Origin of the sequence: Enterobacter sp. BIDMC 27, assembly GCF_000534415.1 — a bacterium.
In the GTDB taxonomy this organism is placed as follows: Bacteria; Pseudomonadota; Gammaproteobacteria; order Enterobacterales; family Enterobacteriaceae; genus Enterobacter; species Enterobacter hormaechei_C.
This window is the reverse complement of sequence record NZ_KI973178.1, coordinates 4089299-4145168: the sequence shown is the minus strand read 5'-3', so window position 1 is coordinate 4145168 and position 55870 is coordinate 4089299. Positions and strand designations below refer to the sequence as shown.

The 55870-nt window shown below is 55.6% G+C and carries 57 protein-coding genes and 1 tRNA gene (2 of these 58 cut by a window edge); 40 read left to right on the top strand and 18 right to left on the bottom strand.

From position 1 onward, the window contains the following. Positions 1 to 110: the 5' portion of a DUF2502 domain-containing protein gene (locus L463_RS03370; protein WP_015572233.1), read on the bottom strand. Its footprint begins 238 nt before the window's first position; the window shows 110 of its 348 coding nt (coding positions 1-110); the start codon lies at positions 108 to 110; the stop codon falls past the left edge of the window. Positions 111 to 236: 126 nt separating this feature from the next. After that, complete coding sequence (gene mgrA / locus L463_RS03375; protein ID WP_032673266.1) at positions 237 to 1235, bottom strand: L-glyceraldehyde 3-phosphate reductase; 999 nt, start codon at positions 1233 to 1235, stop codon at positions 237 to 239. Positions 1236 to 1421: 186 nt separating this feature from the next. On the opposite strand from mgrA, the gene ipdC reads away from it, so the two are divergent. Further along, positions 1422 to 3080 carry an indolepyruvate decarboxylase gene (gene ipdC, locus L463_RS03380; protein ID WP_032102755.1) on the top strand — a complete coding sequence of 553 codons (1659 nt, stop codon included), beginning with the start codon at positions 1422 to 1424 and terminating at the stop codon, positions 3078 to 3080. On the opposite strand, the gene L463_RS03385 is transcribed toward ipdC, so the two are convergent. Continuing rightward, on the bottom strand, positions 3081 to 4316 hold the full coding sequence (locus L463_RS03385; protein ID WP_032673265.1) for an ion channel protein: 1236 nt from the start codon (positions 4314 to 4316) through the stop codon (positions 3081 to 3083). A 205-nt stretch (positions 4317 to 4521) separates the two neighbouring features. Between L463_RS03385 and glk the strand changes: the two genes are divergently transcribed. Further along, positions 4522 to 5487, top strand: coding sequence for a glucokinase (gene glk, locus L463_RS03390; protein WP_003861352.1), 966 nt, complete (start codon positions 4522 to 4524; stop codon positions 5485 to 5487). 35 nt (positions 5488 to 5522) lie between these two features. On the opposite strand, the gene L463_RS03395 is transcribed toward glk, so the two are convergent. Both L463_RS03395 and L463_RS03400 read right to left on the bottom strand, forming a co-directional pair. Beyond that, positions 5523 to 6254, bottom strand: a complete 732-nt coding sequence (locus L463_RS03395) for a LytR/AlgR family response regulator transcription factor (RefSeq protein WP_015572237.1) — start codon at positions 6252 to 6254, stop codon at positions 5523 to 5525. Between the two features lie 13 nt (positions 6255 to 6267). Further along, the gene (locus L463_RS03400) at positions 6268 to 7965 is read right to left on the bottom strand and encodes a sensor histidine kinase (protein ID WP_032102752.1); all 1698 of its coding nucleotides are present in this window, start codon (positions 7963 to 7965) and stop codon (positions 6268 to 6270) included. A 386-nt stretch (positions 7966 to 8351) separates the two neighbouring features. On the opposite strand from L463_RS03400, the gene alaC reads away from it, so the two are divergent. After that, positions 8352 to 9587: an alanine transaminase gene (gene alaC / locus L463_RS03405; protein WP_017383460.1), complete on the top strand. Its 1236-nt coding sequence runs from the start codon at positions 8352 to 8354 to the stop codon at positions 9585 to 9587. Between the two features lie 58 nt (positions 9588 to 9645). Here the strand turns inward: alaC and ypdK are convergent, their stop codons facing one another. Beyond that, positions 9646 to 9717 (bottom strand): membrane protein YpdK, encoded by a 72-nt coding sequence (ypdK, locus tag L463_RS24370; protein WP_099458937.1) that lies wholly within the window; start codon positions 9715 to 9717, stop codon positions 9646 to 9648. A gap of 358 nt (positions 9718 to 10075) precedes the next feature. Then, a complete protein-coding gene (gene lpxP / locus L463_RS03410) occupies positions 10076 to 10996 on the bottom strand; it encodes a kdo(2)-lipid IV(A) palmitoleoyltransferase (protein WP_108454237.1) in 921 nt (306 codons plus the stop codon). Between the two features lie 268 nt (positions 10997 to 11264). Here lpxP and L463_RS03415 point away from each other — a divergent pair, with 268 nt between their 5' ends. Further along, positions 11265 to 12644 carry a diguanylate cyclase gene (locus L463_RS03415; protein WP_032102748.1) on the top strand — a complete coding sequence of 460 codons (1380 nt, stop codon included), beginning with the start codon at positions 11265 to 11267 and terminating at the stop codon, positions 12642 to 12644. Between the two features lie 13 nt (positions 12645 to 12657). On the opposite strand, the gene L463_RS03420 is transcribed toward L463_RS03415, so the two are convergent. Together L463_RS03420 and L463_RS03425 are read right to left on the bottom strand one after the other, a co-directional pair. After that, positions 12658 to 12729: transfer RNA gene (locus tag L463_RS03420), tRNA-Arg, on the bottom strand. A gap of 75 nt (positions 12730 to 12804) precedes the next feature. Next, positions 12805 to 13734 (bottom strand): formate/nitrite transporter family protein, encoded by a 930-nt coding sequence (locus L463_RS03425; protein ID WP_017383457.1) that lies wholly within the window; start codon positions 13732 to 13734, stop codon positions 12805 to 12807. A 314-nt stretch (positions 13735 to 14048) separates the two neighbouring features. On the opposite strand from L463_RS03425, the gene mlaA reads away from it, so the two are divergent. After that, positions 14049 to 14801, top strand: coding sequence for a phospholipid-binding lipoprotein MlaA (mlaA, locus tag L463_RS03430; protein WP_003861365.1), 753 nt, complete (start codon positions 14049 to 14051; stop codon positions 14799 to 14801). A 44-nt stretch (positions 14802 to 14845) separates the two neighbouring features. Here mlaA and fadL read toward each other — a convergent pair whose 3' ends face one another. Then, the gene (fadL, locus tag L463_RS03435; RefSeq protein ID WP_032102746.1) at positions 14846 to 16129 is read right to left on the bottom strand and encodes a long-chain fatty acid transporter FadL; all 1284 of its coding nucleotides are present in this window, start codon (positions 16127 to 16129) and stop codon (positions 14846 to 14848) included. Positions 16130 to 16501: 372 nt separating this feature from the next. Between fadL and L463_RS03440 the strand changes: the two genes are divergently transcribed. From L463_RS03440 to sixA, 4 genes are all read left to right on the top strand, one after another. Next, positions 16502 to 16786 carry a YfcZ/YiiS family protein gene (locus tag L463_RS03440; RefSeq protein WP_017383455.1) on the top strand — a complete coding sequence of 95 codons (285 nt, stop codon included), beginning with the start codon at positions 16502 to 16504 and terminating at the stop codon, positions 16784 to 16786. 228 nt (positions 16787 to 17014) lie between these two features. Then, positions 17015 to 18325, top strand: coding sequence for an acetyl-CoA C-acyltransferase FadI (fadI, locus tag L463_RS03445; protein WP_017692982.1), 1311 nt, complete (start codon positions 17015 to 17017; stop codon positions 18323 to 18325). Further along, the gene (gene fadJ, locus L463_RS03450) at positions 18325 to 20472 is read left to right on the top strand and encodes a fatty acid oxidation complex subunit alpha FadJ (protein WP_032102745.1); all 2148 of its coding nucleotides are present in this window, start codon (positions 18325 to 18327) and stop codon (positions 20470 to 20472) included. The genes fadI and fadJ overlap by 1 nt, the downstream gene beginning before the upstream one ends. A gap of 209 nt (positions 20473 to 20681) precedes the next feature. Beyond that, entirely contained in the window at positions 20682 to 21167 is a 486-nt protein-coding gene (gene sixA, locus L463_RS03455; protein ID WP_003861375.1) for a phosphohistidine phosphatase SixA, read from the top strand. Positions 21168 to 21213: 46 nt separating this feature from the next. Here sixA and smrB read toward each other — a convergent pair whose 3' ends face one another. Then, positions 21214 to 21765, bottom strand: a complete 552-nt coding sequence (gene smrB, locus L463_RS03460) for an endonuclease SmrB (protein ID WP_015572246.1) — start codon at positions 21763 to 21765, stop codon at positions 21214 to 21216. 145 nt (positions 21766 to 21910) lie between these two features. Between smrB and prmB the strand changes: the two genes are divergently transcribed. From prmB to L463_RS03490, 6 genes are read left to right on the top strand one after another with little or no spacing between them, the layout of a single operon-like run. Next, the gene (prmB, locus tag L463_RS03465; RefSeq protein ID WP_003861381.1) at positions 21911 to 22843 is read left to right on the top strand and encodes a 50S ribosomal protein L3 N(5)-glutamine methyltransferase; all 933 of its coding nucleotides are present in this window, start codon (positions 21911 to 21913) and stop codon (positions 22841 to 22843) included. A 60-nt stretch (positions 22844 to 22903) separates the two neighbouring features. Continuing rightward, a complete protein-coding gene (gene aroC / locus L463_RS03470) occupies positions 22904 to 23989 on the top strand; it encodes a chorismate synthase (protein WP_015572247.1) in 1086 nt (361 codons plus the stop codon). A gap of 2 nt (positions 23990 to 23991) precedes the next feature. Further along, the gene (gene mepA / locus L463_RS03475; RefSeq protein WP_032673264.1) at positions 23992 to 24816 is read left to right on the top strand and encodes a penicillin-insensitive murein endopeptidase; all 825 of its coding nucleotides are present in this window, start codon (positions 23992 to 23994) and stop codon (positions 24814 to 24816) included. Beyond that, positions 24816 to 25625, top strand: a complete 810-nt coding sequence (locus tag L463_RS03480) for a sulfite exporter TauE/SafE family protein (protein ID WP_003861386.1) — start codon at positions 24816 to 24818, stop codon at positions 25623 to 25625. The genes mepA and L463_RS03480 overlap by 1 nt, the downstream gene beginning before the upstream one ends. Next, positions 25625 to 26170, top strand: coding sequence for an elongation factor P hydroxylase (locus L463_RS03485; protein ID WP_032102744.1), 546 nt, complete (start codon positions 25625 to 25627; stop codon positions 26168 to 26170). Before L463_RS03480 ends, L463_RS03485 begins: the two co-directional genes overlap by 1 nt. Positions 26171 to 26183: 13 nt before the next feature. Next, positions 26184 to 26462, top strand: coding sequence for a YfcL family protein (locus L463_RS03490; RefSeq protein WP_017383451.1), 279 nt, complete (start codon positions 26184 to 26186; stop codon positions 26460 to 26462). Positions 26463 to 26520: 58 nt separating this feature from the next. Here L463_RS03490 and mnmC read toward each other — a convergent pair whose 3' ends face one another. Then, the gene (mnmC, locus tag L463_RS03495) at positions 26521 to 28518 is read right to left on the bottom strand and encodes a bifunctional tRNA (5-methylaminomethyl-2-thiouridine)(34)-methyltransferase MnmC2/FAD-dependent 5-carboxymethylaminomethyl-2-thiouridine(34) oxidoreductase MnmC1 (protein ID WP_032102743.1); all 1998 of its coding nucleotides are present in this window, start codon (positions 28516 to 28518) and stop codon (positions 26521 to 26523) included. A 158-nt stretch (positions 28519 to 28676) separates the two neighbouring features. On the opposite strand from mnmC, the gene fabB reads away from it, so the two are divergent. The 3 genes from fabB to L463_RS03510 all read left to right on the top strand — a co-directional run bounded on the left by fabB (position 28677) and on the right by L463_RS03510 (position 32402). Further along, a complete protein-coding gene (gene fabB / locus L463_RS03500) occupies positions 28677 to 29894 on the top strand; it encodes a beta-ketoacyl-ACP synthase I (protein ID WP_023295095.1) in 1218 nt (405 codons plus the stop codon). 68 nt (positions 29895 to 29962) lie between these two features. Then, on the top strand, positions 29963 to 31141 hold the full coding sequence (locus L463_RS03505; RefSeq protein ID WP_023295094.1) for an MFS transporter: 1179 nt from the start codon (positions 29963 to 29965) through the stop codon (positions 31139 to 31141). A 103-nt stretch (positions 31142 to 31244) separates the two neighbouring features. Further along, positions 31245 to 32402: a DDE-type integrase/transposase/recombinase gene (locus L463_RS03510; protein WP_032673059.1), complete on the top strand. Its 1158-nt coding sequence runs from the start codon at positions 31245 to 31247 to the stop codon at positions 32400 to 32402. Positions 32403 to 32524: 122 nt separating this feature from the next. Here L463_RS03510 and flk read toward each other — a convergent pair whose 3' ends face one another. Beyond that, a complete protein-coding gene (flk, locus tag L463_RS03515) occupies positions 32525 to 33529 on the bottom strand; it encodes a flagella biosynthesis regulator Flk (protein WP_032102742.1) in 1005 nt (334 codons plus the stop codon). A gap of 111 nt (positions 33530 to 33640) precedes the next feature. On the opposite strand from flk, the gene pdxB reads away from it, so the two are divergent. The 15 genes from pdxB (at position 33641) to hisP (ending at position 47702) form a co-directional block, all read left to right on the top strand. Then, a complete protein-coding gene (pdxB, locus tag L463_RS03520; protein WP_017383446.1) occupies positions 33641 to 34777 on the top strand; it encodes a 4-phosphoerythronate dehydrogenase PdxB in 1137 nt (378 codons plus the stop codon). A gap of 66 nt (positions 34778 to 34843) precedes the next feature. Beyond that, positions 34844 to 35857, top strand: a complete 1014-nt coding sequence (locus tag L463_RS03525) for an aspartate-semialdehyde dehydrogenase (RefSeq protein WP_023304157.1) — start codon at positions 34844 to 34846, stop codon at positions 35855 to 35857. Then, positions 35857 to 36669 (top strand): tRNA pseudouridine(38-40) synthase TruA, encoded by an 813-nt coding sequence (gene truA, locus L463_RS03530; RefSeq protein ID WP_032102741.1) that lies wholly within the window; start codon positions 35857 to 35859, stop codon positions 36667 to 36669. The genes L463_RS03525 and truA overlap by 1 nt, the downstream gene beginning before the upstream one ends. A 28-nt stretch (positions 36670 to 36697) precedes the next feature. Further along, on the top strand, positions 36698 to 37357 hold the full coding sequence (locus L463_RS03535) for a DedA family protein (RefSeq protein ID WP_032673263.1): 660 nt from the start codon (positions 36698 to 36700) through the stop codon (positions 37355 to 37357). A gap of 154 nt (positions 37358 to 37511) precedes the next feature. Continuing rightward, a complete protein-coding gene (gene accD / locus L463_RS03540) occupies positions 37512 to 38417 on the top strand; it encodes an acetyl-CoA carboxylase, carboxyltransferase subunit beta (protein ID WP_014884667.1) in 906 nt (301 codons plus the stop codon). A gap of 70 nt (positions 38418 to 38487) precedes the next feature. Further along, a complete protein-coding gene (gene folC, locus L463_RS03545; protein WP_023295092.1) occupies positions 38488 to 39756 on the top strand; it encodes a bifunctional tetrahydrofolate synthase/dihydrofolate synthase in 1269 nt (422 codons plus the stop codon). Further along, positions 39746 to 40432: a cell division protein DedD gene (gene dedD / locus L463_RS03550; RefSeq protein WP_023300639.1), complete on the top strand. Its 687-nt coding sequence runs from the start codon at positions 39746 to 39748 to the stop codon at positions 40430 to 40432. The genes folC and dedD overlap by 11 nt, the downstream gene beginning before the upstream one ends. A 221-nt stretch (positions 40433 to 40653) precedes the next feature. Then, complete coding sequence (gene cvpA / locus L463_RS03555) at positions 40654 to 41142, top strand: colicin V production protein (protein ID WP_000262116.1); 489 nt, start codon at positions 40654 to 40656, stop codon at positions 41140 to 41142. A gap of 33 nt (positions 41143 to 41175) precedes the next feature. Next, positions 41176 to 42693 carry an amidophosphoribosyltransferase gene (purF, locus tag L463_RS03560; RefSeq protein WP_006811407.1) on the top strand — a complete coding sequence of 506 codons (1518 nt, stop codon included), beginning with the start codon at positions 41176 to 41178 and terminating at the stop codon, positions 42691 to 42693. A gap of 89 nt (positions 42694 to 42782) precedes the next feature. Further along, on the top strand, positions 42783 to 43352 hold the full coding sequence (locus L463_RS03565) for a UbiX family flavin prenyltransferase (RefSeq protein ID WP_015572254.1): 570 nt from the start codon (positions 42783 to 42785) through the stop codon (positions 43350 to 43352). Positions 43353 to 43642: 290 nt separating this feature from the next. Further along, complete coding sequence (argT, locus tag L463_RS03570) at positions 43643 to 44425, top strand: lysine/arginine/ornithine ABC transporter substrate-binding protein ArgT (RefSeq protein ID WP_023295091.1); 783 nt, start codon at positions 43643 to 43645, stop codon at positions 44423 to 44425. 226 nt (positions 44426 to 44651) lie between these two features. Then, the gene (hisJ, locus tag L463_RS03575) at positions 44652 to 45434 is read left to right on the top strand and encodes a histidine ABC transporter substrate-binding protein HisJ (RefSeq protein ID WP_032102740.1); all 783 of its coding nucleotides are present in this window, start codon (positions 44652 to 44654) and stop codon (positions 45432 to 45434) included. An 88-nt stretch (positions 45435 to 45522) separates the two neighbouring features. Further along, entirely contained in the window at positions 45523 to 46209 is a 687-nt protein-coding gene (locus L463_RS03580; protein WP_015572256.1) for a histidine ABC transporter permease HisQ, read from the top strand. Further along, positions 46206 to 46919, top strand: a complete 714-nt coding sequence (locus tag L463_RS03585; protein WP_003861424.1) for an ABC transporter permease — start codon at positions 46206 to 46208, stop codon at positions 46917 to 46919. Before L463_RS03580 ends, L463_RS03585 begins: the two co-directional genes overlap by 4 nt. Before the next feature lie 9 nt (positions 46920 to 46928). After that, on the top strand, positions 46929 to 47702 hold the full coding sequence (gene hisP / locus L463_RS03590) for a histidine ABC transporter ATP-binding protein HisP (protein WP_003861426.1): 774 nt from the start codon (positions 46929 to 46931) through the stop codon (positions 47700 to 47702). Between the two features lie 140 nt (positions 47703 to 47842). On the opposite strand, the gene L463_RS03595 is transcribed toward hisP, so the two are convergent. From L463_RS03595 to yfcG, 4 genes are all read right to left on the bottom strand, one after another. Continuing rightward, positions 47843 to 48343, bottom strand: a complete 501-nt coding sequence (locus L463_RS03595) for a GNAT family N-acetyltransferase (RefSeq protein WP_032102739.1) — start codon at positions 48341 to 48343, stop codon at positions 47843 to 47845. Positions 48344 to 48387: 44 nt separating this feature from the next. Further along, positions 48388 to 49281 carry a TIGR01777 family oxidoreductase gene (locus tag L463_RS03600; RefSeq protein WP_032102738.1) on the bottom strand — a complete coding sequence of 298 codons (894 nt, stop codon included), beginning with the start codon at positions 49279 to 49281 and terminating at the stop codon, positions 48388 to 48390. A 13-nt stretch (positions 49282 to 49294) separates the two neighbouring features. Then, positions 49295 to 49663: a dihydroneopterin triphosphate 2'-epimerase gene (folX, locus tag L463_RS03605; protein WP_003861432.1), complete on the bottom strand. Its 369-nt coding sequence runs from the start codon at positions 49661 to 49663 to the stop codon at positions 49295 to 49297. Between the two features lie 75 nt (positions 49664 to 49738). Next, complete coding sequence (gene yfcG, locus L463_RS03610) at positions 49739 to 50368, bottom strand: GSH-dependent disulfide bond oxidoreductase (RefSeq protein WP_003861434.1); 630 nt, start codon at positions 50366 to 50368, stop codon at positions 49739 to 49741. A 140-nt stretch (positions 50369 to 50508) separates the two neighbouring features. Between yfcG and yfcF the strand changes: the two genes are divergently transcribed. From yfcF to yfcD, 3 genes are read left to right on the top strand one after another with little or no spacing between them, the layout of a single operon-like run. Next, positions 50509 to 51153: a glutathione transferase gene (yfcF, locus tag L463_RS03615; protein ID WP_017692996.1), complete on the top strand. Its 645-nt coding sequence runs from the start codon at positions 50509 to 50511 to the stop codon at positions 51151 to 51153. Positions 51154 to 51209: 56 nt separating this feature from the next. Next, positions 51210 to 51761, top strand: coding sequence for a phosphodiesterase (gene yfcE / locus L463_RS03620; RefSeq protein ID WP_017692997.1), 552 nt, complete (start codon positions 51210 to 51212; stop codon positions 51759 to 51761). Positions 51762 to 51816: 55 nt separating this feature from the next. Then, positions 51817 to 52383: an NUDIX hydrolase YfcD gene (gene yfcD, locus L463_RS03625; RefSeq protein WP_006811396.1), complete on the top strand. Its 567-nt coding sequence runs from the start codon at positions 51817 to 51819 to the stop codon at positions 52381 to 52383. 3 nt (positions 52384 to 52386) lie between these two features. Here the strand turns inward: yfcD and L463_RS03630 are convergent, their stop codons facing one another. After that, complete coding sequence (locus L463_RS03630; RefSeq protein WP_017383439.1) at positions 52387 to 53406, bottom strand: LacI family DNA-binding transcriptional regulator; 1020 nt, start codon at positions 53404 to 53406, stop codon at positions 52387 to 52389. A 236-nt stretch (positions 53407 to 53642) separates the two neighbouring features. On the opposite strand from L463_RS03630, the gene L463_RS03635 reads away from it, so the two are divergent. The 4 genes from L463_RS03635 to L463_RS03650 form a co-directional block, all read left to right on the top strand. Then, the gene (locus L463_RS03635) at positions 53643 to 54086 is read left to right on the top strand and encodes a PTS sugar transporter subunit IIA (RefSeq protein WP_032102737.1); all 444 of its coding nucleotides are present in this window, start codon (positions 53643 to 53645) and stop codon (positions 54084 to 54086) included. Positions 54087 to 54165: 79 nt separating this feature from the next. Next, positions 54166 to 54438 (top strand): PTS sugar transporter subunit IIB, encoded by a 273-nt coding sequence (locus tag L463_RS03640; RefSeq protein ID WP_003861447.1) that lies wholly within the window; start codon positions 54166 to 54168, stop codon positions 54436 to 54438. A gap of 21 nt (positions 54439 to 54459) precedes the next feature. After that, positions 54460 to 55851, top strand: coding sequence for a PTS ascorbate transporter subunit IIC (locus tag L463_RS03645; protein WP_032102736.1), 1392 nt, complete (start codon positions 54460 to 54462; stop codon positions 55849 to 55851). After that, positions 55848 to 55870, top strand: the beginning of a protein-coding gene (locus tag L463_RS03650) for a transketolase (RefSeq protein WP_015572264.1). It continues 808 nt past the right edge of the window; the window shows 23 of its 831 coding nt (coding positions 1-23); its start codon is at positions 55848 to 55850; its stop codon lies off the right edge, out of view. Before L463_RS03645 ends, L463_RS03650 begins: the two co-directional genes overlap by 4 nt.

Genomic DNA, 55870 nt, shown 5'->3' with positions numbered 1-55870 from the left:
CGATCGCCAATTTGTAATTTAATCGATGGCAACAGGGTGATTTCGCCCGCACTGGCGACCAGCGGGGCCGAAGCCAGTAATACCGCTGCAAGAATCAGTGACCTGAACATACTCTTCTCCTTCACGATCGGGGCCGCTGTGCGACCTGTTAACGCAATTTTACGAGTTGGTAAACATTCGTTTCATCGCCTCAACTCCTAAATCATGAACGAGAGCACTTTTTGCTAAAAGTGTTTTTAATCTGAACTGGACAGGATCGTATCTATCGTCTTCAGCTCTTCTGCCGTGAACCGACAATTCTCAAGCACGCCTGCTGCATCTTCAATTTGTCCGGTCTTGCTTGCGCCGATGAGCACGGATGTCACCGCATCGTGGCGCAGGATCCAGGCCAGTGCCATTTGCGATAGCTTTTGCCCCCGGTTTTCCGCCAGCGCATTCAGCTTGCGTACCTTTTCCAGCTTTTTGTCGGTGATCTGCTCCGGGTTAAGGAACTTACTGCCGCTTGCTGCGCGAGAATCCGCCGGGATACCGTTCAGATAGCGATCGGTCAACTGTCCGCCCGCCAGGGGGGAGAAGGGGATACATCCCACCCCTTTATGCTGCAACACGTCCAGCAACCCCTCTTCAGGCGCACGTTCAAACATGGAGTACTTCGGCTGGTGGATCAGACATGGCGTGCCCAGATCCTCCAGTATTTCAATCGCCTGCCTTGCCACTTCTGCCGGGTAGTTGGACAGACCGATGTACAGCGCCTTGCCCTGACGCACCACATGGTCAAGCGCTTTCATGGTTTCACGTAGCGGCGTTTCTGGATCCGGGCGGTGGTGATAGAAAATATCGACATACTCCAGCCCCATACGCCTGAGGCTCTGGTCCAGGCTGGCGATCAGATATTTACGTGAGCCCCAGTCGCCGTAAGGCCCGTCCCACATGGTGTAGCCCGCTTTGGTGGAGATGATTAGCTCATCGCGCCAGGGCAGGAAATCCTCCTGCAAAATGCGCCCGAAATTACGTTCGGCCGAACCAGGAGGCGGGCCGTAATTATTGGCAAGGTCAAAATGCGTAATACCCAAATCGAAAGCACGCTGTAAAAGTTGACGGCTGTTTTCGAGTAACGTCGCGTCGCCAAAATTATGCCAAAGCCCCAGCGAGATGGCGGGAAGCTTAAGGCCGCTTTGCCCACAGCGGCGATATTGCATTGTCTGATAACGATTTTTGTCAGGCTGATAACCCATTGGCGAGACCTCTGTCGCTGGAAAGAAACATCAGTGTATACGTTTACACTAACCTGAAGAAAATGAGCATAGCTCAGCTTTTTTCGTAAAGCATTCTTTCCAGACCCTGATTGTCGCCAATTCTGGACACGCTTCACGCTTATTTAATACTCAGAGTGAGGTCAACGTCAGAAGGACACTTATAATATGCGTACCCCCTATTGCGTCGCCGATTACCTGCTGGACCGACTAACAGATTGTGGTGCCGATCATCTGTTTGGCGTGCCAGGCGACTATAACCTGCAATTTCTCGATCACGTGTTAGACAGCCCGGACATCTGCTGGGTGGGCTGTGCCAATGAACTGAACGCGTCTTACGCCGCAGACGGCTATGCCCGCTGTAAGGGCTTTGCCGCGCTCCTGACAACATTCGGCGTTGGGGAGTTAAGCGCCATGAACGGTGTGGCGGGCAGCTTTGCCGAACATGTTCCCGTTCTCCATATTGTGGGGGCCCCGGGTATGGTGGCGCAGCAGCGAGGAGAGTTACTGCACCATACGTTGGGTGACGGCGAGTTCCGCCACTTCTATCATATGAGCGAACCCATCACCGTTGCACAGGCGGTGCTTACCGAACAAAACGCCTGCTATGAAATTGACAGAGTCCTGACCACTATGCTGCGGGAGCGCCGTCCGGGCTACCTGATGCTGCCCGCTGATGTGGCGAAAAAAGCCGCTACGCCCCCTGTAAGCGCTCTCACTGTTAACCCCGCGCCAGCTGATTCAGCCTGCTTGCAGGCGTTCCGTGAGGCTGCCGAAAAGCGCTTGTCCACGAGCAAACGCACCGCGCTGTTAGCGGACTTCCTGGTACTCCGCCACGGTCTGCGCACGGCCCTTCAGACGTGGGTGAAAGAGGTGCCGATGGCACACGCCACCATGCTGATGGGCAAGGGCATTTTTGACGAACGACAGAGCGGTTTTTACGGCACCTACAGCGGATCGGCGAGCGCCGCGCCGGTCAAAGAGGCCATCGAGGGGGCTGATACGGTGCTGTGCATTGGCACGCGCTTTACCGATACGCTCACTGCCGGGTTTACCCACCAGCTGACGCCAGACCAGACGATAGAGGTTCAGCCCCACGCGTCCCGCGTCGGCGACGTCTGGTTTACGGGTATCCCGATGAGGGAGGCCATTGAAACGCTGACAGCGCTGTGTAAAACCTATGTTCGTGATACGCGAGCGCCATTGGATCACAGCGGCTTTTCGTTCCCGACTATTGACGGGGCGCTGACTCAGGAGAGTTTCTGGCGTACCCTGCAAACGTTTATCCGCCCCGGAGACATTATTCTGGCTGATCAGGGGACGTCTGCTTTCGGCGCTATCGATCTGCGTTTACCGGCGGACGTGAACTTTATCGTCCAGCCGCTGTGGGGATCGATTGGCTACACGCTGGCGGCGGCGTTTGGCGCGCAAACGGCGTGTCCGAACCGACGCGTGATTGTCCTGACGGGTGACGGCGCCGCGCAACTGACCATTCAGGAGCTGGGATCGATGCTGCGCGACAAGCAGCGCCCGATTATTCTGGTGCTAAACAATGAAGGATACACGGTGGAAAGGGCCATCCACGGGCCGGAGCAGCGCTATAACGATATTGCCCTCTGGAACTGGACGCAGATCCCGCAGGCGCTGAGCCTGGCGCCTCAGGCAGAGTGCTGGCGCGTCAGCGAAGCGGAAGCGCTGGCGGAGGTGCTGGATAAAGTGGCACACCATGAGCGGCTTTCGCTGATCGAGGTGATGCTGCCGAAAGCCGATATTCCGCCGCTGCTGAGCGCGCTGACCAAAGCGCTGGAGGCGCGCAATAACGCCTGATTACCTGTCGTTTCGCCATGCCATCAGCATCGGTTTGCCCGCCAGCAGGAGCCAGGCGGGCAACATCACGATACAGAGCAGCGGCAGAAGCGTGGTATCCGGCACGACAACGGCCGCCATAAACAGGCTCAGCCACGCATCGCGCGTGACCACCAGTACCAGCCCCAGAATGGAGCAGGAGACGGTAATCGCCGCAGGGACAGCGTCGACGTGCTCATGCAGCATCAGCCCCAGCGCGACGCCAACAAAAACCGCCGGGAAGATACGACCTCCCCGGAAACCACAGGCCGCAGCGACCACCAGTGCCGCCAGTTTTACCAGCGCGAACAGCAGATAATCGGAGACGCTAAAGACCTGGCTGAAGGCCAGCTGCTGCATCTCGTCCAGCCCCTTAAACAGCGTAACCGTCCCGCCGATGGCGCCTAAAACGCCCAGAATAAAACCCCCCATGCCCAGAATCAGCACCGGATGCTTCAGCCTGTGCATCAGGCGATGCAGGCGAGGGAGACACCACACCGCGACCATCCCCAGCGCAATGGCGATCGCGACGACGACGGCACCGCTGAAAATATCGGTGAGTTGCATCTGGCCGTAGTGGGGGATGGTGAGTGAAAAATGGGGATGGAAAAACAGGCTGGTGGTGAGGGCTCCCGCAGCGGCGGCCATTAGCGGCGCGAAGAGTTTATCCCACAGCGGTACTTCATGATCACTGCTGAGGGTTTGCGAAAAAATGAGCGCAGCCGCGACCGGAGTGCCAAACAGCGCCCCGATGGTGCCTGCTGACGCCAGGATCGTCCAGTCCAGCGCGCCAACGCGCGGAAAAAGACGCGCCCCCAGAAAGACCGCCAGCGCGATATTAACCGCCATAATGGGATGTTCAGGCCCGAGGCTTACGCCGCCCGCAAGACCGATAATCAGCGCGATAATAAGCCCCGGCAGAGCAGAGGGAGAGACAGGAGCGCCAATCAAGGGTTCCAGTGCCGGGTCCGGCCCGGCATGACCCGGGCTATAGCGGATCACCAGCCCTACGGCAATCCCGGTCAGGGTCAGCATCATCATGATCCAGCCCGGCGAGTCAATGCTTATACCGAGTTTTACCGGAAGCGCGGTCCATAAAATCGTTTGCAGCACCGCCGCCACTTTCATGACGACGATGAGCACCAGGCTCGACGCCACGCCAATAATCAGCGCCGGGACAGCCAATAACAGCATGGTTCTGGCTCGCGGATGGAGCATGATGATTTCCTTGTACAAAACGGCTTAACGTTACTTTGCACAATCAGCATTGTGGCAATAGTGCAAAAGGTGCTGAAACGGTAAAGTTATTATGTGACGAAGATCGATAATCCATGGGCAGTCACCTTCTGGTCGTTGTTGTTATCACGCCTTGAATTTACAGTGTCCCAAAGATTTATTCTGACTTTAGCGGAGCAGTAGAAGAATGACAAAGTATGCTTTGGTAGGTGATGTAGGCGGCACCAACGCGCGCCTTGCCCTGTGCGATGTGAACAGCGGTGAAATTTCTCAGGCGAAAACCTATTCAGGGCTGGATTACCCAAGCCTGGAAGCGGTGGTTCGCGTCTATCTGGAAGAGCATAAAGTGAGCGTTGAAGACGGTTGTATCGCCATCGCCTGTCCGATCACCGGCGACTGGGTGGCGATGACCAACCACACGTGGGCCTTCTCAATTGCCGAAATGCGGAAAAACCTCGGCTTCTCGCACCTTGAAATTATTAACGACTTCACTGCGGTTTCCATGGCTATCCCAATGCTTAAACCAGAGCATCTGATTCAGTTCGGCGGTACGGCCCCGGTTGAAGGTAAACCGATTGCCGTTTACGGCGCGGGCACCGGCCTGGGGGTGGCGCACCTGGTTCACGTCGACAAACGCTGGGTCAGCCTGCCGGGCGAGGGCGGTCATGTGGATTTTGCGCCGAACAGCGAAGAAGAGGGCATTATTCTAGAGGAGCTACGCGCCGAGATTGGCCACGTGTCGGCCGAGCGGGTGCTTTCTGGTCCGGGCCTGGTGAACCTGTATCGGGCGATTGTAAAATCAGACGGTCGTCTGCCGGAAAATCTGCAACCGAAAGATGTGACCGAACGCGCGCTGGCCGACAGCTGTATTGACTGCCGCCGTGCTTTGTCGCTGTTCTGCGTCATCATGGGGCGCTTCGGCGGCAACCTGGCGCTGAACCTCGGCACCTTTGGCGGGGTCTATATTGCGGGCGGGATCGTGCCGCGCTTCCTCGATTTCTTTACCGCCTCCGGCTTCCGTGGCGGCTTCGAAGACAAAGGCCGCTTCAGAAGCTATGTCCAGGACATTCCTGTTTACCTGATTGTCCACGATAACCCAGGCTTACTGGGCTCCGGCGCGCATCTGCGTCAGGTACTCGGTCAGATTCTCTGACGCTCATTCCCCTCTCCTGCGGGAGAGGGAACGCGCTACAGGTGCATGAGCTGGCGGAACTCTTTCACTCTGCTGCGGCTTACCGGCACCTGAAAATCCAGATCCTTCAGCCGCAAAATATAGGTGTTATTAAACCAGGGTTCGATTTCGCGGATCTTGTTCAGGTTGACGCAGAACGAGCGGTGGCAGCGGAAGAAGTGAGCGGCCGGGAGTTTATTGCAGAATTCGGTGATGTTCATCGCCATGACGTAGGATTCACGCCGCGTATAGACAAACGTCATTTTTTCATGCGCTTCGGCATAGTAAATATCGTCGACAGGCGTGACGATGATCCGTTCGTCCTTCACCAGATTAATCGTGTCGTTTTCCCGCGCTACCGGGCTGGCACTGGCGGGTAATGCTTGCTGCTGCCACGCGGCTTCCAGCTTATGTAGCATGCTGATAATACGCGACTCCTGGTACGGCTTGAGAATATAGTCAAACGCCTCAAGCTCGAAGGCCTCCACGGCATGCTCTTTCCACGCGGTGACAAACACAATAAACGGCTTGTGGGCGAACTGATTGATATTTTGCGCCAGCAGGACGCCGTCCAGCGACGGAATATTAATATCGAGGAATATCGCGTCGACCCGGTTATGCTGTAAAAATTTCAGCACGTCCAGACCATCCTCAAAACAGCCAACAATCTCCATTTGGCTGTGGGTTTTGATAAGCCAGCTCAACTCCTGTTGAGCCAGAAATTCATCTTCTACGATGATGACTTTCATCTGTTACTCCGGCCTACGGCAACAAGGATATCGGGGCATTCACGGGCGTTCGCTCATTCGGAACATAAAAGGCAATTTCGGTGCCCGGCTCAAGACGGTGAATATGCAGCCCGTCACCGTACAGCAGTTTGACCCGGTGATGCACATTCAGCAGTCCGATCTTGTTGCCCGGCATTTCGTTTGATTTGACGCGCTCGATGACTTGCGGATCGATGCCGTGCCCGGTATCGCGCACGGCGATGCGCACGCGGTTACCGCTTTCCGTCACGCTAATCGTTACTACGCCTTTGCCTTTACACGGCTGAATACCGTGAACAATGGCGTTTTCCACCAGAGGCTGGATCAGCAGGCTTGGGATCACGCAGCTGACCTCTTCATCAATATCGTAAATGACCGTGAGCTTATCGCCAAAGCGTGCCTGCTCGATGGCGATGTAATCCTTGATTTGATACAGCTCTTTTTTGATGTCGATCTGCTCGTCGTCATTTAGCTCAATGTTGTAGCGCAGATAGCGCGACAGATTAAATATCAGCTGCCGCGCGGTATCCGGATTCAGACGGATGGAAGAGGAGATAGCGTTCAGCGCGTTAAACAGGAAATGGGGATTGATCTTGCTTTGCAGGGCGCGCAGCTCTGCCTTATTTGCCATCTCGCGCAGCTGCTCTGCACGCGAAACCTCAAGTTGGGTGGAGATAATCTGCGACAGGCCAATCGCCATCTCCTGGAGCGAGGAGGTGATTTGGTGCGCATGGCAATAGTAAATTTTCAGCGTCCCCGTGACCACGCCTTTTTCCCACAGCGGGATCACCAGCATTGAGTGGATCTCTGGCGTCCGGTGGGCTTCATCATTGTTTTTAATGATGATTTTTCCGTAGTTAATCGCCTGTCTGGTGGTCGGGCTGATGGTATCGTCGCTGTCGCGATAATTGTGCTCCCCGACGCCAACGTAAGCCAGCACGTGGTCAATATTGGTGATGGCGACCGCATCGGCGTGAATATCACGGCGGATGATATCGCAAACCTGACGTAAAGATTCGGCGTTAACGTGTCGGAAAAGCGGCAGCGTCTTGTTGGCGATATCCAGCGCCAGCTTGGCCTGACGCGCGGCGCTGGCCTCTTTTTCGCCCTCCACGCTTTGCACCAGCAGCACGATAAAACCGATACAGACGCTCCCGAGGATCATAGGAATACCGATCTTCGAGACGATATCCAGACCCAGCGCAACGGTTGGCGCCCAGACGATGACCAGGATCATGGTCAGCGTTTCGCAGACCATCCCCGCGATAATCCCTGCACGCCAGTGCTGCTTTTTCGGGATTTTGCGGTTAATCCAGCCCGAGAGCAGCCCGGCAATAATGCTGGTGATAAAGCAGGGGACTGCCGTCACGCCGCCAATATCAATCAGGTATCGATGGGTGCCGGCGATGATGCCTGTGATAATCCCTACCCAGGGACCAAAGAGGATCCCGCCCGACATGACGGCGATGATGCGCACGTTCACCAGCGAGCCTTCTACCGGCACCCCGGACCAGGTGCTGAACAGGGCAAACATCGAAAAGATAAACGTGACGGCCAGCAGCTCTTTTGGCGAATGGGCAGATTTATGCAACAGTTCGCGGAACAAGCGGATGCGGATAAGGAAAAAGAGACAGATCAGCATTAATGCCGCGCGGTCGAACACCGCCAGGAGCATATTGAAGATTTCGTGCACGGTCAGGCCTGGGAAAACGGGAAAAATCTATGATAGAAAACATAGGGCCTGATGACCAGCTATCCATCAGATTTATCAAATGGGGAAAAACCATAATTCTCAAAGGGGATTGCTGGCTTTTGACTGAAAGCCGGTGCTTTTCCGTTTGGGGAGAAACGTCAGGTAACGATACTGAAAATATTGTGTTAAATCGTAGCGCTTAAAACTGCCTGTTCGCGATAAGAGTTCCGCTTTTCACTGCAATCACATTCCCGTTTTAGCGCAAAATATTGTTTTGCCGTTATCCTCTCGACAGCGTCTTTTTCTTCAGGTTATTTTCTAAGCACGCCACACGGGTGGCAGCGTCGCTCGGACGGTCCGGGCGCTAACGTGACTCTGAGGAATCTATGGCTGAATTCAGTCCTGAACGCCGTTTTACGCGTATCGATCGTCTCCCCCCTTATGTATTCAATATCACTGCTGAACTGAAAATGGCTGCGCGTCGGCGCGGCGAAGACATTATCGATTTCAGTATGGGTAACCCTGACGGCCCAACGCCGCCGCATATCGTTGAGAAACTCTGCACGGTTGCGCAGCGTCCTGATACCCATGGGTATTCCACCTCACGCGGCATTCCACGCTTACGTCGGGCGATCTCCCGCTGGTATCAGGATCGTTATCAGGTCGATATCGATCCTGAAAGTGAAGCGATTGTGACCATTGGCTCCAAAGAGGGGCTGGCCCACCTGATGCTGGCGACGCTGGATCACGGCGATACCGTACTGGTGCCGAATCCGAGCTACCCGATTCACATCTATGGGGCGGTGATTGCCGGCGCGCAGGTGCGTTCTGTCCCGCTGGTGGAAGGCGTCGACTTCTTTAACGAGCTGGAACGGGCGATTCGTGAAAGCTATCCGAAGCCGAAAATGATGATCCTCGGTTTCCCGTCAAACCCAACAGCACAATGCGTTGAACTCGAATTCTTCGAGAAAGTGGTCGCGCTGGCTAAGCGTTACGACGTGCTGGTGGTACACGATCTCGCCTACGCCGATATCGTTTATGATGGCTGGAAAGCGCCGTCAATTATGCAGGTACCCGGTGCCCGCGATGTGGCGGTTGAGTTTTTCACCCTGTCGAAAAGCTACAACATGGCGGGCTGGCGAATTGGTTTTATGGTGGGAAACAAAACGCTGGTGAGCGCCCTGGCGCGTATTAAAAGCTACCATGACTATGGCACCTTTACGCCGTTACAGGTCGCGGCCATCGCGGCGCTGGAAGGGGATCAGCAATGCGTGCTCGATATTGCCGCTCAGTATAAACGCCGCCGAGATGTGCTGGTAAAAGGGCTTCATGAAGCAGGCTGGATGGTGGAAATGCCTAAAGCCTCTATGTACGTCTGGGCGAAAATTCCTGAGCCGTATGCGGCGATGGGTTCTCTGGAATTTGCCAAAAAACTGCTTCAGGACGCGAAGGTTTGCGTCTCTCCAGGCATTGGCTTTGGTGACTACGGTGACACGCACGTGCGTTTCGCGCTGATTGAAAACAGCGACCGTATCCGTCAGGCAGTGCGGGGCATTAAAAGCATGTTCCGCGCGGATGGCCTGCTTGCAGCGAAGAGCGTTGCGGAACAACCCGAGTCGTAACGGACAACAAAAAAAACAGGCGCCAACGGCGCCTGTTTTTTTGACTGCATTTTCTTAACTAGATCATCAGAGCAAACGTTCCGGCCCAAACTAAAACAATAACCGAAATGCCCATAAAGAAATATTTCACGTTTCATCGCTCCGCGTATCTTCCGGTACGCATTAAAAAAACAGAGTCCAACTGAGTATAGAGAGTTGAAATCATGCGAAAGGGGAAATCGGAATTATCCCGTGACGTCGCTAACTTCAGCTCTGAATTCTGTGCTTTCCTGTCGCCAGACGGCGCTAATGTACGCCTAAATTTCAGGAGTGACAAGAGGCATTTTTTTAAATAATTTCCGACACTTACGAGTGTCGTGGAACGGCGACAGTTTGATTTCGGTACGCAATAAATGCCTGTTGAGCGACGGTCGAAAAAGCCGTTACGCACTGCGATTACAGGTGTTTGAAAAGGCTAGTTTCTTAGCGAAACTAACCTTCGACAGGGGTCAGATATAGAGCGAGGCTTCGCCCAGGGGGCGGGTTTTAAAGCGGCGGTGCATCCACAGATACTGCTCAGGCGCACGCATAATCTCAAACTCAATCACCTTATTGATAAAGGTCGCGGCTTCACTCTCATCTTCTGGATAGTTCGCCATCTCTGGGGAGATATGCAGACGATAGCCTGACTTATCCGCTTTTCTGACCATGGTCACCGTCAACATCGCGGCGCCTGAGAGACATGAAATCACAAAGGTACCGTTCGTCGTAGCGACATCTTTAACCGCAAAGAAAGGGGCAAAGCTGCTGCCTTTAGGACCGTAGTCCTGGTCCGGGGCAAACCAGACGGCTTCCCCTTTTTTCAGGGCGCCAACCATACCGCGCAGATTGTTACGGCTGATCATCGCCTTATTTGAACGCATGCGGCCCCGCGTTTGTACCCATTCCATCAGCGCGCTGTTATGCGGGCGATAGGTTGCCATCATCGGCTGACAGAGACCCATAACGCGGCCGCCCAGCTCAAGCGACATAAAATGCACACCCACAACCATCACGCCGCGGTTTTGCATCTGGGCACGTTTCAGGTTATCCAGGCCTTCCACGTCAAACCATTTACGGACACGCTCGTCTGGCCAGAACCAGGCCATACCGGTTTCAAGCAGCGCCATACCGATAGATTTAAAGTTTTCCGCAATCAGCGTTTCGCGCTGCTGGGCATTGTAATGCGGAAAGCAAAGTTCGAGATTTTTTCGGGCAATGGACTCACGACGCTTAAGGAAGTGACGCGATGCGCTACCGAGCTTAGAACCCAGGAAACGGATCACGGGATAAGGAAGTTGAACCAGCAGCCAAAGCACGCCAAGGCCGAACCATGTAAACCAGTAGCGCGGGTGCAGAAACGCCCGCTGAAATTTGGATTGAGACAAAATAGTGGAACCTATGTGAAGCCTGTGAAGGTAGCGCAGACTTCGCGATACCACGTGCCATTGAGACCGTAGGACGAGGTCATGGTTGCAGGCTTTACCGTTCTTTACGACGTTGCCTGGCCATTGCTGACTTGGGTGGGCGGCATAATGTAGCACCGTTATACATTATGAGCCATCACTCGTTTTTGTTTAAAAAAGCGGCAATTGCGGAGTGGTTTGATTTTGCTATTGTTTAATCTGCGTTCCCGCATGTCTCCTGAAGGTGCAGACCATGGAAACCTACCTGCAAACGGTGAAAGAAGAGTGGGTGAAGCTGATTAATGAAACCGATCCCGATGTGCATCGGCTTGCGACTGAGCTTGCCAGAGACAACGCAACTCCCCTGGTCGCTGAATTCTATCGTGTTGTGCTGGCAGATCCATCGGCAGCTGAATTCCTGACCACCGAACAGGTGGAGAGGCAGCTTCAGGAGGCGCTTCGTCGCTGGCTTATTGATGTGCTCTCATGCCGTGTGGAGCAGGTTGAAGAGCAGATGCGGGCGCAGCAGCGCGCTGCGGATGTTCATGCCCGTATTGGTATTTCGGTTGATTTAGTTGAAATGGGCTTCCGTGTTCTGAAAAAGCTGCTGTTACCTGTCATTACTACCAGCGCCCATTCGCCTGAGGTGAAGCTGCATATTTATCACTACGCGATAAACAGTATCGATCTGGCCATGGAAGTGATGTCGCGGGCCTATGTATTTAGCGAGAACAATGCGGCGAAAGAGGACGAAAATTATCGCATCTTTTCCTTAATGGAGAACGCAGAAGAGGAGAAGGAGAGACAGACCGCGGCGCTGCTGTCATGGGAAATGGTGCTTCTGTATAAGATCACGCTTAATTCCAGTATCGGCAACAGTCTGCCGCTGGGGCAGTCTGAATTTGGACTGTGGTTTAGCCATAAAGGTCGGCACTATTTCAGCGGCATCGCTGAGGCCGGTCATATCTCTCGTCTGATTCAGGAATTCGATGACCTTTTTAACGAGGTCCGTCTTGCAGGGCAGGGTCTGAGTGATAAAGCGCAGCGGGATAAATTCTTGCAGCGAATGCGTAATACCCTCTCGCAAATCATCACGCTTTTGCGCGAACTGTTTGACGAAGTGTCGCGACACGAGGTGGGGGTTGATGTCCTGACCCGCCTGTTGAATCGCCGTTTCCTGCCAACCATCTTCAAACGCGAAATCCTGCACGCCACCCGGGCGGGAACAAAGCTCTCGACGCTGCTGATTGACGTCGACAAATTTAAACAAATCAACGATACCTGGGGGCACAATACCGGGGACGAGATCCTGCGAAAAGTTTCCGGCGCGTTCTACGACAACGTGCGAACCTGTGATTACGTTTTTCGCTACGGCGGCGATGAATTTCTGATTGTGCTAACGGAAATCTCAGAGGTGGACGCGCTGCGAATTGCCGAGCGTATCCGCAGGCGGGTGGAAAAAATCAAGGTTAACTCCCCAACCGGCGATATTATCCCGCTCTCCCTCTCGATAGGCGTTGCGATGTTCAACGGGCATCCCGATTACGAGCGATTGATTCAGGCGGCGGATGAAGCCTTATACGGCGCGAAACGGCGTGGCCGAAACTGCGTGGAGCTTTGGAAGGGGGCGTAAGGAAAGACAGAAGTGTCCCCTGCAGGAATCGAACCTGCAACTAGCCCTTAGGAGGGGCTCGTTATATCCATTTAACTAAGGGGACGAAGCGGCAAGAGTATAGCGTTATTTACACTTTTCGTTAAGCGCATTGCCGCCTGACTGGTCAAAGAGTCACCGTTCACGCCGATTTTTCGGCAGTTTTATCCTTTTTTTCCTGAGCCTTAAGCTCGGCCTTACGCTTGTTGGACATGTCGTTACGGATTTGCGCATGGCTCAGCAGCGCAAAGATAAAGGTCCCGCCACAAATGTTGCCTGCGAGGGTAGGCAGGGCGAACGGCCAGAAAAAGTCGCTCCAGTGGAGTGTGCCGTTAAATACCAGATAAAGGATTTCAACAGTTCCGACAACAATGTGCGTGGTATCGGCGAGTGCGATAAGCCAGGTCATCAGGATAATTACCACGATTTTCGCGCTACCCGCTGACGGGAACATCCAGACCATAGTGGCGATGATCCAGCCGGAAATTATGGCATTAGAGAACATTTCAACCGGCGTGTTTTTCATCACATCCATGCCAATTTTCACAAATGCGTCGCGGGTCGGTTCATCAAATATTGGCATATACTCGAATGCCCAGGCGGCTATGCCCGTACCGATCAGGTTCCCCAGCAGCACGACGCTCCACAGGCGCATCAGTAAACCGAAATTACCGAGGGTCGGATTTTGCATGACGGGCAGTACGGCAGTGACGGTATTCTCCGTAAAAAGCTGCTGTCGCGCCATAATGACGATAATAAAGCCGAACGTGTAGCCTAAATTTTCCAGCAAAAACCCGCCCGGTACGCCTTCCAGCTGAACGTGAAATATCCCTTTGGCGAGCAGAGAGGCACCCATCGACAGACCGGCTGCAATGGCTGACCACAGCAGGGCCATCGCGTCGCGCTCCATCTCTTTTTCCCCGTCCTGGCGAATATGCTCATGAATAGCCATGGCGCGCGACGGCAGGCGATCTTCATCGACTTCTATCTCTTCTCCCCGGTCTTTCTCCTCGCTTTCAATCTCATGTTCCTCTTTGCTTTCACCAATTTTCTCTTCGCTAATGTCTTTCATAACAGCTCCTTCGGGGTAATTGCTCATTTAAGCGTAGCGGCTTTTAGCGCTTTCCCCGTGGGGATGCTCTTAAATTGCTGAAAATGGCAATAAAGGTGAGACATCTCTTTCAAAGCCAATATAAAATTGCCAGCGAAACGAATTCCGAAAGACAGGCTATGCTGAAATTAGCGTGATGACGCGAGCGGGTCGTCATTGTCCTCGTAGACATCGGTAAGCGTGCTGTTACAATCACTTGCACGTTTCAGGCGGAGCATCTCAGGCTCCGTCACAGATGGCATTCAACGATAGCCATATTGAACAGGGAGAAATTTATGAAGCTTCGGCTGTCGGCGCTTGCGCTGGGCGTAACAATGCTTGTGGGCTGCGCCAGCTCTGGCGAGCAAACGGGACGCTCCGATCCTCTCGAAGGATTTAACCGTTCAATGTACAGCTTTAACTATAATGTGCTGGATCCATATCTGGTTCGTCCGGTTGCCGTGGCATGGCGTGACTATGTTCCGCAGCCGGCGCGTAACGGGCTGAGCAACTTTACCAGTAACCTGGAAGAGCCAGCGGTTATGGTCAACTACTTCCTTCAGGGCGACCCGTATCAGGGGATGGTGCATTTCACCCGCTTCTTCCTGAACTCCCTGCTGGGTATGGGCGGCTTAATTGATGTCGCAGGCATGGCGAACCCGAAATTACAGCGTGAACAGCCGCACCGTTTCGGCAGCACGCTGGGTCATTATGGCGTAGGTTATGGTCCGTATGTGCACCTGCCATTCTACGGCAGCTTTACCGTGCGTGATGATGGCGGCGACATGGTGGATACGCTGTATCCTGTACTGTCATGGCTCACCTGGCCGCTGTCGATTGGTAAATGGACCGTGGAAGGAATTGAAACGCGTGCGCAACTGCTGGATTCTGATGGTCTGCTGCGTCAGTCTTCCGATCCGTACATCATGGTCCGCGAGGCCTACTTCCAGAACCATGACTTTATTGCCAACGGCGGTAAGCTGAAGCCGGAAGATAATCCGAACGCGAAAGCCATCGAGAACGAATTAAAAGATATCGATTCGGAATAAATAAAAAAGGTGAGCAATGCTCACCTTTTTTAATCGTGTTGGGATTAGAACGCGTAGTTGAAGTTGGTACCAAACAGCCAGGCTTTACCTTCAGAGGTAAACTCGTACGGGCCTTCCTGGAAGGTCACCTTCTGGCCATGCATGTACGACACGCCCGCGTCGATAGAGGCATTCTCGTTGAACGCGTAGGTTGCCCCCGCACTCACCCAGAAACGGTCCTGATCCGGAATGGAGATAGAACGTTTATCGGCCGGTACCGGGCTGTCATCAAATGCCACGCCGGTACGGAACGTCCAGTTGTCATCCATATAATAGGTCGTACCAAGCGCGATACGGTAAGCATCGTGGAAGCTTTCGTCTTTATAGAACAGCGTCTGGCCGTTGCTGCCGGTGGCTTTAAGCTCCTCGAACTGGCTCCAGCTGGTATACGCGAGGCTGTAGTGAATTGCCCACTGCGGCGCAACGCGGTTATAACCTGACACTTCCCACATTTCTGGCAGATGCAGCGACAGTGAACCCGGTACGGTTTGATTCGAGGTACCCCATGGAATGGTGGTGCCCGCGCCTGGGACCATACCGTTGACTGGGCTCAGGATGCCGCTTTTGTAATCGCCATCGAAATCAATTTTCACTTCTGAGCGATAGGTCAGACCCCAGCGGTTGTTTTTATCCAGTTCATACAGGATACCGGCGTTCCAGCCGTAACCCCATTCATCACCTTTCAGGCTGGCAATTTTATTGCTGTTTTTCGGCAGTGCAGCAGTTTGCTCCCCGGAGTAACGCTCGATTTTTGCATCGGCGTAGACAGCATCAAAGCCCAGACCAAAGCTCCAGTTATCGTTCAGACGATATGCGCCGCTCAGGTTGAGGTTCAGGGTCGTCAGGTCGGTTTTACCGCCGTATTCCCCGGCCGGATAGTTGTTATTGAACTCCGTTGCCAGGCCATAGTTAGAGGTGACAGAGGCACCCCAACCAAACTGTTCATTGATTGGCGCAACAAAGTGCAGGTTAGGCACCCACGCGGTCGGCGCAATGTTATCCGCCTTCAGATCTGCGCCGGTGAACTGAGATTTGCCAGAAATGTTGACATCAGGATCGATGTAAACCGCACCGGCAGAGAAGGTAGGGCGATCAAACATCATGATCAGTGCCGGGTTACGACTCGCGTTGCCTGCGTCATCGGCAATCGCACCTTCCCCGGAATACGCACGGCCAAGGCCAGAGGAAGAAAATTCGTTTAACTGGAAGCCCGCTGACCAGGCGGACGTTGAGACGATTGCCACTGCAACTGCTAAAGCAGTTTGTTTGAACAGGGTTTTCTGGCTCATGACCATAACCTCATTGAGTTATTTTTATTCAATAATTGTTACATACCGTAACAGGAGCGCGAAGTGTAGGGTCTGAGGTATGACTTACAAATCAGACCAGTGGCGAGAGTATAGGTCTGACCAGCTGGGATGTTGCAAGTTTGTTTATTAATATTTTCAGATATGTTTCTTGAAACGAGATCTGGTTGGCAAAATTGTGACCAGTGCGATTCCTCTGAAAAGGGGAATTTTGTTTTAGATCATTTTTTAGTGTGATATTGCTCACTTATCCGATTTTGCGCCATTAACGGCTGGAGGGGGCTCGTCCGGGGGCGTAAAATAGACGCATCGTGTTTATCTCGCGCCCTGCGCGAATACAGAGGAAATTGAGCTATGAGTAAATGCAGTGCTGATGAAACCCCGGTTTGCTGCTGTATGGATGTTGGCACCATTATGGACAACACCGATTGCACCGCCTCTTACAGCCGCGTATTCCCTAACCGCGCTGAAGCGGAAGAGACGCTGGCCGCGCTGAGCCAGCGCGCGCGTGAAGTCGAATCCGATCCGTGTGAAATCAAATCCACCTTCACGGAAGTGGAAGGCGGCGTGCGGCTGGATATCGACTTTGTGTTCGCCTGCGAAGCAGAAACTCTGATCTTCCAGCTGGGCCTGCGTTAATACTTTTTGCACGGGCCTACGATCGTGTAGGCCGGGTAAGGCAACGCCGCAACCCGGCAACAAATCTCACAAATGCCTCTGCCATGCAGGGGCATTTTCTTTTTCTTCTCTGTGCCTTAGCTCGCAATTTTTCGCTTCCCCGATTTGCTCAATGTAAAAAAATAGTTAAGACTATTATCAGGTCAGACCACTTAATGTGTGCGCAAAATTTTTTTACAGGGGAGTGTTATGAGTCAGGCATTACCGCTTATCACCCGACACGGTGACCGCATTGCCATTGTCAGCGGGTTACGTACGCCGTTTGCGCGTCAGGCAACCGCGTTTCACGGTATACCGGCTGTCGATCTGGGAAAAATGGTGGTGGGGGAGATGCTGGCTCGCAGCGAGATCCCGCCAGAGGTTATTGAGCAACTGGTTTTCGGCCAGGTGGTGCAAATGCCGGAAGCGCCCAATATCGCACGTGAAATCGTGCTGGGCACCGGCATGAATGTTCACACCGACGCATACAGCGTCAGCCGCGCCTGCGCCACCAGTTTCCAGGCGGTGGCGAACGTGGCGGAAAGCCTGATGGCGGGGACCATTCGCGCGGGGATCGCCGGCGGCGCGGATTCCTCATCCGTGCTGCCCATCGGTGTTAGCAAACAGCTGGCCCGCATCCTCGTGGATGCCAACAAAGCCCGGACCACCGGTGCGAAGCTCAAACTCTTCTCGCGTTTACGTCTGCGCGACCTCATGCCCGTGCCACCTGCCGTTGCTGAATACTCCACCGGCCTGCGTATGGGCGACACTGCCGAGCAGATGGCAAAAACCTACGGTATTACCCGCGAACAGCAGGATGCACTGGCGCATCGCTCGCATCAGCTCGCTGCGAAGGCCTGGTCGGAAGGCAAACTTGCCGACGAGGTGATGACGGCTTACATCCCGCCTTTCCGCGAACCGCTGGTGGAAGATAACAATATCCGTGGCACCTCGACGCTGGAGGATTACGCAAAACTGCGCCCGGCGTTTGATCGTAAACATGGCACCGTTACGGCGGCGAACAGTACGCCACTGACGGACGGTGCCGCCGCCGTGATCCTGATGACGGAATCCCGGGCGAAAGAGCTTGGCATCACACCGCTGGGCTATTTGCGTAGCTACGCCTTTACCGCCATTGATGTCTGGCAGGACATGCTGCTCGGCCCGGCCTGGTCCACGCCGCTGGCGCTGGAGCGTGCCGGGTTGACGCTGGCTGACTTAACCCTGATCGATATGCACGAAGCCTTTGCCGCACAAACCCTGGCAAACATTCAGCTGCTGGCAAGCGAGCGCTTCGCGCGCGATGTACTGGGCCGCGCCCACGCGACCGGCGAAGTGGATCAGAGTAAGTTTAACGTGCTTGGCGGATCCATCGCCTACGGCCATCCCTTTGCGGCGACCGGCGCGAGAATGATAACCCAGACTTTGCACGAGCTGCGTCGCCGCGGCGGCGGTTTTGGTCTCGTTACCGCCTGTGCGGCGGGCGGCCTGGGTGCAGCAATGGTTCTGGAGGCTGAATAATGGAAACGACATCTGCATTTAATCTGGCTGTTCGCCTTGATAACGTGGCTGTTATCACCATTGATGTACCCGACGAAAAGATGAACACCCTGAAGGCCGAGTTCGGCGTTCAGGTGCGTGCGATGCTCAGACAGATCCGCGAAAACAAAGCGATACGTGGCCTGGTATTTATCTCGGCAAAGCCGGATAACTTTATTGCCGGGGCCGATATCAACATGATTGCCCGGGCGAAAAGCGTTCAGGAAGCAGAAGACCTGGCGCGTCAGGGGCAGCAGGTAATGGCGGAGATCCATGCGCTGTCGATACCCGTTGTCGCTGCGATCCACGGGGCCTGCCTGGGCGGTGGGCTTGAGCTGGCGCTGGCCTGTCACAGCCGCATTTGTACCGACGATGCGAAAACCGTACTCGGACTGCCGGAGGTACAGCTTGGATTGCTGCCCGGTTCAGGTGGCACGCAGCGCCTGCCGCGTCTCGTAGGCGTCAGTACGGCGCTGGAGATGATTTTAACCGGTAAACAGCTGCGCGCCCGTCAGGCGTTAAAGTCGGGTCTGGTTGATGAGGTCGTTCCGCACGCCATCTTGCTTGAAGCCGCTGTTGAGCGGGCGCTGAAAGGTCGTCAGGCGAAACGCCCTCTGCCGGTGCGCGAGCGTATCCTCGCCGGGCCGCTGGGGCGCACGCTGCTGTTCAATATGGTGGGTAAAAAAACCGAGCAAAAAACCAAAGGGAACTATCCGGCAGCGACGCGCATTCTGAAGGTGATTGAAACCGGTTTATCGCAGGGCAGCAGCAGCGGTTATGCTGCGGAAGCGAAAGCCTTTGGCGAGCTGGCGATGACGCCGCAGTCGCAGGCGCTGCGCGGCATTTTCTTTGCCAGCACGGAGGTTAAAAAAGATCCGGGCAGTGAAGCTGAACCGGCTCCGCTGCGTGCCGTTGGCGTTCTGGGTGGTGGGCTGATGGGCGGCGGCATCGCATTTGTCACCGCCAGCAAAGGCAAATTGCCCGTACGTATCAAAGATATCAACCCTAAGGGTATCAACCACGCGTTGCAGTACAGCTGGCAGAACCTTGATCGCAAAGTGAAGCGCCGCCATATCAAGGCCAGTGAGCGTGATAAAACCCTCGCGATGATCACTGGCGCCACCGACTACAGTGGGTTTGCACACCGCGATCTGGTGATTGAAGCCGTGTTCGAAGATCTCGCCCTTAAGCAGCAGATGGTGGCGGACGTTGAACAGCATTGCGCGCCGCACACCATTTTCGCGTCAAACACCTCGTCTTTGCCGATCGGCGACATCGCGGCGAAAGCCGTGCGCCCGGAGCAGGTGATAGGGCTGCACTATTTCAGCCCTGTCGAAAAAATGCCGCTGGTGGAGGTTATCCCGCATGCCACAACCAGCCCGCAAACTATTGCCACCGTGGTGAAACTGGCGAAAAAACAGGGCAAAACCCCGATTGTGGTCGCGGACAAAGCCGGCTTCTACGTCAACCGCATTCTGGCGCCGTACATTAACGAAGCGATGCGGTTGCTGACGGAAGGGGAGAAAATTGAGCACGTCGATGACGCCCTGGTGAAGTTTGGCTTCCCCGTCGGCCCAATCCAACTTTTGGATGAGGTAGGAATTGATACGGGGACTAAGATTATCCCTGTGCTGGAAGCGGCTTATGGCGATCGTTTTGCGCCGCCTGCAAACTTTGTTTCTGCAATTTTGAAGGACGATCGCAAAGGCAGAAAAAATGAACGCGGTTTCTATCTTTACGCCGCGAAAGGGCGTAAAAGCAAGAAACAGGTCGACCCTTCAGTTTATACGCTTATTCCTGTCACGGGTCAGGGAAAACTGTCGGCGGTTCAGTGTGCTGAGCGCTGCGTGATGATGATGCTCAATGAAGCGGCGCGCTGCTTTGGTGAGCAGGTGATCAAAAGCGCGCGCGACGGCGACATCGGCGCCGTGTTTGGTATCGGTTTTCCGCCATTCCTTGGCGGCCCGTTCCGGTATATGGATACCCTCGGGGCGGGTGAAGTGGTTGCGATCCTGCAACGTCTGGCCTCGCAATACGGTCCACGGTTTACACCTTGTGACGAATTATTGCAGATGGCGGAATGGGGTCAGACATTCTGGCCCGCAAGGGAAACTGATTGCGTAAACTGAAGTCAAAGAAGGGTAAATCCTGAGGTGATGGAACCTGTTCTGGCGAAATTGTAAACAGAGATTGACTATACTTACGCCATTGAGGTAAAAAACAGCGTTTCATTCACCGAATGGATCAGGCACAATGCCCGGCCATCGGGTTTTCTACCTCGGAGCATTAATCGCGGGTAGTTAACGCCGGTGATTCTGGTTAACAAAAGCGGTGCAATATGCAAGTTTTTATCATGCGTCACGGCGACGCGGCACTCGATGCCGCCAGTGACTCAGTACGTCCTTTAACCGTCTGTGGCTGCGACGAATCCCGTCAGATGGCGACATGGCTTAAAGGTCAAAAAGTGGACATTGAACGCGTTCTGGTGAGTCCGTTCCTGCGGGCTGAACAGACGCTGGATGTGGTAGGGGAGTGTATGAACCTGCCATCCAGTGTGGATGTTCTCCCTGAACTCACGCCGTGTGGCGATGTTGGCCTTGTCAGTGCTTACCTTCAGGCGCTGTGCAATGAAGGTGTCGCTTCCGCACTGGTCATTTCCCACCTGCCGCTGGTCGGCTATCTGGTATCTGAGCTGTGCCCGGGCGAAACGCCACCGATGTTCACAACGTCCGCCATTGCCAACGTCACCCTCGACGAAACCGGCAAAGGGGTCTTTAACTGGCAAATGAGTCCGTGCAACCTGAAGATGGCAAAAGCCATCTGACGTGACGTGCGATATGGCGGGGTGCAGCGTGCCTCCCGCCATCCTGTCAGGGCAATTCTGGCGGCTGCCACTCCTCCACCTCAATCAATACCAGCAATGCGGCATCTCCGCCGTACTCTTTTGGCGCCTGATGAAAAGCCATCACGTGTGGATGCTGAGCCAGCCACAGCGGTGTCTGTTGCTTAAGAATATGTTTGCCGTGGCCGTGCATCACGCAGGCGCAAAAAACATGCTCGCGACGACATGCCGCGATCAACGCCCCCAGCTCCTGTTTCGCCTGCATCTGGGTCAACCCATGCAGATCGAGGAACAGCTCCGGCGAGTAATCTCCCCGGCGTAATTTTTTCAGTTCAAAATGGCTGACGTCTTCGCGCACGTATTTCACCGCACCCTGGGTATTTAGCAGCGGCTGAAACTCATCTGAAAAATAGTGGCTGTTATCGGCCTGCTCCTGGAGCAACCGTTTGACCGGTACCTCGCTGACTTTTTTACGCTGCGGGCGATGGACAATGGTGTCGTGCGTGATTTGACGCGTCCCGGTCATCAGCTGGCGGAATAGAGCCTGATCCTCCTCGCTGAGCGATGTTTTCTTTTTCATTCGTCATTCTCATCTCGTATTTCCGATAGTGTACCCGACTAAACGCATTTTTTAACCTCAAGCGGTACGCGTCATTGCTGATTTATCGCCGTCTTCATGGCAAACTAGCCGCCGAAAATTATGCGAGCATGCCCTGGAGGAAAGAGTGGATAAAATTTTTGTCGATGAAGCAGTAAACGAGCTGCATACCATACAGGACATGTTGCGCTGGTCGGTTAGCCGCTTCAGCGCCGCCAATATCTGGTACGGACACGGTACCGACAACCCGTGGGATGAGGCCGTGCAGCTGGTGCTGCCGTCTCTCTACCTGCCGCTGGATATTCCGGAAGACATGCGCACCGCGCGCCTGACCTCCAGTGAAAAACACCGCATCGTTGAGCGCGTGATCCGTCGCGTAAACGAGCGCATTCCGGTGGCTTACCTGACCAACAAAGCCTGGTTCTGCGGCCACGAATTCTATGTTGATGAGCGCGTGCTGGTGCCGCGTTCGCCGATTGGCGAGCTGATCAACAACCATTTTGACGGCCTGATTAACCATCAGCCGCAGCACATTCTTGATATGTGCACCGGCAGCGGCTGCATCGCCATTGCCTGCGCGTACGCCTTCCCGGAAGCGGAAGTGGACGCCGTCGATATCTCCACCGACGCGCTGGCCGTCACCGAACACAACATTGAAGAGCACGGGCTGATTCATCACGTCACGCCTATCCGCTCTGACCTGTTCCGCGACCTGCCGACGCTGCAATACGACCTGATCGTCACCAATCCGCCGTACGTGGATGCAGAAGATATGTCCGACCTGCCGAACGAGTATCGTCACGAGCCGGAGCTGGGCCTGGCGTCAGGCTCTGACGGGCTGAAGCTGACCCGCCGCATCCTGGCCTGCGCGCCGGATTATCTGACCGACGACGGCGTTCTGATTTGTGAAGTAGGCAACAGCATGGTACATCTGATAGAGCAGTACCCGGATGTGCCGTTCACCTGGCTTGAGTTCGACAACGGCGGTGACGGCGTCTTTATGCTGACCAAGGCGCAACTGCTTGATGCACGCGAATACTTCAGCATTTACAAAGATTAATCCAGCGGGCTTCGGCCCGTTTCACAACGCTCAAACACAAACAACAACATCGGAGCCGTGATGGCAGGAAACAGTATTGGACAGGTATTCCGTGTGACCACCTTTGGCGAGTCGCACGGTCTGGCACTGGGTTGTATCGTTGATGGCGTCCCGCCAGGCATCGAACTGACCGAAGCCGATTTACAGCATGACCTTGACCGTCGTCGTCCGGGTACCTCTCGCTACACCACGCAGCGTCGCGAGCCGGACCAGGTCAAAATTCTCTCCGGCGTATTTGAAGGCCGTACCACAGGAACCAGCATTGGTCTGCTGATTGAAAACACCGATCAGCGTTCTCAGGACTACGGCGCGATTAAGGACGTTTTCCGTCCTGGTCACGCCGACTATACCTACGAACAAAAATATGGCTTTCGCGACTATCGCGGCGGCGGGCGTTCATCCGCGCGTGAAACCGCGATGCGCGTGGCGGCAGGGGCAATTGCCAAAAAATATCTCCAGCAGAAATTCGGCATCGTTATCCGCGGCTGTCTGTCCCAGATGGGCGACATTCCGCTGGCAATCAAAGACTGGGATCAGGTAGAGCTCAACCCGTTCTTCTGCGCCGATGCCGACAAGCTGGACGCGCTGGATGAGCTGATGCGTGGCCTGAAAAAAGAGGGCGACTCCATTGGTGCGAAAGTCACCGTGGTGGCCGACGGCGTGCCGGCTGGCTGGGGCGAGCCGGTATTTGACCGCCTTGACGCCGACATCGCCCACGCGCTGATGAGCATCAACGCGGTGAAAGGCGTTGAAATCGGCGACGGTTTTGACGTGGTCAAGCTTCGCGGCAGCCAGAACCGCGACGAAATCACGAAGGCGGGTTTCCAGAGCAACCATGCGGGCGGCATTCTGGGTGGCATCAGCAGCGGGCAGCAAATTATTGCCAATATTGCGCTGAAGCCAACGTCCAGCATTACCGTCCCGGGCCACACGATTAACCGCGCTGGCGATGAAGTTGAGATGATCACCAAAGGGCGTCACGATCCGTGCGTGGGGATCCGCGCGGTGCCGATCGCAGAAGCGATGCTGGCGATCGTGCTGATGGATCACTTCCTGCGCCAGCGCGCGCAGAATGCGGATGTGACGACCACCATTCCACGCTGGTAACTATGAAAAAAACCGCAATCGCTCTGCTGGCGCTGCTGGCCAGTGGAGCAAGCCTGGCCGCTACGCCGTGGCAGAAAATCACCCACCCGGTAGCGGGGAGCGCGCAGTCCATTGGCGCTTTCTCCAACGGGTGTATCGTCGGCGCGCAGGAACTTCCGCTGCAATCGGATACCTATCAGGTGATGCGCACCGACCAGCGCCGTTATTTCGGCCATCCTGACCTGGTGCTGTTTATTCAGCGTCTTGGCAACCAGGTGCATAACCTGGGGCTGGGGACGATGCTGATTGGCGATATGGGGATGCCTGCCGGTGGTCGCTTCAACGGCGGTCACGCCAGCCACCAGACCGGACTGGATGTGGATATCTTCCTGCAATTGCCGAAAACGCGCTGGAGCTCAGCGCAGCTGCTGAAACCGCAGGCGCTGGATCTGGTCTCGGCCGACTGTAAACGGGTCGTCGCCTCGCGCTGGTCGCCGGAAATTTCCAGCATGATTAAGCTGGCGGCAGAGGATAACGACGTCACGCGGATCTTTGTTAATCCGGCCATCAAGCAGCAGCTTTGCCTGGATGCGGGAACGGATCGCGACTGGTTGCGTAAAGTGCGCCCTTGGTTCCAGCACCGGGCGCATATGCATGTTCGCCTGCGCTGTCCGGCGAACAGCCTGGAATGTGAAGATCAGCCGCTGCCACCGCCTGGCGATGGTTGTGGTTACGAACTGCAAAGCTGGTTTGAACCAGCCAAGCCTGGAACCTCTAAGCCTGAGAAGAAGACACCGCCTCCGTTGCCGCCTTCCTGCCAGGCGCTACTGGATGAGCATGTACTTTAATGGATAATTTCGTCGATCTATTCATGGTGTCACCGCTGCTGCTGGCGGTGCTCTTTTTTGTTGCGATGTTAGCCGGATTTATCGATGCCCTGGCGGGCGGCGGCGGGTTGCTCACCGTTCCGGCGCTGCTGGCGGCAGGCATGAGCCCTGCCCAGGCGCTTGCCACCAACAAACTCCAGGCATGCGGCGGTTCGCTCTCCTCGTCGCTCTATTTCATCCGGCGCAAAGTGGTGAATCTCGCCGATCAGAAGCTCAATATCCTGATGACGTTTATTGGCTCAACGGCGGGTGCGCTGCTGGTCCAGCACGTTCAGTCCGACATTCTGCGCCAGATCCTGCCGCTGCTGGTTATCTGTATCGGCCTCTATTTCCTGCTGATGCCAAAGCTCGGGGAAGAAGATCGACAGCGTCGTCTTCACGGCCTGCCGTTTGCGCTGATTGCCGGTGGCTGCGTCGGTTTTTACGATGGCTTCTTTGGCCCGGGGGCAGGTTCGTTTTATGCGCTGGCATTCGTGACGCTGGCCGGATTCAACCTCGCCAAATCCACCGCCCACGCCAAAGTCCTCAACGCGACCTCCAACGTTGGCGGTCTGCTGCTGTTTATCATTGGCGGCAAGGTTATATGGGCAACCGGGTTTGTGATGATGGCAGGGCAGTTTTTGGGCGCGCGCGCAGGCTCGCGTCTGGTATTAAGCAAAGGACAAAAGCTGATCCGCCCGATGATTGTTGTCGTCTCGGCGGTGATGAGCGCCAAACTTCTTTATGACAGCCATGGACAGGAGATCCTCACCTGGTTGGGGATGAACTAATGAACAGTACGCATAACTACGAACAGCTGATTGAGATCTTCGATAGCTGTTTTGCTGATGATTTTAATACCCGTCTGATTAAAGGCGACGACGAACCGATCTATCTTCCTGCTGATGACGAGGTTCCGTATAACCGCATCACCTTTGCCCACGGCTTTTACGCCAGCGGTTTGCACGAAATTTCGCACTGGTGTATCGCCGGGAAAGCGCGTCGCGAGCTGGTGGACTTTGGTTACTGGTACTGCCCGGACGGGCGCGACGCCACCACCCAGGGGCAGTTCGAAGATGTGGAGGTGAAACCTCAGGCGCTGGAATGGCTGTTCTGCGTAGCGGCGGGTTTCCCGTTCAACGTAAGTTGTGACAACCTCGAAGGCGACTTCGAGCCAGACCGTATCGTCTTCCAGCGCCGCGTTCATGCGCAGGTGATGGAATATCTTGAGAAAGGCATCCCGGCACGTCCGGCACGCCTGATCGAGGCTTTACAGAATTATTACCACACGCCGGAGATCACGGCGGAATGCTTCCCTTGGCCGGAAGATCTTTAACAGAGGAAAGAAGATGATCGCAGAATTTGAATCACGCATTCTGGCGTTAATTGATGACATGGTAGAACACGCCAGTGATGATGAGCTGTTCGCCAGCGGTTATCTGCGTGGTCACCTGACGCTGGCGGTAGCCGCGCTGGAAGCCGGGGACGATCACTCTGCCGACGCCGTTCACGCGGAAGTCACTCGCAGCCTGGAAAAAGCCATTCTGGCCGGGGAACTCTCTCCGCGCGACCAGTCTTTAGTGCTGGGCATGTGGGACAATTTGTTCCAGCAGGCGAAAGCGAAGTAAGTGTATCACCGCCCTCTCCCACAGGGAGAGGGCGGGGGTGAGGGCACCAGACCGCACCCTACTTGACCATTTTCCCCTTCAGCAATTTCCGCACCCACAGTCGGTTTGGATTCAGCCCCGCGAGCGTAACCCTGTCCAGCGGAACCGGCTCGTCGCTCATTTGCGCGGCTAACGCTTCAGCCAGCAGCGGCGCGGAGCATAATCCCCGCGAGCCTAAGCCACCCAGCATAAACAGCTCGGGATGAACGGGAGCACTTACCGCCGTTTCTTTGTTGTCAGCAAGATCCTGATAGACTTCAAGCGTGGCGTCATAGTCCGGCACGTTTCCCGCCATCGGCAGGTGATCGCGGGTCGCGCAGCGTACGCCGCAGCGCGCCTGACCCTCACTGACATCCACCTCTTTTGCCCACGACGCATCCGGGAAACAGTCGAGCAGGCGCTGGCGGTTTTGCTGCTGATCCGCTTCGCTGTACTGCATATCTGTTTCACCGCGATGGTAGCTGGCACCGATGCAGTGATGGCCGTTGGACGGATTTTGCGGCGTCAGGTAGCCGTCGTAACACAGCACCTGACGCAGTTTGCTCAGTTGGGGGGCGGCAGGAATATGGCTCACCTGGCCGCCGACCGGATAAACCGGCAATGATGCTGTCTGGGTAAACTGGCTGATATGATGTCCGTTGGCCAGCACAACGCTGGCATGCTGGACCTCTTTGCCGTCAGCGAAACGCAGTTTCCAGTGCGCAGTGCGGCTTAGCGATTGAACCTTATGGGCATAATGCACTGTCAACCCACGCGACTGCCCGAGGGCTATCGCCGCAGAAGTCAGTTCAGCCGGACACAGCCAGCCGCCGAGTGGATACTGAATACCCCCGCAGCCGGTGTCGACGCCAGCGGTCTCAGCAACCTGCTGTGCCGTCACTGCATGGGCGATGGCCTCCGGCAGACCCAGCGACAGCATTTGTGTGATTTTCTGCTGGCTCTTCTCGTCCCAGCCGAGCTGCGTCACGCCGCACCAGTTGTGGTCGAACGCAACCGGCAGGCTATCGTAAAGGCGGCGAGCAAACGTAAACGCCGCCGGGAAGAACTGGAACAGTGCCGGATCGTGTGAACTTAATAAGGGATAAAGCGCGCCCTGACGGTTGCCTGATGCGCCCGTCGCCGGCGCCTCGTCAGCGCAGTAGAGCGTCACCTGCCAGCCACGGTGCAGCAGCGCCAGCGAGAGCAGGGCGCTGGCGATACCCCCGCCCACAATGGCGACCTCACGCGAGGTGCTGGCGCGACGGGCAAACCAGGGGGTCTGCGCCGGGATCGCCAGATCCTGTTCCATCACCCCGACCAGCATGTCGCGTTTGCGGCCAAAGCCTTTGGTTTTCCGCATGGTAAACCCCGCCTCCTGCAACCCACGGCGAACAAATCCCGCCGAGGTGAAGGTGGCAAGCGTTGCGCCCGGGCGCGCCAGACGTGCCATGGCGCTGAACAGGTGCGGGCTCCACATGTCCGGGTTTTTGGCGGGCGCAAAACCATCCAGGAACCAGGCGTCCACCTTCTGATTCATTGAGTCATCAAGCTTATCGGTCAGGTCGTTAATGTCGCCCAGCCACAGGTCGAGGGTGACGCGTCCGTCGTCCAGAATCAGACGATGACAGCCACCGATAGCCGGAGGCCACTGGGCCTGAAGCTGTTCCGCCCAGTGGGTAAGCTCCGGCCAGCGCTGATGGGCAAGCCGCAGATCGTGCGCGGTAAGCGGAAATTTTTCGAAACTGATGAAATGTAATCTTTGTAAGGTAGCCTCGGGGTGTGCAGTGCGAAACTGGTCGAACGCCTGCCAGAGGGTCAGAAAATTCAGCCCGGTGCCGAAACCGCTCTCCGCTACGACAAACAGGCTGCGCGGATGCTCAGGGAAGCGGGTGCTGAGATGATTTCCTTCGAGGAAAACATAGCGCGTCTCTTCCAGTCCGTTATCATTAGAAAAGTAGACGTCATCAAAATCTCGGGAAACAGGTGTACCCTCAGCGTTGAATTCGAGGTTGGCAGGTTGTATGGCGTTTTGTTTCACGTAAGTTACTCGTCCGACAGGCAGTGGCACGATCTTAGCGATGTGAGCCCATCGGTGCAAATTTCCACAGAAAATGGCTGATCGGACTTGTTCGGCGTACAAGTGTACGCTATTGTGCGACTCGAAACTTTTTATAGTGCGACTTACAGAGGTATTGAATGAAACGTGCAGTGATTACTGGCCTGGGCATCGTTTCCAGCATCGGTAATAACCAGCAGGAAGTCCTGGCATCTCTGCGTGAAGGACGCTCCGGGATCACTTTCTCTGAAGAGTTTAAAGATTCTGGAATGCGTAGCCACGTATGGGGTAACGTTAAACTGGACACCACCGGTTTAATTGACCGTAAAGTGGTTCGTTTCATGAACGATGCCTCTATCTACGCCTATCTTTCCATGCAGGAAGCAATCAAGGATTCTGGTCTGAGCGAAGACGCTTACCAGAACAACCCACGCGTGGGCCTGATTGCAGGCTCCGGCGGTTCCTCTAAAGCTCAGGTGTTCGGTGCTGACGCCATGCGCAGCCCGCGCGGCCTGAAAGCGGTCGGTCCATATGTTGTGACCAAAGCCATGGGGTCAGCGGTTTCCGCGTGCCTGGCAACGCCGTTCAAAATCCACGGTGTGAACTACTCCATCAGCTCTGCATGTGCGACCTCCGCACACTGTATCGGTAATGCGGTTGAGCAGATCCAGCTGGGCAAACAGGACATCGTATTTGCTGGCGGCGGCGAAGAGCTGGGCTGGGAAATGGCCTGTGAGTTCGACGCGATGGGCGCACTGTCCACCAAATACAACGAAACGCCAGACAAAGCGTCCCGTACTTATGACGCACACCGCGACGGTTTTGTTATCGCTGGCGGCGGCGGTATGGTTGTGGTTGAAGAGCTGGAACACGCGCTGGCGCGTGGCGCGCACATCTATGCTGAGATCATGGGCTACGGCGCAACGTCTGACGGCGCTGACATGGTTGCTCCATCTGGTGAAGGCGCGGTGCGCTGCATGAAGATGGCGATGCACGGTGTTGATACTCCAATCGACTACCTGAACTCCCACGGCACCTCAACGCCGGTAGGCGACGTGAAAGAGCTGGGTGCGATCCGTGAAGTGTTCGGCGACAATAGCCCGGCTATCTCTGCAACCAAAGCCATGACCGGTCACTCTCTGGGAGCGGCGGGCGTGCAGGAAGCGATCTACTCTCTGCTGATGCTGGAAAACGGCTTTATCGCGCCAAGCATCAACATCGAAGAGATGGACGAGCAGGCGGCTGGCCTGAACATCGTGACCGAAACCACCGAACGTGAGCTGACGACCGTTATGTCCAACAGCTTCGGTTTCGGCGGCACCAACGCCACGCTGGTGATGCGTAAGCTGAAAGCGTAAGCGTTTGAAGGTATAGTAGAAGGGAGCCGCGCGGCTCCCTTTTTTTATGCCTGAACACGGAGTTATGCATGAAGGCTGTTACCCCTGAGAAGAGCGCTCCTTCCGGGAACCTTTCCCTTTTCCGCATCGCCTTTGCGGTGTTTCTGACCTATATGACCGTTGGCCTGCCGCTGCCGGTGATCCCCTTGTTCGTTCACCAGGAGCTGGGCTATGGCAACACCATGGTCGGCATTGCGGTGGGCATTCAGTTTTTAGCGACGGTATTAACCCGGGGCTACGCCGGTCGCCTGGCGGATCAGCACGGCGCAAAACGCTCGGCGTTGCAGGGCATGTTTGCCTGCGGGCTGGCGGGGGGAGCCTGGCTGCTGGCGGCGCTGTTGCCGATAGATGCAGCGTATAAATTCGCGCTGCTGGTGGCAGGGCGTCTGATCCTCGGCTTTGGCGAAAGCCAGCTGCTGACCGGCACCCTTACCTGGGGAATGGGGCTGGTGGGGCCTGCGCGTTCCGGAAAAGTGATGTCCTGGAACGGGATGGCGATTTACGGCGCGCTGGCGGCAGGCGCTCCACTGGGGCTGCTGATCCACAGCCAGTTTGGTTTTGCGGCGCTGGCAGGCACCACCATGGTATTGCCGCTGCTGGCGTGGGCGTTTAACGGTTCGGTACGTAAGGTGCCCGCCCATAAAGGCGAGCGTCCTTCGCTGTGGAGCGTGGTGGGGCAAATCTGGCAGCCGGGGCTCGGGCTGGCGCTTCAGGGGGTGGGCTTCGCGGTTATTGGTACCTTTGTCTCCCTCTATTTCATGAGCCGCGGCTGGGCGATGGCGGGCTTTACGCTGACGGCCTTTGGCGGCGCGTTTGTATTGATGCGCGTGCTGTTTGGCTGGATGCCGGATCGCTTTGGCGGCGTGAAGGTGGCCGTGGTGTCACTTGTCATTGAGACCGTGGGGCTGGTACTGCTCTGGCAGGCGCCCTCCGCATCCGTTGCGCTGCTGGGTGCGGCGTTAACCGGCTGCGGCTGCTCGCTGATCTTCCCGGCGCTGGGCGTTGAAGTGGTGAAGCGCGTGGCTCCGCAGGTGCGCGGCACGGCGCTGGGCGGCTATGCGGCGTTTCAGGATATCTCATACGGCATCACCGGGCCGCTCGCGGGGCTGCTTGCAACGTCGTTTGGCTATCCTTCCGTCTTCCTGGCCGGTGCGGTGTCAGCGGTGGTGGGAATTGTGGTGACGCTGGTGGCGTTTCGCAGGTCGTAGTTTTTTGCCCGGTGGCGCTTCGGTATGAACCGGAAACATGGGTAACACTTTAGACCGGATACATGGGTAACAGTTATAACTGGCATAGAAGAGGAGACTCGCTATGCCCTGGACTGAGACCCGACCTATGCAACGCCTTGATTTTATCCGTGCCTGCCATGCAGGTACGGATTCTTTTTCAGCCCTCTGCCGTCTCTTCGGCATCAGCCGAAAAACCGGTTACAAATGGCTTCAGCGTTTTGACCCCTCTGACCTGTCATCTCTCTCTGACCGGTCGCGTGCTCCGCACTCCCACTCCCGTACAGTTCCTGATGATATCGCCGGGCAGCTTACGGCCCTGAGGCAGAAACACCCTGACTGGGGCCCCAAAAAACTGCGGATGTGGCTGCTCAATCATCACGTCGATTTTACCGTCCCCGCTGCCAGCACTATCGGCGATACCCTCAAGCGTGAAGGCCTGGTTCCGGATAAAAAGCGAAAACGCAGAACCCCGGGCAATCGCCAGCCCCTGACCATCATCAGTGAGAACAATCAGGTCTGGAGCGCTGATTTTAAAGGCAAGTTCAGGCTGCTGAGCCGGAAATACTGTCATCCCTTCACCCTGACCGACAATCACAGCCGGTATCTTCTGAGCTGCCGGGGAACGGACCGGGAGAGCGAGCCCTTCGTCAGGCAGTGCCTGACGGATGCGTTCCTGGAGTACGGTCTGCCGGAAGTCCTGAGAACGGATAATGGACAGCCTTTCGCAGGAACAGGTATCGCCGGGTTAAGTCGCCTTGCAGTCTGGCTGATAAAGCTGGGCATCAGACCGGAACGTATCAGAAAGGGGCATCCGGAAGAAAACGGCCGTCATGAGAGAATGCACCGTTCGCTGAAAAGTGCAGTAAAACAGGGCAACACCTTTATGACGATGGAAGAACAACAGCGGTGGTTCAGTGACTACCGGGAAGAGTTTAACTACGAAAGGCCGCATGAAGCCCTGGCGGGTGCAACGCCCGGAACGGTATGGCAGCCCTCAGGCCGACACTGGGATGGCAGGGTTCCTGAATATGCTTATCCGGAAGGAGGTACGGTCTACAGGGTGAAATCAAGGGGGACACTCTATATGGGGAAAAAGGGGACGGTGTTCCTGAGTGAAGCGCTGACTGATGAGTACATCATGCTGGAAGAACAGGATGATGGCCTTGAGGCCATCATCTTTAACGGAATAACGCTTGCGTACTACGACCGAAAAACCCAGAGTGTGCTCCGGATAGACTGAAAAGTGTTACCTATGTTCCCGGTCTGATCTGTCACCTATGTATCCGGTCATACACTTCGCTTACCGGGCCTACAACCGCGCGAACCGTAGGCCGGGTAAGGCGAAGCCGCCACCCGGCAGTTTTAAGCAACCAGCCAGAAAATCGCCAGCGCAATCACCAACGCGATAAACATCAATCCCGGACGGGCAGAAAGCGTTTTGAACGTATCAACTACGGGGGCAAACAGCGGGCTGTAGATCGGCTGAATGTTTCTTAGCTCCGGCATGCCGCCTTCCCGCTCGGCGCGGCGAATGAAGATCTGATTGAGCACGTCCTGCACCTGCGCGGTGGTCAGCACCGTTTGCGGCGTAGCCTGCCAGCTCTGCTGAGCGTAATCCCGGATCGTATCGAACTCGTGCGGTTCCAACGGTTGTTTCAGCGCCGCCTGTACGCTGTGCAGGGTCGGGGCGCTCTGGGTGCTGAGCGTCTGACGCGCCTGGAGCCAGGTGACCAGATGGGTAAACTGTTTTGCCGGGATCATCTCGCCCGCTTTCACACCGGAAAGTTCCAGCATGGATTGCCAGATAAGCTTTGTGGGTTCGCCGGTAGCGGCAGCCAGCTTAGTGACCATCTGCTTGAGCGTATTATGCTCCGCAGGCTGCAATGGCCGTTCTGTAGACGGGCGCTGTTGCGGCTGCGGGATAGAAAGCTGATTGCTTTGTAGCAGGGTCAACACGGTTTTCAGCTGTTCTTGCGAAAGCTGGCTCAGGGCGGTATGACCGTACTGTTGACGGATAAAATCACTCACCGCCTGGCGATTATTCCCCTGGCCCAATAGCTCGGTCAGCTGCGAGATAATCTGGCGGGTAGTATGTTGCTGCTGTGCGCTGGTAAGACGCTGGTTAAGGTTTTGTTCGGCGGCAGGGAAATGGCGCGACTGTAGCGGCGCATCGTTTCTTACGCCCAAATCGTGCTTAACGCCGGCCCATACCTCTGCGTTTTGCTGTGAGGTTAACGCAATAAGACGCGTGATCAGACGCTCCAGTACGGTGCGTTGCTGCGTGGAGAGCGGTTGTTCGCCTGGCGTGTTGGGCGTTACGGGGCCTTCACCCGGAGGGCGCGGAGGCGTACCTGAAATGGGCTGCATCGTCAAAAATCCTTAAAGTCAAACTCTGCGTAACCGGGCGGAGATATATGCCCGGCGGCGAGATTATGGCACACTTGGCAGGTTTACTTCCTCTCAAACAGGTACTCAGACGTGAAAATCCTCGTTGATGAAAATATGCCTTACGCCCGTGAGCTATTCAGCCGCCTGGGTGAGGTTAAGGCTGTCCCTGGTCGCCCGATTCCGGTTAGCGAACTGGACGATGCAGACGCCCTGATGGTGCGCTCGGTGACCAAAGTAAATGAGGCACTGCTCACCGGCAAAGGGGTTAAATTTGTCGGGACGGCAACGGCCGGGACCGATCATGTGGATGACCAGTGGCTTAAGCAGGCGGGGATTGGTTTTTCCGCGGCGCCAGGCTGTAACGCCATTGCCGTCGTGGAATATGTTTTCTCCTCGCTATTGATGCTGGCCGAGCGCGATGGTTTTGCGCTGAAAGACCGCACCGTCGGGATTGTGGGGGTGGGCAACGTGGGCGGACGTCTGCAAAAGCGTCTGGAAGCCTGGGGTATCCGCACCCTGCTGTGCGATCCGCCGCGTAAGGATAACGGCGATGAAGACGACTTCCGCACGCTGGATGAGCTGGTCGACGAGTGCGACGTCATCACCTTCCATACGCCGCTCTTTAAAGAGGGGCCGTACAAGACTCTGCACCTGGCCGACGAAAAGCTGATCCGCCGTCTGAAGGCTGGCACTATTCTGATAAATGCCTGCCGGGGACCGGTGGTGGATAACGCGGCGCTGCTGGCATGTCTCGACGAAGGACAAGAGCTTAGCGTCGTGCTGGACGTCTGGGAACCAGAGCCGGATCTCAACGTCGCCTTGCTGAATAAGGTGGACGTGGGTACCGCGCATATTGCGGGTTATACCCTTGAAGGCAAAGCGCGTGGCACAACCCAGGTGTTTGAGGCTTACAGCGCCTTTATCGGCCATCCGCAGCAGGTGGCGCTGGATACGCTGCTGCCCGCCCCGGAATTCGGCCGCATTACCCTTCATGGCCCGCTGGATGAGGCAACGCTGAAAAGACTGGTGCATTTGGTGTATGATGTGCGCCGCGATGACGCGCTGCTGCGTAAAGTGGCGGGTATTCCGGGTGAGTTTGACAAGCTGCGCAAAAATTACCTTGAGCGCCGCGAGTGGTCTTCCCTGTATGTCATGTGCGATGACGCGTCAGCGGCGGGGCTGCTGCATAAACTGGGATTTAACGCCGTTCACCACCCGGCACGTTAATGTCTTCTTAATGCTCCCTGTCGGATGATTCGGCAGGGACGCTTTTTATTTCTGGAGTAAACCACCATGTCTGAAGGCTGGAACATTGCCATTTTGGGTGCCACTGGCGCCGTGGGCGAAGCCCTGCTTGAAACCCTTGCTGAGCGTCAGTTCCCGGTGGGTGAGATTTACGCACTGGCGCGTACCGACAGCGCAGGAGAACATCTGCGTTTCGGCGGCAAATCCGTGATGGTGCAGGATGCCGCCGCGTTTGACTGGACGCAGGCTCAGCTGGCGTTTTTTGCCGCAGGTGCGGAAGCCACGGCGTCTTACATTGAAGAAGCGACCAGTTCAGGCTGTCTGGTGATCGACCTGAGCGGCCTGTTCTCCCTGGAGCCGGATGTGCCGCTGGTGGTGCCGGACGTCAACCCGTTTGTGCTGGCTGACTACCGCAACCGCAACATCATTGCAGTACCGAACAGCCTCACCAGCCAGCTGCTGACCGCGCTGAAGCCGCTGATCGACGACGGTGGCCTGTCGCGTATTTCCGTGACCAGCCTGCTGTCAGCCTCCGCTAACGGTAAAAAAGCCGTAGACGCACTGGCAGGGCAGAGCGCGAAGCTGCTGAACGGTATCCCGATCGACGAAGATGATTTCTTTGGCCGCCAGCTGGCGTTCAACATGCTGCCGCTGCTGCCGGATCGTGAAGGTTCGGTGCGGGAAGAGCGTCGTATCGTCGATGAAGCACGCAAAATTTTGCAGGATGACGGGCTGATGATCTCCGCGAATGTCGTGCAGTCTCCGGTCTTTTACGGCCACGCGCAGATGGTCGGGTTTGAAGCCCTGCGTCCGCTGGCGGCTGAAGAAGCCCGCGACGCGTTTGGCCGCGGTGAGGACATTGTCCTGTCCGAAGAGAGCGAATTCCCGACGCAGGTGGGCGACGCCACCGGCAGCGCGCATCTCTCTGTGGGCTGCGTGCGTAACGATTACGGTATGCCGGAGCAGGTGCAGTTCTGGTCCGTTGCCGACAACGTGCGTTTTGGCGGCGCGCTGATGGCGGTCAAAATCGCGGAAAAACTGGTGCAGGAGTATCTGTACTGATGTCAGATGTGGAACAAAAGCCGGTCCACAGAATTGCCCTCGGCATTGAATACGATGGCAGTAAATACTATGGCTGGCAGCGGCAGAATGAGGTGCGCAGCGTCCAGGAGAAGCTGGAGAAAGCGCTCTCTCAGGTGGCGAATGAACCGATAAGCGTCTTCTGTGCGGGCCGCACCGATGCCGGCGTTCACGGCACGGGGCAGGTGGTGCATTTTGACACCACCGCCGTGCGCAAAGCCGCGGCCTGGACGCTGGGTGTAAATGCGAATTTGCCTGGTGACATTGCCGTGCGTTGGGTGAAAGCTGTGCCGGATGATTTTCACGCGCGTTTCAGCGCGACGGCGCGGCGCTACCGTTATGTCATCTATAACCAGCGCCTGCGCCCGGCGGTGTTAAGCCAGGGCGTGACGCATTTTTATGAACCGCTGGATGCAGAACGTATGCAGCGTGCGGCGCAGTGTCTGATTGGAGAGAATGACTTTACGTCGTTTCGTGCGGTGCAGTGTCAGTCCCGTACGCCGTGGCGTAACATCATGCACATTAACGTCAGTCGTTATGGCGCGTATGTGGTGGTGGATATCAAAGCCAATGCCTTTGTACATCATATGGTGCGGAATATTGTAGGCAGCCTGATGGAAGTGGGCGCCGGACACCAGCCGGAGAGCTGGATTGCAGAACTGCTGGCAGCGAAGGACAGAACGCTTGCGGCAGCAACGGCGAAAGCGGAAGGGCTGTATCTGGTTTCGGTGGATTATCCGGACCGGTTCGACCTGCCAAAACCGCCAATGGGCCCGCTGTTTTTAGCGGACTAAACAAAGGTGCAATTAGGGCTTAGACAATATGGACGTAATACGTTTTCTGATTGATTTCATCCTGCATATTGATGTTCACCTGGCGGAGCTGGTCGCGCAGTACGGCGTCTGGGTGTACGCCATTCTGTTCCTCATTCTGTTCTGTGAAACCGGCCTTGTGGTTACGCCGTTCCTGCCGGGAGATTCACTGCTGTTCGTGGCGGGCTCGTTATCCGCACTGCCAACGAATGACCTGAATGTCCATCTGATGGTGGTCCTGATGATCATCGCCGCGATTGTTGGTGATGCGGTCAACTACACCATCGGGCGGGTGTTTGGCGAGCGGTTGTTCAGTAATCCGGACTCGAAGATTTTCCGCCGCAGTTATTTAGATAAGACCCATGCGTTCTATGAGCGCCATGGCGGTAAGACCATTATCCTTGCCCGTTTTGTGCCTATTGTGCGTACATTTGCACCGTTTGTGGCGGGAATGGGTCACATGTCCTATCGTCATTTTGCCATGTACAACGTGGTGGGCGCGCTGCTGTGGGTGCTGCTGTTCACCTATGCAGGCTACCTGTTTGGCGATCTGCCGGTGGTTCAGGAAAACCTTAAGTTACTGATTGTAGCGATTATTGTGCTTTCCGTACTGCCTGGCGTCATCGAAATTATCCGTCACAAACGCGCGGCGGCAAAGCAAGCGAAGTAAATGCACGCTGGCGGTTCGACCACTTTTTTATCCAAAGTTTCGGGCTGTTATGTTTTAATGTGCAACATTCATGGTCTGTTGGAGGCAAAAATGGCATTATTCGCCTCTTACAGCAAAACTGGCATACGACCAGGTTCAGGCAGAAAGGTTATCAATGAGCTGGATTGAACGAATTAAAAGCAACATTACCCCAACGCGTAAAGCGAGCATTCCTGAAGGGGTATGGACGAAGTGTGATAGCTGCGGCCAGGTTCTGTATCGCGCAGAGCTGGAACGCAATCTTGAGGTGTGTCCGAAGTGTGACCACCATATGCGTATGTCGGCGCGCAACCGCCTGCATAGCCTGCTGGACGAAGGTTCTCTGGTAGAACTGGGCAGCGAACTGGAGCCAAAAGATGTGCTTAAGTTCCGCGACTCCAAAAAATACAAAGATCGTCTGGCCTCTGCGCAGAAAGAGACCGGCGAGAAAGACGCGCTGATCGTTATGAAAGGCACCCTGCACGAGATGCCGGTGGTTGCCGCCGCGTTTGAGTTCTCCTTTATGGGCGGCTCAATGGGCTCTGTGGTTGGCGCGCGCTTCGTGCGTGCCGTTGAGCAGGCGCTGGAAGACAACTGCCCGCTGATCTGCTTCTCCGCCTCCGGTGGCGCACGTATGCAGGAAGCGCTGATGTCCCTGATGCAGATGGCGAAAACCTCTGCGGCGCTGGCGAAAATGCAGGAGCGCGGTCTGCCGTACATCTCGGTACTGACCGATCCAACCATGGGCGGCGTTTCTGCAAGCTTCGCGATGCTGGGCGACCTGAACATCGCTGAGCCAAAAGCGCTGATCGGCTTTGCGGGTCCTCGCGTTATCGAGCAGACCGTACGTGAGAAACTGCCGCCGGGCTTCCAGCGCAGTGAGTTCCTCATTGAGAAGGGCGCCATCGACATGATCGTCCGCCGTCCGGAAATGCGCCTGAAACTGGCAAGCGTCCTGGCGAAGCTGATGAATCTGCCGGCGCCGAACCCGGACGAGCCGCGCGAAGGCGTGGTGGTACCGGATCAGGAACCCGAGGCCTGATAACTGAAAAGGGCAGGGCCGAATGGCGCTGCCCTTTTGCTTTCTAAACCGTTAATGACAACCGGGCATCATGGAAAATAAAAGCATTCCTCAAGCCACGTCGCCCCTGGCCGCGTGGCTTTCTTATCTGGAAAACCTGCACAGTAAAACTATCGACATGGGCCTTGAGCGCGTAAGCCAGGTTGCCGCGCGTCTTGACGTGTTGAAACCCGCGCCTTTCGTATTTACCGTGGCCGGCACTAACGGTAAAGGCACCACCTGCCGCACGCTGGAATCTGTCCTGATGGCGGCGGGGTACAAGGTTGGCGTTTACAGCTCGCCGCATCTGGTGCGCTATACCGAGCGCGTGCGCGTGCAAAACACCGAGCTGGCGGAATCCGCCCATACGGCGTCGTTTGCCGCTATCGAAGCTGCGCGCGGCGAAACCTCATTAACCTATTTCGAATACGGCACCCTGTCGGCGCTGTGGCTGTTTAAGCAGGCGCAGCTGGACGTGGTGATCCTGGAAGTGGGATTGGGCGGGCGTCTGGATGCCACCAATATGGTGGATGCGGATGTCGCCGTCGTCACCAGCATCGCGCTGGATCACACCGACTGGCTGGGCCCGGACCGCGAGAGCATTGGCCGTGAGAAGGCCGGTATTTTCCGGGCCAATAAGCCTGCCGTGGTAGGCGAACCGGACATGCCGCATACCATTGCTGAGGTAGCGAAAGAGAAGGGCGCTCGTCTGCTGCGTCGCGGCGTGGACTGGCAGTATGAGGTGCAGGACAAAGGCTGGCGCTTCAGCGATGCGCAGGGCGTGCTGGAGAATCTGCCCCTGCCGCAGGTGCCACAGCCTAACGCGGCGACTGCGCTGGCAGCCCTGCGCGCCAGCGGATTAGCGGTAAGCGAGCAGGCAATCCGCGACGGCATTCAGAACGCACTGTTACCGGGACGTTTTCAGATTGTGAGTGAGTCACCGCGTCTGATTCTGGATGTTGCACATAACCCGCATGCGGCGGCGTACCTCGCAGGACGTCTCAAATCGTTACCAAAAACCGGGCGCGTGCTGGCGGTTATCGGTATGCTTCATGATAAAGATATCGGCGGCACGCTGGCCTGCATGGAGAGTGTGGTCGATAGCTGGTATTGTGCTCCTCTGGAAGGGCCGCGCGGCGCGACTGCTGAGCAGTTGATGGAACATCTCGGCAAAGGCGAAATCTACAGCAGTGTGGTTTCGGCCTGGCGTGCCGCGATGGCGGAGGCTAAACCAGAAGATACCGTGCTGGTGTGTGGGTCATTCCACACGGTGGCACATGTCATGGAAGTGATGGACGCGGGGAGAACCGGTGGCGAGTAAGTTTCAGAACCGTTTAACAGGAACCATTGTGCTGGTCGCGCTCGGGGTGATTATTCTCCCGGGACTGCTCGACGGGCAAAAAAAGCATTACCAGGATGAATTTGCGGCCATTCCTCTGGTACCCAAACCGGGCGATCGCGACGAGCCCGATATGCTGCCAGCGGCAACGCAGGCGCTGCCTGCCCAGCCGCCAGAAGGCGCAGCGGAAGAGGTGCGCGCAGGTGATGCAGCCGCGCCGTCGCTCGATCCTTCGCGTCTGGCGACGAACAATAACATCGAGATTGATCCGGTGCCGGTAGAACAGCCTAAGCCTGTTGAGAAGCCGAAACCGGTGGAGAAGCCGCAGCCGAAACCGCAGCGGGATAAAGCGGCCGAGCAACTGGCAGCCGCCTCAGAAACGCCACCGCCGGCAAAACAGGACGCAGCCCCTACGGGTAAAGCCTATGTCGTTCAGCTCGGTGCGTTGAAAAATGCAGATAAGGTCAATGAGATCGTGAGTAAACTGCGCGGCGCGGGATACCGTGTTTATACTTCACCCACCACGCCGGTACAAGGTAAAATTACCCGTATCCTCGTGGGGCCGGATGCGTCTAAAGATAAGCTCAAAGGTTCGCTTGGCGAGCTGAAGCAAATCTCCGGCCTGAGCGGTGTGGTGATGAACTACAGCGCAAACTGATAGAAATTACCCCCTCACCCAAAACCTCTCCCCAAAGGGGAGAGGGCCGGGGTGAGGGGGAGGCAGACGTTCACAGAAACGTCAAAGGTGCGGTGGCGTTGAGCATTTTTTCAGCGCCTTTTTTATTTACGCGTGGGAAGGAAATCCCTACGCAAACGTTTTCTTTTTCTGTTAGAATTCGCCCCGAACTGGATGACAGGGCGTTTAATCGTGGGACACATATGGTCTGGATTGATTACGCCATCATTGCGGTGATTGGTTTTTCCTGTCTGGTTAGCCTGATCCGTGGCTTTGTTCGTGAAGCGTTATCGCTGGTAACCTGGGGTTGTGCTTTCTTTGTTGCCAGTCATTACTACACTTACCTGTCTGTCTGGTTCACGGGCTTTGAAGATGAACTGGTCCGAAACGGAATCGCCATCGCGGTGCTGTTTATCGCGACGCTGATTGTCGGCGCTATCGTCAATTACGTGATAGGTCAGCTGGTCGAGAAAACCGGTCTGTCAGGAACGGACAGGGTGCTCGGCATCTGTTTCGGCGCGTTGCGAGGCGTGCTCATTGTGGCCGCGATCCTGTTCTTCCTGGATACCTTTACCGGGTTCTCCAAAAGTGAAGACTGGCAAAAATCGCAGCTCATTCCGGAGTTCAGCTTCATCATCAGATGGTTCTTTGACTATCTGCAAAGCTCGTCGAGTTTCTTGCCCAGGGCATAAACCCTGAGATGTGGCTTAACGAGGAAAAGACGAATGTGCGGTATTGTCGGTATCGCCGGTTTCATGCCGGTAAACCAGTCGATTTATGACGCGTTAACGGTGCTTCAGCACCGTGGGCAGGATGCTGCGGGTATCATCACCATTGATGCAAACAACTGCTTCCGTTTACGCAAGGCGAATGGCCTGGTAAACGATGTGTTTGAAGCCCGCCATATGCAGCGTCTGCAAGGTAATATGGGGATCGGTCACGTTCGTTATCCTACTGCTGGCAGTTCCAGCGCCTCTGAGGCTCAGCCTTTTTACGTTAACTCCCCGTATGGCATCACGCTTGCCCACAATGGCAATCTGACCAACGCCCACGAGCTGCGTAAAAAGCTGTTCGAAGAGAAACGTCGCCACATTAACACCACCTCTGATTCTGAAATCCTGCTCAATATCTTTGCCAGCGAACTGGATAACTTCCGCCATTATCCGCTGGAAGCAGACAACATTTTTGCCGCCGTTGCCGCGACTAACCGCCTGATCCGTGGCGCGTACGCTTGCGTGGCGATGATCATCGGTCATGGCATGGTGGCCTTCCGCGATCCAAATGGCATTCGCCCGCTGGTGCTCGGCAAACGTGACCTCGGCGATGGCCGTTCCGAGTACATGGTTGCCTCCGAAAGCGTGGCGCTGGACACTCTGGGCTTCGAATTCCTGCGTGATGTCGCGCCAGGCGAAGCGGTCTACATCACTGAGAAGGGCCAGCTGTTTACCCGTCAGTGCGCCGACAACCCGGTGAGCAACCCGTGCCTGTTCGAATACGTTTACTTCGCGCGTCCGGACTCGTTCATCGACAAGATTTCCGTTTACAGCGCGCGCGTCAACATGGGGACGAAGCTGGGTGAGAAGATTGCCCGCGAGTGGGACGATCTCGACATCGACGTCGTCATCCCAATCCCTGAAACCTCCTGTGATATCGCGCTGGAAATTGCCCGTATTCTGGACAAGCCGTACCGTCAGGGCTTCGTAAAAAACCGCTACGTGGGCCGCACTTTTATCATGCCGGGCCAGCAGCTGCGTCGTAAGTCCGTACGTCGTAAGCTGAACGCTAACCGTGCCGAGTTCCGCGACAAGAACGTGCTGCTGGTGGACGACTCCATTGTGCGCGGCACGACGTCTGAGCAGATCATCGAGATGGCGCGTGAGGCCGGGGCGAAGAAAGTGTATCTCGCCTCCGCAGCGCCGGAAATTCGCTTCCCGAACGTGTATGGCATTGATATGCCAACCGCTAACGAGCTGATTGCTCACGGTCGTGAAGTAGACGAAATTCGGCAGATCATCGGTGCCGACGGCCTGATTTTCCAGGATCTGAACGATCTGATCGACGCGGTGCGCGCCGAGAACCCGGATATTCAGCAGTTCGAATGCTCGGTATTCAATGGGATCTACGTAACGAAAGACGTTGACCAGCAGTATCTCGACTATCTGGATTCGCTGCGTAACGACGATGCGAAAGCCGTCCAGCTGCAAAACGATCTCGAAAGCTTAGAGATGCACAACGAAGGTTGATGCGTATGCAGGTGAGGGCGCTCGCCCTCACTTGCAACTCCCCGTAAAATCCTGCACAGTCTGCCCTGAAATCAGCAAGGGCGAAAATCATGAAACGACTCATTGTAGGGATCAGCGGTGCCAGCGGCGCGATTTATGGCGTCCGGCTTTTACAGGTGCTGCGTGACGTTGCAGGCGTAGAAACCCATCTGGTGATGAGCCAGGCGGCGCGTCAGACCCTCTCTCTTGAAACCGATCTCTCCCTGCGCGACGTTCAGGCCCTGGCTGACGTTGTCCACGATGCCCGCGATATCGCCGCCAGCATCTCTTCGGGCTCGTTTAAAACGGCCGGCATGGTTATTTTGCCCTGTTCGATTAAAACTCTTTCCGGCATTGTAAACAGCTATACCGACACGCTGGTGACGCGTGCAGCGGATGTGGTGCTGAAAGAGCGTCGTCCTCTGGTGCTTTGCGTGCGGGAAACGCCGCTGCACCTGGGACATCTGCGTTTAATGACGCAGGCAGCCGAACTGGGGGCCGTGATTATGCCGCCGGTCCCCGCGTTCTATCATCGTCCGCAAACGCTGGACGATGTCATCAACCAGACCGTTAACCGCGTACTGGATCAGTTCGATATCGACCTGCCGGAAGATCTCTTTACCCGCTGGCAGGGGGCGTGAAGCTGTGCACAAACAAGGTGCATGAAAAGACAATTTGCCCTGTTTCAGGGCAAAACTGCAACCGCGATCATATCCTCGACATTTAATTCGCTTTTTCCCTTTTTCTCTTTCCGGTTCGTTCGGCAGACCTGCTATCTTTCACCATTAAGGCAGTATCGCAACGTTTTATTAACATATTTAACGTCGAAGTTTTAACCCGACGACAATGTGGCATAAGACCTGCAAGAACAGCCTGCAACACAACACACAACATAAACCATAATAAAATCACGGTTCTTGAGGGTAAATGTATGAAGAAGACGGTTCTGGCTCTGTCTTTGCTCGTGGGCTTGAGTGCAGCAGCAAGTAGCTATGCAGCGCTTCCACAGACAGTTCGTATCGGTACAGACGCAACCTACGCGCCATTCTCCTCCAAGGATGCGAAAGGCGACTTCGTGGGGTTTGATATCGATCTGGGAAATGAGATGTGCAAACGCATGGAAGTGAAATGCACATGGGTGGGCAGTGACTTTGACGCGCTGATCCCGTCGCTGAAAGCCAAGAAAATTGATGCCATTATCTCTTCTCTCTCCATCACGGAAAAACGTCAGCAGGAGATCGCCTTCTCTGAGAAGCTCTACGCTGCCGACTCACGTCTGATTGCCGCGAAAGGCTCGCCAATCCAGCCGACCATCGACTCGCTGAAAGGCAAACATGTTGGCGTGCTTCAGGGCTCGACCCAGGAAGGTTACGCCAATGCTAACTGGCGCGAGAAGGGCGTCGATGTTGTGGCTTACCAGAACCAGGATCTGATCTACTCTGACCTGGCGGCAGGCCGTCTGGATGCCGCGTTTCAGGATGAAGTCGCCGCGAGCGAAGGCTTCCTGAAACAGCCTGCGGGTAAAGAGTACGCCTTTGCCGGCCCGTCGGTAAAAGACAAAAAATACTTTGGCGACGGTACCGGTATTGGCCTGCGTAAGAATGATACCGAGCTGAAAGCCGCCTTCGACAAAGCGTTTAATGAGCTGCGTAAAGACGGTACCTACGACAAACTGGCGAAGAAATACTTCGATTTCAACGTCTACGGTGATTAATGCCTGAATAAGATGCACTGAAGTGGTGCATCTTAACGGGGTTATGTTCCAGTATGGTGCAATACATGCACCATACTGGATCGCTGTGTGCATAGTTAAGCATTTAAAATGCAAAAATTCCCGTTCAAAGGCATTAATCTTTGCCTGAATGAGGGGATTAATGGCACATTAACAACACCCCGTCGTCGTAAAAATCTCGTATTAAGACAGTTTGTTGAGGACAGATATGAAAAAACTGGTGTTGTCACTTTCTCTGGTACTGGCTTTTTCCAGCGCCACCGCGGCATTCGCAGCAATTCCGCAGAAAATTCGTATTGGAACTGACCCAACCTATGCACCTTTCGAATCGAAGAATGCGAAGGGAGAACTGGTCGGTTTTGACATCGATCTGGCTAACGAGCTGTGCAAACGCATTAAAGTGCAATGTACCTACGTTGAAAACCCGCTGGATGCGCTGATCCCGTCCCTGAAAGCGAAGAAAATTGACGTGATCATGTCCTCCCTGTCCATCACAGAAAAACGTCAGCAGGAGATTGCCTTCACGGACAAACTCTATGCGGCGGACTCACGTCTGGTGGTGGCGAAATCCTCTGACATTCAGCCAACCCTTGAATCTCTGAAAGGCAAACGCGTGGGCGTGTTGCAGGGTACGACGCAGGAAACCTACGGCAACGAGCACTGGGCGCCAAAGGGGGTTGAAATTGTCTCTTACCAGGGCCAGGAAAACATCTACGCAGACCTCACGGCAGGCCGTATTGACGCGGCATTCCAGGATGAAGTGGCGGCAAGCGAAGGCTTCCTGAAACAGCCTGTGGGTAAAGATTACAAGTTCGGCGGTCCGTCCATTAAGGACGAAAAACTCTTTGGCGTCGGTACCGGTATGGGCCTGCGTAAAGAAGACAACGAACTGCGTGAAGCCCTGAACAAAGCGTTCGCCGAGATGCGCGCGGACGGCACCTATGACAAGCTGGCGAAAAAGTACTTCGATTTTAACGTTTACGGCGGCTAATCGCCCCGTCTGATAACGTGCGGCCCCTCCCGTTGCGGGAGGGGAAAAGACACGGTTCCACCACTCACGAGACGACAGGGCACGCGGTATGCTGTACGGATTTTCTGGCGTTATTTTACAGGGCGCGCTTGTCACCCTTGAGCTGGCTATCAGCTCCGTGGTGCTGGCGGTGCTGATAGGCCTGGCGGGCGCGGGGGCAAAATTATCCGCCAACAGACCGCTGGCGCTGATATTTGAAGGCTATACCACGCTGATTCGCGGCGTGCCTGACCTGGTGCTGATGCTGCTGATCTTTTACGGCCTGCAAATCGCACTTAACGGCGTGACGGATGCCATCGGCATGGAGCAGATCGATATCGACCCGATGGTGGCCGGTATTATTACCCTTGGTTTTATCTACGGCGCTTATTTCACTGAGACTTTCCGCGGCGCTTACATGGCCGTGCCGAAAGGGCATATTGAAGCGGCGACCGCCTACGGTTTTACCTCCTCACAAACGTTTCGCCGGATCATGTTCCCGGCCATGATGCGCTACGCGCTGCCGGGCATCGGTAACAACTGGCAGGTTATTCTCAAGGCTACGGCGCTGGTCTCCCTGCTGGGTCTGGAAGATGTGGTGAAGGCCACGCAGCTGGCGGGTAAAAGCACCTGGGAACCGTTCTATTTTGCGGTGGTCTGCGGCGTAATTTATCTGGTCTTTACGACCGTCTCCAATGGTGTGCTGCTTCTGCTCGAACGTCGCTACTCCGTGGGTGTGAAGAGGGCTGACCTGTGATTGAGATTATTCAGGAGTACTGGAAATCCCTGCTGTGGACGGATGGCTACCGCTTTACTGGCGTGGCGATCACGCTGTGGCTGCTGATCTCCTCGGTGGTAATGGGCGGCATTCTGGCGGTGTTTCTTGCCATTGGCCGCGTGTCGAACAATAAATTTATCCAGTTCCCTATCTGGCTATTCACCTACGTGTTTCGCGGTACTCCGCTGTACGTGCAACTGCTGGTGTTCTATTCCGGGATGTACACGCTGGAGATCGTGAAAGGCACCGAGATGCTGAACGCGTTCTTCCGCAGCGGTCTGAACTGTACGGTGCTGGCGCTGACCCTCAATACCTGCGCCTATACCACCGAGATCTTCGCCGGGGCCATCCGTTCTGTGCCGCACGGTGAGATCGAGGCGGCGCGCGCGTACGGCTTCTCGTCCGTGAAGCTCTACCGCTGTATTATTCTGCCTTCGGCGCTGCGTATTGCGCTGCCGGCCTACAGCAACGAAGTGATTTTAATGCTGCATTCGACGGCACTGGCGTTTACCGCCACGGTACCGGATCTGTTAAAGATTGCCCGCGATATTAACTCTGCCACCTACCAGCCGTTTACGGCGTTTGGCATTGCGGCAGTGCTCTATTTGATCATTTCTTACGTCCTGATCAGCCTATTCCGTAAGGCTGAAAAACGCTGGTTGCAGCATATAAAACCGTCGACGCACTGAGAATTTATGATGGCTGAGAACAAATTAAACGTAATTGATTTGCACAAGCGCTACGGCGAACATGAAGTGCTGAAAGGGGTGTCGCTGGAGGCTAACGCGGGCGACGTGATCAGTATTATCGGCTCATCAGGTTCGGGTAAAAGTACCTTCCTGCGCTGCATCAACTTCCTCGAAAAGCCGAGCGAAGGATCGATTGTGGTGAGCGGACAGAACATTAATATGGTCCGTGATAAAGACGGCCAGCTTAAAGTGGCGGATAAAAACCAGCTGCGCCTGCTGCGCACACGCCTGACGATGGTGTTCCAGCACTTCAACCTCTGGAGCCACATGACGGTGCTGGAGAACGTGATGGAAGCGCCGGTTCAGGTGCTCGGCTTAAGCAAGCAGGAAGCCCGCGAGCGTGCGGTCAAATACCTGGCGAAAGTGGGTATCGACGAGCGGCAGCAGATCAAATATCCGGTGCACCTGTCAGGGGGGCAGCAGCAGCGTGTTTCCATCGCCCGTGCGCTGGCGATGGAGCCGGAAGTGTTGCTGTTTGACGAACCGACTTCCGCGCTGGATCCTGAACTCGTTGGCGAAGTGCTGCGCATCATGCAAAAGCTGGCGGAAGAGGGCAAAACGATGGTGGTGGTGACGCACGAGATGGGCTTCGCCCGTAACGTTTCTAACCACGTTATCTTCCTGCATCAGGGGAAAATTGAAGAGCAGGGTCATCCGGATGAGGTGCTGGCGAACCCGCAAAGCCCGCGGTTGCAGCAGTTCCTGAAAGGCTCGTTGAAGTAGGTTTGGCCTTTCTCCCTCTCCCCGTGGGAGAGGGCCGGGGTGAGGGCATCAGGCCGCAGAGCCGCCCAATTGCCCGGTGGCGCTTCGCTTACCGGGCCTACAAAACCCGTAGGCCGGGCAAACGCAGTGCCGCCCGGCATTCAACACTCCAGCCGATACACCCAGTCGTCATACCGTACGCCGTTAATCTCGTACGCCTTCTCCAGCACCTGCGTGCGCACAAAACCCGCTTTCTCAAGGACCCGCACCGACCCAACGTTATCTGCCAGCACGTACGCGTTTATCGCCTTCACGCCCGTCTGGTTAAATGCATACTCACACACCGCGCGCAGCGCTTCGCTGGCAATGCCTTTTCCCTGCGCGGCAGGCACAACCGTGTAGCCAATATCCGCCTCTTCACGGTTCGCCGCACTGATTTGCAGGCCGATATCCCCGAGCGGCGTAACGTCGTTATGCAGACGGATCACAAAGACATGCTCCGCCATCAGGCGCGCGGCAAATACGCGGCGCGTCTCTTTTTCCGGCGTGATAGCGGCCATATAGCGCATGATGGCGGGGTCTTCACGCAGAGAGCGGAAGAACGCCCAGTCAGAAGGTTCGAAAGGGGTGAGGTGAAGCCGGGTTGTGGTAATGGTTGCCATAGTTACGCCATCTCATCCAGACATGGCGTATAACTCTAACATATTCACTGCACCACATCCCCCAGCGCCTCTTCCAGGTCATACCAGCGGAACGTGAACCCGGCCGCTTCCAGCCGTTTTGGCAGCGCGCGTTGCCCGCCCAGCACCAGCACCGAAGACTCACCCATCAACAGACGAATCGCCGTTGCAGGCACGCGCAGCACCGCCGGGCGATGCAGGGCATGCCCCAGGGCGTGAGCAAATTGTTCATTACGTACGGGGTAAGGGGATACCATGTTAAATGGCCCGCGCAGGTCGTTATCCAGCAGCCAGAGAATGCCGTTGACCATATCGTCGATGTGGATCCACGCCAGATACTGACGACCGTTGCCGATGGGCCCGCCAAGCCCCATTTTAAACGGCGGCAGCATTTTACCGAGAATACCGCCCTTCGGCGCAAGTACCACGCCGGTGCGCAGCAGGCAGACGCGGGTACGATCGCTTTGCGCCGCGCAGGCGATGCGCTCCCACTGGGCGCAGAGTTTATGGGTAAACTCGTTGTGCGGCGGCTCCTCTTCGGTCACCACCACTTCACCGAGATCGCCATAGTAGCCTGTAGCAGAGCCGGAAATCAGCACCGAAGGCGGCGTCTCGCTGTTGCGAATCAGCTCAACCAGCCTTTCGGTCATGTTCCAGCGGCTACTGCATAAACGCTGTTTTTGCTCTTCGGTCCAGCGTTTATCGGCGATAGGTTCGCCAGCAAGGTTGATGACGGCGTCAAAGCCGTTCAGATCCTGCCTTTCCGCCAGGCCTTTCCAGATCTCAACGCCGGCGCCCAGCACCTGGCGCGCTTTCTCCGGGCTGCGCGTGACCACGGTAATGTCGTGATGCAACGCCTGCAAACGTGGAATGAGATGGCGACCAATCAGGCCCGTACCGCCGGTGAGCAGGATCTTCATACAACCTCCAGGTTTACGCCTGGCGCTGCCAGCTTAACGTCATGGAGACGGAGTCGGCGTAGCGCAGGGCGTGAAGTTTATCGATCTCCACTTCAGCATAAGTGACCCAGTGGTGTTCGCGTGCGATGTCGAGCACATCCTGAGTTAATTTTTCCAGTAGCGCAAAACGGTTGTTCTCAACGTACTGGATGATGCTTTTGGTGATCGTGCGATAGTTCAGCGCGTCATTGATGTCCTCGCTGGCACGCGCCTTGTCTGCCGGGTAGTGGATCACCACATTCACCACGATATCCTGGCGATTCGCGATCTCCTCCTCTTTGATACCAATGAACGTGCGTAAGCGTAAGTTTTTTATACGAATAATAGCGTCATGCTGGGACATTGCAGGTCTTCTCCGTGTCAGTATTTTCACCTCATCATACATGAGGAAAACACCTGCACCCAACGGGGCGCAGGCTCAAATCTGATGGATTTTTTGCATGGCGCGTTCGGTGGCCGGGCGCGTCCGGATGCGCTCAAACCAGTTGTTCACTGCCGGATAAGTGGCCAGATCTATCCGGTGGCGTTCATGGGTGTTAATCCACGGCCAGCAGGCGATATCTGCAATGCTGTAATGCTCACCTCCCAGCCACGGTGATTTTTCCAGCCGACGGTTCAGGACCCCGTACAGGCGCTGGGTTTCGACCTGATATCGCTCAATGGCGTAAGGGATCGTCTGCGGCGCATAGGCGGTAAAGTGGTGATTCTGCCCCAGCATTGGCCCCAGGCCGCTCGACTGCCAGAATAACCATTGCAGCGTGTGATGACGCTCGCGCAACTCACCGCTCAGGAGCTTGCCGGTTTTCTCTGCCAGATAGAGCAAAATCTCTCCAGACTCAAACAGGCTTAACGGTTTGCCGCCGTCAGAAGGCAGGTTATCAATGATGGCCGGAATTTTATTGTTGGGCGATATGGCCAGAAAAACGGGGCGGAACTGGTCGCCTTTACTGATATCCACGCGAATGATCCGGTAGTCCACTTCGGCTTCTTCGAGAAAGAGGGTGATCTTATGGCCATTAGGGGTGGGGGCATAATAGAGATCTATCATTCTCAACTCCTGTCAGTGCGAATAGTGTTGCCATAAAAAATCAGTATAGGTGCTTGTTGTAAATCGTGAGTTTTCATCAAGTGACAGCGAGGCAAAGAGATTATATGTTGAGTGAAAACCGATCAGCCGATGAGGATGTTATGAGCCAGCCTGTAATAACGTTGTGGTCCGATGCGAACTTTTTTTCTCCTTATGTCATGAGCGTTTATGTGGCGCTGGCAGAAAAGGGGCTTACTTTTAGTCTGAAAACCGTCGACCTGGACAGCGGCGAACATCTGAAGCCCCAGTGGCAGGGCTACGCGCTCACTCGCCGAGTCCCTGTGCTGGAGATCGACGGTTTTGAGTTGAGTGAATCCTCGGCGATTGACGAGTATCTTGAGGACCGCTTTGCCCCGCCAGAGTGGGAACGCATCTATCCTCACGATCTGCAAAAGCGCGCCCGCGCTCGCCAGATCCAGGCATGGCTGCGTAGCGACCTGGTGCCGATTCGCACAGAACGCTCTACGGATGTGGTGTTCGCTGGCGTCAAAAAGCCCGCCCTCAGCGAGGAAGGCTTATCCAGCGCCCGGAAGCTGATCGAAACTGCGTCATCGCTGCTGGCGCAGGGTAACCCCAACCTGTTTGGCGAGTGGTGTATTGCCGACACCGATCTGGCGCTGATGCTCAATCGCCTGATCCTCAATGGCGATGACGTCCCACAGCTGCTGGTGGATTACGCCACATTCCAGTGGCAACGCGCGTCGGTACAGCGCTATCTGGCACTCTCTGCTAAGCGCGCGGGCTGATAAGACGGGGCGCTTGAGGTATGATAGGGGCAGTCTGAATTCCTGAGGAGTAACTGATGAAACTGATGTTTGCGTCGGATATTCATGGATCGCTGCCCGCGACCGAACGCGTGCTTTCTCTGTTCGCCCAAAGCGGGGCGCAATGGCTGGTGATCCTGGGCGACGTGTTAAACCACGGCCCACGCAATGCGTTGCCGGAAGGCTATGCTCCCGCGCAGGTGGCGGAAAAACTTAATCATTTTGCCTCGCGCATTATCGCCGTTCGCGGCAACTGTGACAGCGAAGTTGACCAGATGCTGCTGCATTTTCCCATCACCGCTCCCTGGCAACAGGTGTTGATGGAAAACAGCCGTTTGTTCCTGACCCACGGGCACCTGTTCGGCCCGGATAACCTGCCGTCACTCGCCGCTGGCGATGTCCTGGTTTATGGTCATACTCATATTCCGGTGGCGGAAAAACGCGGGGCGTTTTATCACTTTAATCCCGGGTCTGTCAGCATTCCTAAAGGCGGCAATCCGGCAAGCTACGGCATGTATGAAGACGGGACATTAAGCGTTATCGCACTTAATGATCAGCAAGTTATTGCGCAGATAGCGATTAATCCGTAAGTTACACCACAACTGCAAACGCGCCGAAAGAGCGCTTAGACGAGAAGGTTTCCCGATGGTGGAGCAGAATCATTTGGCAAGTACTGAGTGGGTTGACATTGTCAGCGAAGAGAATGAAGTGATCGCGCAGGCCAGCCGCGAACAAATGCGTGCGGAGCGTCTGCGTCACCGCGCGACTTACATCGTTGTTCATGACGGCATGGGCAAGATTCTGGTCCAGCGTCGCACCGACACCAAAGATTTTCTTCCTGGTATGCTGGATGCCACAGCGGGTGGCGTCGTGCAGGCCGATGAAGTATTGCTGGATTCCGCGCGTCGTGAAGCGGAAGAAGAGTTAGGTATCGCTGGCGTGCCGTTTGCCGAGCACGGACAGTTTTATTTCGAAGATGAGCATTGTCGCGTCTGGGGCGGGCTGTTTAGCTGCGTTTCCCACGGACCTTTCGCCTTGCAGGAAGAGGAAGTGAGCGAAGTGTGCTGGATGACGCCGGAAGAGATCACTGCGCGTTGCGACGAGTTCACGCCAGATTCCCTTAAAGCACTGGCGCTGTGGATGACCCGCAACGCCAAAAACGAATCCGCTAAGCCGGAAAATAAGGCAGAAAAAGAGGAAGAGGCTGAGTAAGCCTTAACAGCTTTCCCGCAGACACAGGCTGGACGCGATGGGTTTATGATCGCGCCAGTCTCCGTCATTCAGACGTTCCAGTAACGCTTTTCCGGCTTCAATCCCAATCTTGCGATGCGGTACTGCCATCGTTGTCAGCGGCGGCTGACAGACGCGGCTGACGTCGCTGTCGCCAAAGCCCACGACCGCTAAATCGTCCGGCACTTTGATGCGCCGACGCTGGCACTCATACAGCGCGCCGCAGGCCAGTTCATCTGATACGCACACCAGCGCATCCAGTTCCGGCCACGCCAGCAGGAACTCTGGCAGTTGTGCCGCGCCGGTGGAGAAGTTCGGCGGCATGGCGGCATTAATCACTCTGTTCGGCGACAGGTGGTGGCGCAGCATCGCCTTGTACCAGCCCTGCAAATGCTGCTGAAAAATCCACTGCTCCTGGTTAGCGCACAGTAGGCCGATATTCTGGTAGCCACGCTGAATCACCATCTCGGTAAGTTCATACATGGCGGCGACGTTATCAATCCCGATATTCATATCAATCGGATCGGCACGCATTGCACCCATTTCCATCACCGGGATAGAGGCGTTTTTCAGCCAGTGGCGTACGGTATCGGAGTGCTCGACGCTGAGCAGTATCGCTGCGGCGATATTTGAGGCCAGCAGCGTTTCGAGCAGTTTCTCTTCCTGTTCAAGACGATGCTGAGATTCAGCCAGCATGATCTGATATCCGGCTGGCTGGAGCACCTGCTGTAGCCCGGCGAACATCTCGGAACAGCCAGCTTCGGAAAGGTTGGGAACTACCATCGCGATCGTCCATGACGACGCCGATGCCAGTGCGCTGGCGGCAAGATTGGGCATATAACCCAGCTCCTGCACCGCGGCTTCAATTTTTTCACGCAGTTTATCGGAAACCTGTTCGGGCGTGCGGAGGGCACGGGAAACAGTCATCGTGCCTACGCCGGCAAGCTGTGCGACATCCGCGAGCGTTACTTTTCCGGTACTGCGCCGTTTTCGGGTTAAAGACATACATCTTCCTGCTGACAGGACGCGATTCAGTTTCATCCTTCATTTTACGTGACAGGCAGTATACGCCTTAAATCCCTTTTTTTGCTGTGATTTCGCACCATGATAGCAATTTGATAGCGCTATCACAGTTCTGCATGTTAGTCGTTGGTAGCGCTATCTTTGTGATCGCGATCGCAGTCATTGATTGATGGGTTGAATAGAGTTTGCCCATGTCTGGTCTTTAGCGGGAGTGAAAAATGCTCAAAAAGTGGATATATGATACAACCATCATCCTACAGGATAGCGTTGAAAGCTGGCCCCACGCGCTGGAACTGTGCGCGAAACCGCTGCTGGATTTGCAGGTCATTGCGCCGGAATATGTCACGGCTATCATCGAGCAGCACCAGACGTTAGGTCCCTACTATGTGCTGGCTCCAGGGCTGGCAATGCCGCATGCGCGACCGGAAGAAGGGGCGAAAGGACTTGGCCTGTCATTATTAAAACTGAAACAGGGCGTCTCTTTTGGTGCCGGTGAGTTTGACCCCGTCGATGTGATTGTGATGCTGGCGGCGCCGGACAAGCATAGCCATATCGAAATGATCTCAGCCTTAGCAGAATTATTTTCCAGCGACGAAGATATGGCTGAATTACATCGGGCGAATACGCTGGAGGAGATAAAAACCGTTATCGATCGCTTCTGATTTAATTATTTAATCCGATTCATCTCAACATTACGCGTCAGCGTGATGGGGCGTACTCTACTCAAAAAAGGGGATAACAATGAAAATCATGGCTATTTGCGGCTCCGGCCTGGGCAGCAGTTTTATGGTCGAAATGAATATTAAAAAGGTGCTCAAAAAACTGGAAATTGAGGCCGAGGTTGAACACTCCGATCTCTCCTCGGCCACGCCGGGCGCGGCGGACCTGTTTGTAATGGCGAAAGACATTGCCGCCAGCGCCAGCGTGCCGGAAAGCCAGCTGGTGGTAATCAACAATATCATCGATATCAACGAACTCGAAGCGCAGCTGCGCGCCTGGTTCGAAAGACAATAATCCTGATAAGGCGAGGTGGATATGTTTATCCTTGAAACGCTGAATTTCGTTGTTGATATTTTAAAAGTCCCTTCAGTGCTGGTCGGGTTAATTGCTCTGATTGGTCTTGTGGCGCAGAAAAAAGCCTTTTCGGATGTGGTAAAAGGCACAATTAAAACCATTCTCGGCTTTATTGTACTGGGCGGCGGCGCAACTGTGCTGGTGGGCTCTTTAAATCCGCTCGGCGGTATGTTTGAGCACGCCTTTAATATTCAGGGCATTATTCCAAACAATGAAGCTATTGTGTCGATTGCCCTGGAAAAATATGGCGCTTCCACCGCGCTCATTATGGCCTTCGGGATGGTGGCGAATATTATTGTCGCGCGCTTTACCCGCCTGAAGTACATCTTCCTCACCGGGCATCACACCTTCTACATGGCATGCATGATTGGCGTGATCCTGACGGTTGCAGGCTTCGAGGGGGTCGGGCTGGTCTTTACCGGTTCGTTGATCCTCGGCCTGATTATGGCCTTCTTCCCGGCGATTGCGCAGCGCTATATGAAGCGTATTACCGGCAACGATGAGATCGCCTTCGGTCATTTCGGTACGCTGGGCTACGTGCTGTCCGGCTGGATTGGCAGCAAGGTCGGGAAAGGCTCGCGCTCCACCGAAGAGATGAACCTGCCGAAGAACCTTAGCTTCCTGCGTGACAGTTCAATCTCCATCTCCCTGACCATGATGATTATCTACCTGATCATGGCGGTGAGCGCCGGACGTGAGTACGTGGAGACCACCTTCAGCGGCGGCCAAAACTACCTGGTGTACGCCATCATTATGGCCATCACCTTCGCGGCAGGCGTGTTCATCATCTTGCAGGGCGTGCGCCTGATTCTGGCGGAAATTGTCCCGGCCTTTACCGGCTTCTCGGAAAAACTGGTGCCCAATGCGCGGCCTGCGCTGGACTGTCCGGTGGTCTATCCGTATGCGCCAAACGCGGTGCTGATTGGCTTCCTGTTTAGCTTCCTCGGCGGAATTGTGGGCTTGTTCATCTGCGGCCAGTTTAGCTGGGTGCTGATCCTCCCGGGGGTGGTGCCGCATTTCTTCACCGGCGCAACGGCGGGCGTATTTGGTAACGCCACCGGCGGACGTCGCGGGGCGATGATTGGCGCCTTTGCTAACGGCCTGCTGATCACCTTCCTCCCGGTCCTGCTGCTGCCCGTTCTGGGCGCAATTGGCTTTGCGAATACGACCTTCTCGGACGCTGATTTTGGTGCGGTCGGGATTGTGCTGGGCAACCTGGCACGCTTCCTGTCGCCGCTTGCCATCACCGGACTGGTTGTTGTGTTGTTCGCGCTGCTGGTGGCCTACAACGTCTTCGCTAAAAACAAACCTGCCAGCGGTAACGCGCAGGAAAACCCCGGAGCCAAATCATGAATGAGAATGAAATAACCGA

What these genes read in the sequence shown, in the direction of transcription:
- yfcE (WP_017692997.1), top strand. Translation starts at nt 51,210, where the DNA reads ATGAAACTGATGTTTGCGTCGGATATTCATGGATCGCTGCCCGCGACC.
- purF (WP_006811407.1), top strand. Translation starts at nt 41,176, where the DNA reads ATGTGCGGTATTGTCGGTATCGCCGGTTTCATGCCGGTAAACCAGTCG.
- truA (WP_032102741.1), top strand. Translation starts at nt 35,857, where the DNA reads ATGTCAGATGTGGAACAAAAGCCGGTCCACAGAATTGCCCTCGGCATT.
- L463_RS03640 (WP_003861447.1), top strand. Translation starts at nt 54,166, where the DNA reads ATGAAAATCATGGCTATTTGCGGCTCCGGCCTGGGCAGCAGTTTTATG.
- L463_RS03480 (WP_003861386.1), top strand. Translation starts at nt 24,816, where the DNA reads ATGGATAATTTCGTCGATCTATTCATGGTGTCACCGCTGCTGCTGGCG.
- folC (WP_023295092.1), top strand. Translation starts at nt 38,488, where the DNA reads ATGGAAAATAAAAGCATTCCTCAAGCCACGTCGCCCCTGGCCGCGTGG.
- cvpA (WP_000262116.1), top strand. Translation starts at nt 40,654, where the DNA reads ATGGTCTGGATTGATTACGCCATCATTGCGGTGATTGGTTTTTCCTGT.
- L463_RS03600 (WP_032102738.1), bottom strand. Translation starts at nt 49,281, where the DNA reads ATGAAGATCCTGCTCACCGGCGGTACGGGCCTGATTGGTCGCCATCTC.
- argT (WP_023295091.1), top strand. Translation starts at nt 43,643, where the DNA reads ATGAAGAAGACGGTTCTGGCTCTGTCTTTGCTCGTGGGCTTGAGTGCA.
- aroC (WP_015572247.1), top strand. Translation starts at nt 22,904, where the DNA reads ATGGCAGGAAACAGTATTGGACAGGTATTCCGTGTGACCACCTTTGGC.
- L463_RS03425 (WP_017383457.1), bottom strand. Translation starts at nt 13,734, where the DNA reads ATGAAAGACATTAGCGAAGAGAAAATTGGTGAAAGCAAAGAGGAACAT.
- glk (WP_003861352.1), top strand. Translation starts at nt 4,522, where the DNA reads ATGACAAAGTATGCTTTGGTAGGTGATGTAGGCGGCACCAACGCGCGC.
- L463_RS03385 (WP_032673265.1), bottom strand. Translation starts at nt 4,316, where the DNA reads ATGCTCCATCCGCGAGCCAGAACCATGCTGTTATTGGCTGTCCCGGCG.
- L463_RS03490 (WP_017383451.1), top strand. Translation starts at nt 26,184, where the DNA reads ATGATCGCAGAATTTGAATCACGCATTCTGGCGTTAATTGATGACATG.
- yfcF (WP_017692996.1), top strand. Translation starts at nt 50,509, where the DNA reads ATGAGCCAGCCTGTAATAACGTTGTGGTCCGATGCGAACTTTTTTTCT.
- L463_RS03440 (WP_017383455.1), top strand. Translation starts at nt 16,502, where the DNA reads ATGAGTAAATGCAGTGCTGATGAAACCCCGGTTTGCTGCTGTATGGAT.
- mepA (WP_032673264.1), top strand. Translation starts at nt 23,992, where the DNA reads ATGAAAAAAACCGCAATCGCTCTGCTGGCGCTGCTGGCCAGTGGAGCA.
- accD (WP_014884667.1), top strand. Translation starts at nt 37,512, where the DNA reads ATGAGCTGGATTGAACGAATTAAAAGCAACATTACCCCAACGCGTAAA.
- fadJ (WP_032102745.1), top strand. Translation starts at nt 18,325, where the DNA reads ATGGAAACGACATCTGCATTTAATCTGGCTGTTCGCCTTGATAACGTG.
- yfcG (WP_003861434.1), bottom strand. Translation starts at nt 50,368, where the DNA reads ATGATAGATCTCTATTATGCCCCCACCCCTAATGGCCATAAGATCACC.
- L463_RS03645 (WP_032102736.1), top strand. Translation starts at nt 54,460, where the DNA reads ATGTTTATCCTTGAAACGCTGAATTTCGTTGTTGATATTTTAAAAGTC.
- L463_RS03395 (WP_015572237.1), bottom strand. Translation starts at nt 6,254, where the DNA reads ATGAAAGTCATCATCGTAGAAGATGAATTTCTGGCTCAACAGGAGTTG.
- fadL (WP_032102746.1), bottom strand. Translation starts at nt 16,129, where the DNA reads ATGAGCCAGAAAACCCTGTTCAAACAAACTGCTTTAGCAGTTGCAGTG.
- L463_RS03505 (WP_023295094.1), top strand. Translation starts at nt 29,963, where the DNA reads ATGAAGGCTGTTACCCCTGAGAAGAGCGCTCCTTCCGGGAACCTTTCC.
- L463_RS03525 (WP_023304157.1), top strand. Translation starts at nt 34,844, where the DNA reads ATGTCTGAAGGCTGGAACATTGCCATTTTGGGTGCCACTGGCGCCGTG.
- mlaA (WP_003861365.1), top strand. Translation starts at nt 14,049, where the DNA reads ATGAAGCTTCGGCTGTCGGCGCTTGCGCTGGGCGTAACAATGCTTGTG.
- flk (WP_032102742.1), bottom strand. Translation starts at nt 33,529, where the DNA reads ATGCAGCCCATTTCAGGTACGCCTCCGCGCCCTCCGGGTGAAGGCCCC.
- sixA (WP_003861375.1), top strand. Translation starts at nt 20,682, where the DNA reads ATGCAAGTTTTTATCATGCGTCACGGCGACGCGGCACTCGATGCCGCC.
- L463_RS03635 (WP_032102737.1), top strand. Translation starts at nt 53,643, where the DNA reads ATGCTCAAAAAGTGGATATATGATACAACCATCATCCTACAGGATAGC.
- hisP (WP_003861426.1), top strand. Translation starts at nt 46,929, where the DNA reads ATGGCTGAGAACAAATTAAACGTAATTGATTTGCACAAGCGCTACGGC.
- L463_RS03595 (WP_032102739.1), bottom strand. Translation starts at nt 48,343, where the DNA reads ATGGCAACCATTACCACAACCCGGCTTCACCTCACCCCTTTCGAACCT.
- yfcD (WP_006811396.1), top strand. Translation starts at nt 51,817, where the DNA reads ATGGTGGAGCAGAATCATTTGGCAAGTACTGAGTGGGTTGACATTGTC.
- L463_RS03535 (WP_032673263.1), top strand. Translation starts at nt 36,698, where the DNA reads ATGGACGTAATACGTTTTCTGATTGATTTCATCCTGCATATTGATGTT.
- L463_RS03415 (WP_032102748.1), top strand. Translation starts at nt 11,265, where the DNA reads ATGGAAACCTACCTGCAAACGGTGAAAGAAGAGTGGGTGAAGCTGATT.
- folX (WP_003861432.1), bottom strand. Translation starts at nt 49,663, where the DNA reads ATGTCCCAGCATGACGCTATTATTCGTATAAAAAACTTACGCTTACGC.
- smrB (WP_015572246.1), bottom strand. Translation starts at nt 21,765, where the DNA reads ATGAAAAAGAAAACATCGCTCAGCGAGGAGGATCAGGCTCTATTCCGC.
- fabB (WP_023295095.1), top strand. Translation starts at nt 28,677, where the DNA reads ATGAAACGTGCAGTGATTACTGGCCTGGGCATCGTTTCCAGCATCGGT.
- hisJ (WP_032102740.1), top strand. Translation starts at nt 44,652, where the DNA reads ATGAAAAAACTGGTGTTGTCACTTTCTCTGGTACTGGCTTTTTCCAGC.
- L463_RS03630 (WP_017383439.1), bottom strand. Translation starts at nt 53,406, where the DNA reads ATGTCTTTAACCCGAAAACGGCGCAGTACCGGAAAAGTAACGCTCGCG.
- L463_RS03580 (WP_015572256.1), top strand. Translation starts at nt 45,523, where the DNA reads ATGCTGTACGGATTTTCTGGCGTTATTTTACAGGGCGCGCTTGTCACC.
- L463_RS03485 (WP_032102744.1), top strand. Translation starts at nt 25,625, where the DNA reads ATGAACAGTACGCATAACTACGAACAGCTGATTGAGATCTTCGATAGC.
- alaC (WP_017383460.1), top strand. Translation starts at nt 8,352, where the DNA reads ATGGCTGAATTCAGTCCTGAACGCCGTTTTACGCGTATCGATCGTCTC.
- fadI (WP_017692982.1), top strand. Translation starts at nt 17,015, where the DNA reads ATGAGTCAGGCATTACCGCTTATCACCCGACACGGTGACCGCATTGCC.
- L463_RS03565 (WP_015572254.1), top strand. Translation starts at nt 42,783, where the DNA reads ATGAAACGACTCATTGTAGGGATCAGCGGTGCCAGCGGCGCGATTTAT.
- mgrA (WP_032673266.1), bottom strand. Translation starts at nt 1,235, where the DNA reads ATGGGTTATCAGCCTGACAAAAATCGTTATCAGACAATGCAATATCGC.
- L463_RS03510 (WP_032673059.1), top strand. Translation starts at nt 31,245, where the DNA reads ATGCCCTGGACTGAGACCCGACCTATGCAACGCCTTGATTTTATCCGT.
- ipdC (WP_032102755.1), top strand. Translation starts at nt 1,422, where the DNA reads ATGCGTACCCCCTATTGCGTCGCCGATTACCTGCTGGACCGACTAACA.